The sequence below is a fragment of the Mesorhizobium sp. WSM4817 genome, assembly GCF_055811135.1.
The window spans coordinates 1-57,671 of record NZ_JBVVQQ010000024.1 but is presented as its reverse complement, the minus strand read 5'-3'; the positions used below and the strand labels follow the sequence as shown (position 1 = coordinate 57,671).

The window sequence follows — 57,671 nt, the reverse complement described above, 5'->3', positions numbered from 1 at the left end:
GGAAGACTTAGCAAAACCCCAGCGGCTCGAGCAAATCCGTCGAGAGCACGAGAAACGGGTCGCTCGTCTGAAGGGCCGACGCCCCGTGAACGCTCTTCTTGATGATGAGCCAGTGGAACTAGACGAGGTTTATGGCCAAAGTAAAGTGTGCGTAACCTGCCACAAGTGATCGGGTGTTGATCTTGGCACTAGCCAACCTTCCTCTACTGGCTTAGCGTTGGGAAATGCCGCCGTAAATTAAGAGCGCGCGACGCAACTTTGACAGGATAGCTTAGCCTTAATGACCTCTCGCTGCCGAATCCTCCTTTCGTCCCCCTTTCAGTGATCATGTGAGCCGGGCTCGGTGAGATTCGATCAGTTTTTAACGCGCGCCGACGATGAGATTTTGCAGGCTCTGCTTGGCACTAAGGTTTTGCGACTTTTGAGAGCGCTCGACAGCACGGGGTTTAACCAAGGTCGGCAGCGCTCGCTTCTCGTAGAGCAGACTAAACCGCAGACACTTCTAACCAATCCGAAAACACGCGCATTGCTCTTAGACCTTCTTCGGCCCGCGGAAGCGGAACAGCTGTGTCGCGTATTGGGGCTGCACACCGAGCGGCCGTATGAGGCTCTGAAGTCCGGTAAGGTATCCGGTGATCGGCTGGTAGCGCTGTTGGCGTTTTTCGAGCTGTCGCCGCTTCAGGAAGAGCCTCGCGAAGAGTTGCCTGCGGCAAGAGTAGTCGAGCCTTTCTATGGACTATTTTCGCACCAGGAGCGCGCCGCGCGAAAGACTATCGGCGCCCTTATCTCAGGTCGCAAGCGTGTTCTGTTGCACATGCCAACAGGTGCCGGGAAAACCCGGACAGCAATGCACATCATTGCTGAAAACCTACGATTGTTCCCGGACAAGTCGGTGATCTGGCTCGCGCACAGCGAGGAACTCTGTGATCAAGCCGCCGTGGAGTTTGAGAAGGCATGGAGAAGCCTTGGCAGTCATCCAGTCGTGATAAGGCGGTTTTGGGGCGGGCGCTCGCTAGAAATCGACGACGTGCGAGGCGACTTCATTGTCGCGGGATTGCCTAAGATGAATGCCACCGTGCGGCGCAGTCTCGCGACTATTGGGCGGCTAGGTGCCGGAGCGTCCTTAGTGGTCATGGATGAAGCCCACCAGGCCGTGGCGCCGACCTATCAACTCATCCTTGATGCTCTTGTTTTGCCCTTCCGCTCAAGTTCTCTGCTTGGTCTGAGCGCCACGCCAGGTAGAACCTGGAACGACCTTGATGCGGATCAGGCGCTAGCCAACTTCTTCGGGCGTCAGAAAGTCTCGCTTCAGATCGAGGGATATTCCAACCCGGTCGAATACCTTATCCAAGAAGGATATCTGGCTAGGACGACTTTTAGGCCGCTGCTGCTTACAAGCGGTGTGACGATGACTGAGAAGGATCGGGCCCGGCTAAAAGAAGCGCTCGAAATTCCTACTGAAATTTTACAGCGATTGGCGGAAGTTGAGGTTCGTAACCTAGCAATTCTGTCTGAGATCGAACAAATTGCAAAGCGTCACCGTCGAATCATCGTGTTCGGCACGACGGTCGAGCACTCCGATCTTCTAGCTTACACCCTTCGCGCCCGAGGGCTGTGGGCCAAGTCCGTTACGGGTTCGACGCCAGGTTTGGAACGTCAAGCGACACTTCAAGAGTACAAAGCACCCTCTGACGACGTTCGAATAATCTGCAATTTCGGCGTTCTAACGACTGGGTTTGACGCGCCAGAAACAAGCGCCGCCGTAATCGCACGGCCTACGATTTCCTTGGTTCTCTATAGCCAGATGGTGGGTCGCGCGATCAGAGGGACGAGGGCGGGCGGCAATGCCGAAGCCGAGATCGTCACGGTGGTCGATAGCGGTCTGCCTGGCTTTGGTGATATTGGGGACGCGTTTCTCAATTGGGAAGACGTTTGGGGAGAGCCATGAATTTTTCGATCGTACCCGCGCATTTGGCGGTCAAGGCTATGCGCGACAATGGATACAAGAACGCCGCCTACGCAATTGCGGAGTTGATGGACAATGCCATTCAGGCCGGCGCTAAGAACGTCGAGCTCTTGTGCGCTGAACAGACCACACCGTTGGCGCAGCGCACCAGACGCCGTGTTCACCAGATTGCCGTGCTCGATGATGCGTCCGGAATGGATAAAGACACTCTCCGCATCGCCCTGCAGTTTGGGAATGGTACGCGCCTCGAAGAGGCAAACCAGACGGGGATCGGGCGCTTCGGAATGGGGCTTCCTGCGTCCTCAATTTCCCAGTGTCAAAAGGTTGAGGTGTGGTCTTGGCGCGGAGGTGCGGCGAACGCGATTTACACCTACCTCGACCTAGGCGAGATCGCATCCCGAAAGATGACTGAAGTGCCTGAGCCCACAGCCAAGGCGATTCCCAAGCTTTGGAAAAAGGCCGGCAACGAATGGGGGGAATCCGGCACGCTGGTTGTCTGGTCAATCCTCGATCGGTTGATGTGGAAGACCGCGGCCACAATCATTGACAACTCTGAATTCGTGATTGGGCGCATGTACCGACGGTTTCTGAAGAAGGATCAGGTTCGGATCCGCATGGCTGCCTTCGATATAGACTGTCCGGAAAACGTCACTGTCGATGAGTGGGCTAAGCCGAACGATCCTGGGTACCTTTCCACCGGCACTTCAACCCCAGCACCGTGGGATGACAGGCCTATGTTTGAAAAATGGGGTGGTGAGGATGGCTATGAGGTCACTCATAAGATTGAGTTCCGCGACCAACAACATCCTGTAAAAATCCGATACTCGGTCGCTAAAGAAGAAGCGCGGCAAGGCATCAACCCCGGCTCGCGCGATTACGGCAAACACGCCGCGAAGAATGAAGGATTGTCGGTCGTGCGCGCCGGTCGCGAACTCGAACTGGACGATGGATGGGCCGATCCATCTGAGCCCCGTGATCGCTGGTGGGGGATCGAGGTTGAATTCCCGCCAGCGCTGGACGAGATCTTCGGTGTTACGAACAATAAACAACATGCGCATGGTCTGTCAGAGCTCGCGAAGTTGGACCTCGATAATCTATTGAAGGATGGGAGGAGCCTCGGTGAGCTGCGCGAGCAACTCGACGACGATGAAGATCCTCGTGCACCTCTAATCGAAATAGCTCACCAAATCCAGAAAACGCGGAACGTGTTGCGTCGCTTGCTTCGGGCACAAACGGCGTCCGAGGAACGACGTGACCGAACAAGGCATCCTGATCCGAATTCGCCAGAGAGCCGCGCGACCGAAATCACGCGTCATCGGCAGGAGGAAGGCCACGAAGGTCAGAGCGACGCGGGCGAACAACTGCCCGCCGATCAGCGTCAAAGACAAATCGAAGGGGAACTGGCGAGCCTTGGAATGCCAGCAGCCGCGGCTAAGGAACTGGCGGCTACAACCATTTCTGATGGCTTGAAGTACGTGTTTGCCGAGGCCGATCTTGAAAGTATGGCGTTCTTCTCGGTGAAACAGAGGGGCGGGTCGATTATCATAACCTTGAACACGAGCCATCCGGCCTTTGGCTCTCTTGTGGAAGTGCTGGAGAAGGATGCTACCGGCGAAGACGACGCTAGCCTTCGCGAGCGTCTCACTACGGCAGCGGGTGGCCTCAAGTTACTTCTGATGGCTTGGGCTCGCTATGAAGATGAGCAGCCCGATGGCCCGCGGCGCAATCAAGCACAGGAAACCCGTGCGGACTGGGGGCGGCTGGCTCGCCAGTTTCTTAACAAGGATAGTTAAGTAGTGTCGTCTCCCGTCGGAGAAACTCTGCTTGCGGTTTGCCGCGACGCAAGTAGCGAACTGTTGCTTGTCGCTCCATATATAAAACTCGCTGCTCTGGTAAAAGTGTTAGACGCGACTTCCCCAGGGGTGTCGGTGCAGGTGGTTACACGCTGGCGGTTAGACGAGTTGGCATCCGGCGTTTCCGATCTCGCGATTTGGCCGGCTCTTTGCGCTAGGGGGCATGCTGAACTATGGCTACAGCCTTCCCTCCACGCCAAATATTATCGAGCTGACAATCGCTCTATCCTTGGTTCTGCGAACCTCACCGGCGCGGGATTGGGGTGGTCAGCGTCGTCGAACCTGGAGCTTCTTGTCGAGAGTTCGCATCTTGCCGTGCATCTCTCACTTTTCGAGTCAGAGGCATTTCGAGGTGCGAAGAAGGTCGATGATGCAATATACCTAGCCTTCAAAGTCGCGCTTGACACCCTTCTTCCGCTACCACCGCCTCAGCTTGAAGGTGCACAAATCGACAATGTGAAGTTCGCTACGTGGCGACCATCGCTGCGGTTTCCTCAGGATATGTGGCGGTATTATTCCGGCGACCGAAACGGTCTCACGACGGCCTCATGTGAGGCTGCACGATTGGACCTGGCCGCGCTCGACCCACCGGCCGCGCTGAGTCAGGACGTCTTTCACTCCTGGATTGCCCTGCAACTTCGGCAACATCCTGAGGTTCAAGCAATTGAGGCATTTGGTGTGCAGTCACGGCGATTCGGTGAGATGACATCGCTCTTGAGTTCCTTAGGTGCTCAGGATGGCGCCCATGCCTGGCAAACCTGGATGCGATGGCTAGGTCATTTCGATCCTACGAGGTTCAAGTTTCACGTGGCTAACTACTCGGAGATATTCGAGGTCGTTGCGCCGACCCAATAGGTCAGAATGAGCTTTTAAGGCTCAATGTTCGGTGAGCCAACCAGCTTCGCAAAACGGACCAAGGTCGCTGCCGTCTCGTTGAAAGAGTTGCATTTCGTCAACAGCCGGCGCCCGCATCAGCAATTGGCATCCCTAAAATCTAAAATCCATTGGGAGGTCCACTTCGTACGGCATAACGAAGTCGAAATTCTCCGGGATTAGGTCGAAATCGTCGCCGACGAGATCCTCTTCCGCGGACTGAAAGGATTTAATACCGTTTAGCATTAACTTTGCCTCGTCTGCTTTAAGGGCGAGCGGTATGTAGATACGGAGTGCACCGGTTCCGAAATTTATCGACAAGAAGATAGCGTCACAACCAGTATCATCGACGAGGCGAGAGACAACGTGCGGAGCGAAAGAGCCTGCGCGAAGTCGGACGTCCACCACAAGATACTTACCCATCTTCTTCACAACAAGATCCGACCAGCGCCCATCCTGAGCGGCGCAGTCCGCCGCCCAACCTTGGATCCCGTTCTGAAATTCTTCGGGGAGCTTCTCCAGCTGCTCTGCTGCTATTACGAGTTTCGCGCCACGGCGCTGTTGGCGATAGTGAGCGCTCATTTCGACGACCATCACCTTGAATTTCTCAAGTTGACGCATGTCACGATCGGTCAGCGGTCGGAAATGGGCCGCTTTGTGACGTAGTTGGTTGAATATCTTGAATTCCGCAAGGAAGATATCTTGCGGTGGCCACCGATCTTTGAACAACGGCCAAACCGCTTCGGACGTGATGATATCCTTCAGTTCGGAGAGCATCAGATAGCTTAGTAGGTTACGCGAATCCACATCGATAATGCGGAGCTGGCTTTCCTCATGACGGCGGTCGCTAGCTTCTTTATAAAGCGACCCAAGTACACTTTTCCATCCCTTTCCCGAGCTTCCGACTAGCTCCCATCGTAACATTAACCTGAAATATAACTCGAGATTATACACCAAACGGTGGCCAATCTCAGCATTGCCGGAGCAGAAAGAAGCGAGCCCCTCCGAGCTAAACAAGTCACGCCTCCCTCAAAACGCTGCGGAGATGCTCATAACGCATCTTCAAGTAGCGCTCGGGCTTGTCCGACTCGCCATCTAGACCTCTAGCTACGGCGAGTTTCACCATACCCTTATAAGCGGGCCGTCTTGCGTCCATAAGGTAGCTCAGCGTCTTAGCCGGGACGCCCGCAGCCCAAGCCTCCATACCGTCGAAAGTCGGTGCGGCAGTACCATGCACATGGATGATGAATGCGATTTCAAGCCATGCGCGAATGCGTTCGGCGCCGGCATTCGTAAACTCGATCGTGGAATCTGCAGAAAGGCCAGAACCTGCCCAAAAGGCCTCTTTTTTCAAAGTTGCATCGACCAGGTCGAGCTTGGCCCCATTCAGTCTATTCATACATGCGATGAACAATCCGGCGGCGTCGCCGCGGCCTTCTAGTTTCGGCGAATACGACTTGGGATTTCGGATCACATTGACGAACGCGCGAAATAACGCGCGTTGGAATACCACTTTGAAAGCCCAATTATTTGCCTTCAGCTCTTCGATTTCAGCCAGCGGGGCCTCGTAACGCTTCGCAAGCGTCCAGCCGTCGGTCTGCTGCATCGCGGCCTCGACAAGTCGCTTCTTCCGCTCCTGCCCCGACTTCGCAGGCATTGCCTCCTGCGCGACATATAGGTTTACAAATTGCGGGCCGAGTAACTTGTGTTTTTCGGCGTAGTCCCAGATGTCAGAGTAGGGTTTGTAGTTGCGCAACAGGCCGCGCAACTGCGGACGCCATGTCGCTTCGAAGGACTGTTGGAGAATTTTGATCTGCTCCGGCATCCAGCTCAGGCGCGTTTGCAGCCTAGCGCAAGTTCGCACCTGAGATAGAATCTCTTCCCGCGCAGCTGTGTCAGTGATTGGAAGAATAGCGTCCAGCCAAACTTCGGCGTTTTTCACGCTATTGTCGTCTTCGTCCAACTGAAGGTCTGGTACAGCCAATAGCTGCCGAACCGCCTCGTGCAAAAGAGTGACGGTAGTGAGGAAGGGGCCGTCGTCAATCTTGTTTCGGTCGGTCATCCAATCGACGAGTGAGAGGGGTACGCGATCCTCATCCGCCGTGTCGCCGAGCGAACGCCCGATCAAGGTGCGAGTGGAGACACTGACGATGCTAAGGTCATCGAGGAGGATTGTGCGACTAGGGGAGACTGGGCGCGCGTTCTTGTTTAAGTCTATGAAAACGTTTCGCAGTGCCGAAACAGTTCGCGAGGGGTCATTTTCGGCCAGCGGGGTGCGAAAGCCAATTCGTTCATCCGCGATGAGAAAAATGATGGGAACTGCGGCACCTTCCCAACGCTCACGTTTGGCCTCTTTGACGAAGCGCTTGATTGCCGCCAAACGATGCTGGCCATCAACTGCGACCGCGTCGACACGATCAGTCGCCCATCGCAGTTTGCCCGCACCAGAAGGCACGTCCACATCAGAGCCATAGAACTGAATTTGTACGCCTCCAAGTCCGATGGGCTTGCCGAGCCCAGCGTCTACCAGCGACGGGATATCTCTTGGTGGGCCGAAATCTCCACCAAGGCTCTGGGTGTGACTCGGCATTAGAGCAACTGTGAGCGAATTGAAAAACTGCGGCCGCGTTGGACTATTCAAATAAGCAAGTATCTCTTTGTCGACTCGTTCCCAAGAGATATCGCGTTGGAACAGCTCTTCCAGAGTCCATTCGCCAGTGTCCGCCTGGGGCAGTTCCTCAAATAGTTTAAAATACTTTTCAGCAAAGTTTAGAGGGACGTTTGTAGTGAAGAATGGAATGGAATAGTTCCATAGAGAAACGCTGCCCTTGATAAAAAGGAGTTCTGGGGTGAGTGCCTCAGGCACCGCACTGTTTATGACGAACGACAAACCCATATCCCCCCGAGTCAATTTCGCGCAATTTACAGAATCGCGAGGCAGATGAAAGGGCCGCGACCATATCGGCAACAGCTTCCCCTATATGCCTGAGACAGGTATGAAAGGCGCGAACAGTGATGAATGATCGGGACAACAAGTTGGATGGGGCGCGCGGTCGGCGCTAAGTTTTCAGCGGAAACGATGGAGAATGCGATTGAGGACTTTGTCTGAAAGATTCGAAGAGGCAATGTTCTCAATCTACCGCCGGGCAAAGGAGGAGGCCAATTACACCGCAACGATCTTCCTTGGGATGCTCACTGATCGGGGTGGTTTGGCAACGGCGAAGGCCCTTATTAATGCCAGCAAGCCTTCCGACGGATATACAGCGCTATATGAACGGCAGAGGCTAGATTTGACCGTCGAAGCTTTGGTGATTTCGGAGCCGGAATGGCAGACATTGTTTCTACCCCAGGAGGTGGATCGTGCCAAAAGGCGCTTACGTCAGTACGGGTGGCCAGCCTGAACTTACGCGATGCGCATTACTGAAGTTTCCTATGTAAGCTGGAGCTGGGGCGTTGGCTCGGCATTCCGGGCTTCAACCGCAAGGCAGATCAACCAGAAAACAGCGGCGGCAGGGCGCAATATCGCGGTCAATGAGGTTGCTCCGATCAAGCTCGATAAGAAGCGCTTCACCAATTACGGCAACGCTTCGAGCGTTTGCGCGCGCACTCGCTGATGACGTGACGAGCCTTCCAGACGTCAAGAAGGAGTCGTAGCGCCAAACTGGCCCGGCAGCAGCTGGCAAACAAAATCCGTGTCGGCAAGCACGGCCGTGTAGTCGCATTTCGCCATCGTTATAAGCAACCGAATGCAGGCAAAAGGTGGACGCAAACTCGTGCAGCTCCAATGTGCGAACGTTTCCTATTGACTCAAATACTCGCCGACAAATGAGGGGCACTCAGTGTAAAGTATGCATTTCACGCTGAACCGTTGTCGTGAACGAACAGAGCATAGGCGAAACGACCGGGTGCAGCGGATCCCTCTTCAAATTGGTGAGGGACGTTAGTGCGAAACACCATTTTCACAATGAACCACTGAACCGCAGAGAGCGACCGGCCCGTGCGGGTGGCCAGCTGGGGTGGACCGTGACTGTAAGGTGAGGCGCGGACCTTCCGCACACTGCCGACTTTCGAAATGTGCAAAGTCAGTACCTAGGATCTGGTGACAGGTTTTGTCGCCCGACCATGGGAATGAGTCCCCATTAGCTGTCTCGATAGCATGGCGTGCCAAGGAGCATCGATTTTATGGTTTATGACAGTGTGCTAACCCACGGGAATTTCGGCAATTCTGTTCCCTACAATCACTTCTACAATTCCACGAACTGCCCAAGGGCGTATTCGGCGGCAGCACCCAAGGACAAGCCGGCGCCCTGCAGGATAATCCTTGAACACGGCTCCCAAAAACGGGAACCGATGTGCATTCTACCGGGGGCTGATACGTCGCGCCTACTCTTTCGCGATCCAGGCGTCATTGCTTCTTTGGTGGCCTTGTGCATGTTTCCCTTTGAAAGCGAGGGGTGCGTGGTGGCTTGATCATCGACGGCGAGGCCAACCTTTGGGACTCGGTCGAACCGGTCCATAACGCCGTAACGTTCGCCGAAATCGCTGTTGAAGAACGGGCGACGTTGCTGTTGATGCCCGTGGCATGTCGACGCCAGTTGGTCGACTTGTGCGGTGACCTAGCGACAAAGATCGAAGGCCATAGCGGACTGAGTCCAAGAGAGAGATCATCGAACTGCGGCGCATGCAGTATCGCAAAAGCCGCTGCCTGAATTGACAACCCAGATAGGCGCAATGGGGGTGAAGGACATGCTAGCGACCGATGTTACAATCGCGGACGTTTGGAACCTGCTAAGGGACAATAAAGCCTACGCTGAGGCGGTTCTGAATTTACTCGATTACTGTGTTCGAAAGCATGGGAGCGCGAATGTCAGAATCGGCACCGATGGCAGCGGCAAATATCCCTCGTATCGCGTGGTCTACGATGTGCAGGCCTCTGACGGCGCGACTAGGGAGTGCGTCTTCAATTCATACTTCGATAGCGGTAAGCCTTTTCCCAAAGACTTCGCGTTTGTCGTTCCTGGAGATTGGAGCACCGTCCGTACGACCATCTCTGAACTTGAGGAATTGCTGGCGCACGAAATTCAAAAACGGCGAAACAGAGACCCTGGAGGAAAACGCTAGGTCCTGCGGATAAGAACAGCGGGTGTCACAAGGAGGAAGGCCGAATGGCAAAATCGAAAGCAACGGGACATCATGGATCTTGGTTCGCGCTCGTGGATGACGAAAAGCTGCCGTGCGTGCACAAGCACTGGTGGGTAGGCCAGCGTTATAATGACTCGCAGGTTCGGCCCGGATCACCCAAATCCGATGAACTGGTAGCGGCTATTCTTGAAAAGAAGCGGGTAGTTCTGACCAGCGACGATCCTTATGCGGCTGATCGGGGAACAGGTTTTGTCAGAACCGGGTACATTGCAGAATACGCCGTCGACGACGTTGAATTTGACGCTGCTGGCCTGCGTTTTCGCTTTGTGGCTCGCTTGAAGGACCTGCAGTAATTTTGGGATTTAGCCTGCTGATATGTTCAGTCACAGCACTGCCGCTGTCTAGCATCCACCCAAGATGAAAGGTAAGGGGGCGGGAGCGGCCTTTCGTCGTCGCCATCATTGGTAACTGTAGATGCAGCATCACGATGCATGGTGAGCTGGGCTGAACGGCCCGCGGCAACCGGGCGCCGAACGCGATGGCGAGGCTGCGGATCGACCTAGTTCACCTGCATGACGCGCTGCCAGACCAGTTCGTGGGCGCTACGATGAGCGAACGAATACCCTCGCGCTTCAGGCCTGCCACGATGGCGGGATAAATGTACTCCGGCCTAGAAAGGCGTTCCATCCTACTCCTGAACCCTTCGACCACGCCCAGAAGGGTCTTGACCGAAGGATTCTCGGCGACATTGAGCCGGCGATAGAGGGTCTCGTTCGTGCCGGCAACCAGCTCTTCGTCACGGCCAACAATTAACCGGTTCGTCGCCGTATCGAGGTGCAGGGACTCGGGAGCCGCCAATAATCCTGCCTTGTTGCGCAGGAACTCGATGGTCGCAAGCTCCCTCTTGGCGGCAGGTGTAAGCAATCGCATGTTTTCGGAAAGCAGTCGCTCAAAGGCTTCGGCAGTGCTGGGACGGTCGCCTATTCCCCGAGAAGTTATCGGCAGCAGCGAGCAGGTCCGTAATGATAGTTCGACCATGGATGCTGGCCGACCTAAATGAGTTTGGGCTTGAACGGAGCGCGCAATCTGGTCTCAATGGGATGGGTATCTCGCTCAGGAATCCGGCATCAGGTTTATGGCCAGGTGCCGCGAACTTAGCATTCCGATGGAGACGATCCACACCTCAGGCCACGCCGATATCCAGGATCTCCAGCGATATGCCAAGGCTGTCAACCCTGGCAGACTCATACCGATCCATTCATTCTTTCCTGACCGGTTCGGCAGCTTATTCGACATTGTTGCACCAACAGATGATAGCAAGTGGGAGCAGATTTGAATGAGGGCGGTTTCGGAAGAATTTCTCCATGATTTGAAGGACGGGATGCTTCGGCATCTAACAGAGCGTGTGCGCGTGGACGACACTCTCATGCTTGCGCTCAGGGGGGCATCGATCAACATCTACTACAGGGGCGGCAATCTTATGCGAATTGCGAGGAACCCTGGCAGCTACCGAGTGACGTTCGATGTGAATTACGCCGGGAAGAATGCCCTCCCTGAGCAGCTCGCGTTGCTCGAAGAGTTGCCTAAGTCGGTTCGAACGGAGTCTGACTGCCAGATTTGGCTGAAGTCATTTCCACATCTCAAGGAGATCATGAACAGCTACCTTGCCAAACATCCGAAGTTGGAACGCGAGTTCCAGCAGCTTGTTGCATGGGAGAATAACCGTTCGCGCAATGCGAACGGGACCGAATATTTCATAACCGATATTGAATATGACGGCGGCGCGGGTTCTGGACGGTTTGATATGGTTGGCTTCAGATGGCTGGCTAAGGACAAAAAGACAGGAAAAAAATGCGGGCCAGTCTTCATTGAGATGAAGTACGGAGATTCTGCTCTGGATGGAAAGGCGGGTTTGCGGAAGCATCTTGCGGATTTGAGCGCAACTCTCCGCGATGAATTAAGAAGCAAGAATTTAAATAATATGATTGAGAGTCAATTCCGCCAGTTGGATCAACTTGGGCTTCTGAGATTCAATCGTGCTAGAATGTTTGACGGAGTTACGGTGTCGGGTAAGCCAGAAGTTATAATTATTATCGCAAACACGAGCCCAAACAGTACGATTCTCCGTAGAGTAATTGGCTCCATCGACGAGCCGGTTGATTTCGAGTTGAGATTTTTTGTTGCAAGGTTCGCTGGCTGTGGTCTGCACAGCAAATGCGTCGTGGGTCTGCGAGAATTCCAAGCGCTCTTGAGCAACAGCAAACTTTAATAACGTTGATCGCGGACACTTGTCCGGGGCGGCAATGACCTCCAGGCTACATCGCTGTCGCTTTTCGGCGCGTTGGCTCGAGGCGTCCCTACGCCAAAATACGCGACCGCTGATCTCTGCCGCTACGATCGGCAGTTTGAACGATTGGCCAAAAGAGTAATGCGCTTGCCCTTTTGCGCTTCATTCGCCGGAGAGCGCACTCCTTAACGATCAAAAGGCATTGTTCAATGCGCGCCGATCCACCTAACCCACGAGCAGTCTTGAATTTACTGGCCACTGCCCCGTTCACGGCCAGTGGCTTATGCTGCAAACGAAGGTAAAGCGATCAACATGGCTGACAATCCGGCTCCCGAACCGACGATGCGCGATTTGATGGCCGCAGTCGCATATTTGCTCCTGCATTGGGGATGGTTAGAAGGAGAAGTCCGCGCGCGTATCGAGGCGATCGAACCAGACCGCCTTTTGTCCAAGGGATCATTGTGGGTCCACTGGAGCGCAGTTGAGCCAGGGGCTTGGCAGCGGTTCCGGAGTAACATCCAGATACTTGGCGATGTCCGAAATTGTCTTGCGCATGGGCTATGCGGTGCGCAGGCCGACGCGCGCAACGGCAGTGAGCCGCATGTTGTTTGTCAAACGGGAACGGGCCGGCGCCTATTCACGATGTCCGAGTTGGAGAGAGTGACTGACGCACTCCACGTAGCAAGGAATGACGTGCGCGACGGCCGCTTTTGACTGTCTTGGTGGGAAAACTGGCGAAAAGGAACACGTCGCCTAGATGCAAGAACCGCAGAAATCCGGGACTTGGGACGACCGGCGGCGAGTGTCAATTCCAAACCTGCTTGTCGGTTCTCTCAGGGTGAAATACGGATTTCACACTGACGACGTCCTCGGCTGAATGAACTATTCGCTTACCTACCGGACCTAACCTGGAACGAGGTTGTGTTTTTGATCGATGGACGGCGTGACAAGGTTTCGGCATCGAGGCTGCATAACAGTCGTCTCGCCGATCGTCGCGGGTCGAGCCGTGACAGCGCCGGTCCATGGTGTGCGCCGGCGGCTGTCCTGTGCGCGAAAGGCACCTTCTGAGCAGTCGAGTTTGACTCCGACCCTGATCTGTCAGCACGATCTCGTGCAGCTTACGGATCACTACCTGAGCCCGCAGATCTTCGACCTCGTCGTGTGATCGAGAAACCTCGCTTCATGGCAGGTCTTCTTCCTGGTCCGGTCATCACTGTCCGCCGCAGCGCATTTACAACTGATCACTCCGACCTGACCCGGTTTCAGGCCGGCTTGATAATAGGAATATTTTCCTATATCCTGATCCCGACCGGAGGAGGCACCCATGTCGGGACGTCAGTCGAAGGTCGAAGGTCGATGGTCGGGGACGGCTCGTGGGCGGGTAGGGAAGTCGTTGATCAGTGCATGTGTGAGCGGCTCGCGGCATCGAGTGTCGATCACATTGCGACAGTGGCCGGGAAGGACAACCAACTGAGGCGGTGGAGTTCGGGAGCGTTCCCGGCTGGCGAGCCCTCGGCTGAATTGCCTGCGCTGGACGAGACCGTCCGCTACTCAACGACGACCTGAGAATCCGGCGCCTTGGCGGGACCATCGTCATCACCACCGGGATAGCGTCCCTCGGTCCCTCGGCGATCAGGGATATCATCTCGGCCATCACCGCGTTCGATGGGTTCACATCCGAGAACGATCCCTATGGCGAGCACGATTGCGCGGTCATGACGGTCAGTGGGATCAAGATCATCTGGAAGATCGATTACTATAACCTAAGCCGCCGTTACCATTCGCCCGACCCGTCCGACCGAAACGTCACATCGCGGGTGATGACGATCATGCGGGCAGACGAGAACTGAAGCGCCGTCGCTGCCACATCATGCGCAGGACGACCAGCCTCTCTGGCGATCGGAGAACCATTTTGGGGCGTCAGCTCGACCTTCCAAGCTGACGCCCATGCCGTTGGCGATTTTACGATCTCTACCATCTTTCTGCGATAACATTTATCGCAAAGGACGTGGTCACAAGTCGTCAGAGGCGCTCGACGATCGGCGCCGGGTCGTGGCTGATCTTGTGATAGCGCGAAGGCTGCGGGCGGCTCCAGCCGGTTGAGCGTCGACTTGCCGGCCACGGCCGCGCATTTCTTGTGACGACGTGCCTCGAGCTTGCCGGCCAGCACCGCCATTACCGGATGGCGCAGCTCGTCATGGTCGTTCAGGTCCTCATAGCCAAGGGCGAGCGCGAATATGCGCTGGCCCATCAGCGTTCTCACCTCATGCTCGATCAAATCCGGATTGCGAGCATCGATAAAGCAACGGGCAAAGCGGCCATAACGCCAATCGCCCGGTCCGTCAGCCCCAGCAGAAGCGCGCCCGCATCCGAAGTGATCGCTCCGCCGTCAAAACCGGCCACGACGGCGCGCCTTTCCCCCGGTGCAAAATCAAATCGCTCCGCGCTGCACTCTGTTTGCATCGGGGAACACCTCCGCTTGGGGTAAGTCTTTGTAGCAGAAGCATTTTTCCCTGATTTTGAGCCCCGATGCACCTGAATATCGTGAGATATCCGGGCTAGGCCGAAGCGGCTGACCAATTGGTCACCGGTTGGTTTGCTTTCTGTGTTCTCCGCATAGCGGCGTCGCAGCAAACCACTCCAAGCTTGACCGAAAAGTCCTGCAAATTCAGAGAGCAAAAGCTCGGGAGTAAAAAGGCGCACTCCTCAGCCTTGGAGAGTATGGGCCAACAGAGAACAAATGAGGCGCTCTCACCATCACAGCCACTCCACAGCTTTCGGCCGAAGGCCTGCTGTTCTGCGGGTTTCGGGGCGACCAAGTCCAAGCGGAGACCATTGTGGAAGAATAGGGTGGTAGAGGGAAGGGTTCTGGAAACCAACCTTCTCCATGAGATGTCGGCCTAACCTGCCAGTGGAGGCTCGCTAGGAGTCCGACCTTTACTCAGTATGTTCAAGCTGGCCGGCTACTCTGCGGCCCGCACATCCTCAATTTGCTTGCCAGACAGCCGAGCCCAAAGTTGACCCAGGTCGACCTCGTCGCGGGCGAGCCCGTCAAGAACATCCTCTCGCACCTGGACCACGAAATTTATTCGATTGGGAGGCCGTTCGGGGCGGCGCAGGTTGCGAAGAGGTTTCCATGAGTTCGGCGGTAGAGGAGGACCTTGGTCCGTATCGGACCAAACCCAGTCGATGCGTCGCTCGCAAGCAAGGAGGTCCGTTAGTGGCTCCCAGGACCAATGGATGCGGTAGTCCCCTGAGGGTTTCGGCACCAAAAAAGCCATGAAGTAGCGGCCGGGATGCGCCTCGGCCTTCTGCAGTTCGTGTTGTGACCAGAATATTCGCTCCGTGGTTAGGGACTTAACCTCAATGTGCCAGTCCTCGACCGGCGACGATAGCACGATGTCACTCTCCCGCGCCTCCTTGTCTCGGATGTTGAAGGCTACGCTCCAGTCTTCTGGCAGCACCTCCGAAAGGCGCTTCGCCAGCCAGGCTTCCGCCTCGAGCCCACGCGCTGAAGCACGGGCAGCCGCATCGCCTGCTGCGGCCCGCCCAGAGCCGTTAGTCTGGTCGGATGAGTCGCGTCGATTGTTATTGTAGAGGGACCGCTTCTTCAGTTTACCGCCCGGCGGCACGTTGGCCGACCCTCGCGCGGTAGCCGAGCCATGCGCGCCAGTTTGGGGCAGTCCCCCCGAACTGCTCGAACCTAGGAAAGTGCCCGAGGAGTTGGACGCGCCATCCAGCTCATTGTGTTCGTCCGGTTCCTGTTGGTTCAGTTCCTCCTGGAGTGTCGACTCGGCTTGGAGCAAAGTCGTGGTGCTCGGCACGTTCAGGACAGGCGGGGCGTCACTTGTCTGGCCTAAAAGGTCCTCTGACTCGTCCGGAAGGTCTATTTCCCGAAGTCTGTAGGTTGGAATGCCCCCGTCTAATAGGATGGCAGCGATCTCGGCCGAAGTGCTCGCCTTAAGGATGGCCGCGAACCAATGCCGCAGATCCGCTGCGTTCCGGAACGGGTGCGCGCATACGAAGGCCAAGGCCTCCCAGCGGCCGGCGTCGACGTTGACGAGCCAGCCGTGACCATCTCGAAAGGCGGGCGCGGCGAGGACTCCAACCGGTTGGCTGTTGGCGGCTAACGTTAGGGTCAGTCCGAACACGGCTCGGATCGCGGGTGGATCGGACCAGTGCTCGCCTTTCGTTTCACAAACAGCCGCAAAAGCGCGCCGTCGATTCTTAAGGCGATCGACGATCCCTGTATTATCCTGGGGCGACGCTTCGACGTAGCTCGGCGTGACCTCGATTATTTCCGACGCCCGTCGAACTCCGAAACGCGCGACACAACCTTCGCCTCGACCCAGCATTGCCGGAAAGAGGGCCATTCCCGCGTTCACTAGCGCGTCCTGCACGTCCGATCCGGCGAACTTCGGGTCATCAATCCAGAGTGCCTCGGCGACTGGGCGCGCCCTTAGTCCTTCAGAAGTGGAGCAGACAACCCGCTTCACGCCGCGCGGCTTTGGTGAGGTGAACCCTCGCCGCAAAAAGAGTTCGTAAAAACCGCGGACTGTTCTCTCAGTAAGCTCCATCTCGCCAGCCTCGATGGCCGCCGAGAGTTGGTCAGCCCAGCCAAGCCATGGCCCCCAGTCGTCGGGGAGCTCATCTTTAACCCCGAGATTCTGCACGAACTGGGAGCGCAGGCGCTGGCGCTGTGCAACCGGCAGGGCACCGAGATCTAGAATGGGCGTGATCCCGCGTATTCCGCGCTCCGGCCAGTAGAGGTCCTTTGCTACGCCACGAAAGCCACGGTGGGCCAGACTCGGTCGACAGGGTAGGTAGCTTTCCTCCCGCAGTTGGTAGTCGACGCACGAGGCAAAGGGCCAAGGTCGGTGGGTACGTTCCACACCCCTCCGCTTGGGGTATGAGGCGCTTAGGGGCGAGGTCACCGGCAGCAGGACATCCAGCATCTTGGCGACACCCTGCTGGGTCAGTTGCTGCATGCACTCAGGGAAGAAATCCAGGTACCAGTCCTGGCGGGGCGGCCAAGTAAGGCCGGGCTCGGTTATGGCGTTCCAAAAATTGTAGAAGCATGTCAGGCCGGTGTCATCGGAAGAGATAAGCCGCCGAACCTTTGGCTCCCACGAAACCCCGAGGTAGCGGAGAAGCGAGCGCCAGCCGAAGCTCCCATAGGGCTTCGCTCTGGGGGGCTTGCCCACGACGGGCCTGGCCGGCTGCGTCCGAAAGAAGTCGGCTAGCGCTGGGTTCCCTCCTATTTCTGGGCTTGCATAGGCGTCACTGGCGAGCACCCACTCCGCTCCGCACGGGACTCGAGCGAGAGAGGCCAATGCCGCACGCGCTGGATCGGAATCACTTGGCTGGTCCGGAATTAAGGGCTTTATCTTGGCCCATTCCAGCCCAGGCCTCCAGGCTTGCATGACCGCAAGAGCATCCCACCCACGACCCGTCCATTCGCGGTCGGACCAAGACCGCAGGGCCGGGGCCAAGCAGTGGATAACAAGGTCGTCGAGAGATTGCAGGAGTCGTCCCTCGACCAGCGGTGCCCAAGCCTTCTCAATCGACAGACCGGCCCCTAGTACCGCGCGCTCAAAATCCGGGTGGAGATCGTCCGCCGTAAGCCACTCAGGCCAGTGAGAGGGACGAGAACGGACAAGGGGACGAACGTCAGATAGCGGGCGGACCTTGCCACTCCGGGCCAACCAAAAGGGCGCTCGGACTAGCTCGTCGAGTGTGTTCTGGGACAAGTAACTCGCAGAAAGACACGCTTGCAGAGCGATCTGGGCCGAGCGCACGCAGCTTTCCAGATCGTGGCACTCCACGTGGCCGAGCATTTGCGCGTACTCAAAGGCCGAGAGTGGCTCGGCCCCATAGGCGCGAAGAGTTGGGAAAATATCCAGCAGCTCTGGGGAGCAAAGCCGCGCCGATCGCACTCTCCTGCTATTGTGGCTGAAAACCGAGGCCAAGCCGTGCGCCCAGATTCGCGCCTCGGCCGGTTTCACTCGCCCGCCCCCTAGCACCGGAATAAACCCGGTGTCAGCAATCGCTCCGCCGAGGGCACGCTGGATTCTCTTGTCTAGGCGGCTTACGTTGGGCGGCGGCGGTTTTGCTAGAGTGCGGAAGAGTTCCAGAACAGACGCAGGTGGAAGATAAGTTGCGACCGATCTGGCAAGTTCGCTGAGGACGCCAAGTAACTCGTCATCATGCGAGCTGGGGAGGAAAAGGTTGCGGTCGCTCCGGAGTTCGAATGAGGCGTGCACCAGGAATGGGGCGAGAACAGACTCTTGCGTCGGATAGAAGACGTGGAACGGAATCTCCTCGGCTGTTGAAATACCAGATTTACCGTTCATTTGCACGGCGATGGCGGCGCTGAGGCGCTTCGTATTCGCAGTGGGGCCCTCCCAGACGCGGGACCAGACACGCCATTCCTCGGTCCAGACATTCTCACCGTCTAAGATGTTCAGCACTGCGCGGGTGGCGTTTGCCTCAAGACCTCCACCTTGGCGGCCGATGCGGCGGACAGTCCCATCCCGGAACTGAGTCTCGAACCATCGCAGGTGCTGACTCAGCAGCATGAAATGGGGCGGGAGCTGCTTCAATCGCTCTTCCGTGAGCTTGCGGCTGTCGTCGTCCTTAAAGGGGAGCTTAATAATGGTAGCGAATCCGCTCGAGCGCAGATCGCGCACTTGTGCATCTGATGTTGCGGCATGGGGCAGTCGGAAGACAAGCTTTGGTGGATCGGGGGTGAGATCGCGAAGGAGAAGCTCGGACCTTGTTGGATCAAATGCGAAACGGAAAGGCCCGGAGTGAATCTCCGGCCGCTCGGTGATTTCGAGGACTGACTTGAAGCCGAGTCCCTTTGCCCCGATCAGTTCGCTCGATGGCCGACCGTGCTGTGCCATCGCGTCGTCGGCGTTCTGCAGCAATTCCCAGAGCGCGCGCCCAGTGTAGTCTCGGCGCGTCCGCGTCTCGTCGCTGGCATCCTCTATAAGGTCGTTGATATCATCCCGATACGAGCCAAGCCGCTTCTGCCGGATTGCCGCGACAAGTGTCCGATCCTGGCAGTCGAATGTGTCGATAGGCGGGGTCGCCCCTTTCGTGCTGAGGTGTTGACGACAGATTGAAATTACGCCGTGCCGGTCGATCGGACGGCCGGTGTTGGCGACATAAAGCGCCTCATCTGTCACGACGACTTTTACACGGTTTGTCACTCGTTAGTCCCCCCACTGACGGTAGCACGGCGGGCGTCCCGTGCAACCATGGTTTACTGAAAGCCGGCAGGCCAGAACCTGAAAAGTATCGCGCAGCTTCAGCACGGTCGAAAGGAGTCACCGAACGCCTTCACTGAAGATGAGCCGTTCTGCTACAAGACGTCAATGTCCCGTTCGTAAAGGTGAGGAAGCAACTTGGAGGCTTGGAAATCATCCATCTCATCACCCGAGACGGTTAAGTATCGTGCATTACACCGGCCTAAAACTTCAACCTGCCTAACCTCTTGGCCGCCGTGACCATCTGGCCGTCGTCGCTCATTACAAGATAGGTGTTCAGCCGATCAGCAAGCTGTGCGTATTGTCTTCCAAGATCATCCTGAGCACGAGCGCGAGATCGGCTGTCCATAAAATATATATCTGCGCCATGCCGACGACAGCGCCGGCCGTATGCCAGGATCGCGTCCACTACTTCAGGTCTTATACCTCTCTGTTGGCATCGAGCTTCGGCATGACGGGTGTACATTTGGTCCTCCTCATTCAGCGATATCTGAAGGATAAGAGGGGGAGGCGACAGAACCTGTCATGCAGCAACCTCACCAGGCGCGAGCAATGCGTTGAGCGTGCCTCGGGCTGACGGTCCAAAAGCATCAAGTGCGCAGAGGGTGTTAACTAAACGCATGTCGCTCACACTTGTGCACGGCACTTCCAGAAGCTTGGGGCTGGCGAAGACCAGCGCAAGAATTTGGGCTCGCGAGACAGCGACGTTGATCCGGTTCAGGCTGAACAGAAAGTCGACTCCGCGCGGAATGTCTTCGGCAGAAGAGGTTGTCATCGACACCATGCATACCGGCGCTTCCTGGCCCTGAAACTTGTCTACCGTCCCAATTCGCGCTCCGTTAGGAAGCGCAGCCTTGAGCGCGTTCACCTGGGCGTTGTAAGGCGCCACGATCAAGATGTCCTGAAGGGTCAGGGATCGTTCATTGCCGTCCCGATCAGCGAACTTCTCACCCAGTAGGCGCCTCATCTCGTTGTGAATGGCAATAATTTCTTCGCGCGAGGATTGGCGGTTTCCCGCGTGAGTAACTTTGACCAGATGCACGCCCGACGCACGTGCCGAGTCAGCTAGAAGGAGTCGCTGCTGAGCTGCGCCTTCATCTGACGTTAGGCGGCTTTCATAGACGTTGTCCGAGATGAACCGGCAAACCTCGGGGTGCATTCTGCGCGACACCGGAAGAAAGATGCCCCTGTCAGGTGGAACGGTGTTGTAGCCTGCGAGAAGATATTCGAGCGCCGACTGACCACTTTCACCCGGATGTGCGCCTTGTATCGGCTGCGGCAATTGCATTGGATCGCCGACGAGGACTATGTTCTTTGCGCAGGTTCCCATCGCCACAACGTTCGCAACTGAAACCTGGCCCGCTTCGTCAACGAAGAGATACTCGAAACTCTGCTCGAAGTCGGGGCGGGCAAACAGCCAAGCGGTGCCGCCGACGACAGACGCCGAAAATAGCTCGGCGTCGTTGTTCTTGGACGTGTGGTGAATTGCAGATTGATACTCTGCGCTGAAGCCGTCCCCGCCCTTCTTGGCCACGCTTACTGACCTGCCCGCTTCCTTGGCTCGGTCCACAACAGCGCAAAGAAGGTTGTCAACCGCTTTATGGCTATTGGAGGCCACGGCGACACGCTTCCCGCGGACCACAAGATCGAGGATTGCGCATGAGCTGACATAGGTCTTGCCGGTACCCGGCGGACCTTGAATGGCCAAGCTAGTACGATCCAAGTCACGGATCGCGGCCACTGCTTCGGGTACCACCTCAAGGGTGGGATCAATTATGCTGGCCTGTCTGCCGTTTCCCAGGAAACGGGGCTTCGACCGGTTGAGAAAATCTGAAATCGCGGGATAGCGCCTGTCGTTAGAAATAGCGGAGTCGACTGCACGGCGGATAGCCCCCTCGATCACGCGCGTGTCCAATGGCCCGGCCGGCAACAGCGATGTTGTCGCAGGAGCGACGTCAAACTTGGCCTTTGAGAATTTTACCTGTGCCGTGCTGCCACTCCGATCCAGGTCAACCAGCGAAACGGATGCCGGATATCCCTCCACTTCGACGTGACAGCCTCCCAGGTCCAGCTTCGTCTCCTGTTGAGGGAACGAATAGGTTCGGTGCCAATAGTTCCCATCATCCATTGTGGCCGAAACTGCTGTAAGTGCCCCGATGCATTCGAGGTCCTCAACTAGTTCCCCGGGGTCCTTGCTCAGCTTGTCGAAGATGGACCACCAGGCAGGCTTTTTCTCTCGCGGGTGGAAATAGCTCAGATCGAAGAGCAGGTCGGCGAGCCCGTCACCGCAGCGGTCGCGCACCGCATCCAACCTTCGGTGGAGTTCATCAGCTTCGGTTTGTTCTGCAGCGACACCTTCGAGATTGAAACCGGAGCTTGCTTCGGCGGTCCCAAGAGGCCGCCAGGACATGTCTGATGGTCGCACCGTCGAGACCAGCCAGTCGCGGAGCATTTGCGTGGAGATGCAGTCGATCCGGTTGTAGTCTCTGATTTCTTCCAGGATCTTCGGATCGTTGGTCTCTCGCCAATTTTCGTAGGCAACCACACTGCCGCCGGCGGTCTTCACCTCCCCGGTGCGTGCTTCCATGTAGAAAACTTCCAGGTTCTTCAGCGAGTAGCGCGGTTCTGACGCAATCAATCCGCCAGATACCACGCTGTAGAGATCAACGAACCTGCTCTCCCTTAGCATCTGATCCAGCAGCGCTTCCCCTACGCCGTGACTGCTCGTGAGCTGACGCAGGGCAGAAACCTCATACGCGGCGTAGTGATAGATGTGGGCGCTTGGAAAATGCTTTAGGCGGTGCTCGAAGAATGCCATCAACTGCCGCAGCGACTCTTTCTCTTCGGCTCGATCGTGCGCCCAGAAATCTCTGAACTCCGCGATGCCTTCGTTGTCGAGCCAGATGCCGTGGAGATATTCTAGTCCGCCCTCGTAGAAGGGGTCGCCTTCGATGTCATAGAACAGGTCTCCGATGTCCGGCTTTGGAAGCAGAGCCAGACCCCGATTCGGGTCCAACTGCTTGAGCTCAAAGGAGGGTGGACCTCCAGCCCGCCGCGCCGTCTGCAGTCTCGCCTGGATTGTCAGCCTGCTTAGTGTTGTTTCCGCTAGCTTCGGCACCCGTTCTTCACGCTGCCCAAGCGCAGCCATAGTGAGGACACCCGCATCAATTAGCTTGCTCCGCTGGTTCCTGGAAATGCCGGCTACCAGAGCAAGGCTGTCAGCTTCTTCCCAGTACGATTGACAAACCTCGCGCCAGCGGCACAGGCCGCACATTTTCACCGGATCAGGAGATGTTTCGTGTGGGTCGGCGACAAATCGCTCCAGCCGGCCCCGGGCATGGCGGGCATAGGCGGCGTAATCCTTGAGCCTGAAGGAGAAGCGCTCACCATTGCCCAACTGGATATGCGCAAATTCAGGCTCGATGCCTTGGGCTTCGGACAGCAGGTCCGAATACAGGACAAGCTGGAGGACGTGCTTCGGGTCGGGCTTCCGCTTCAGCTTGGTGTCCACGACTTCATACGAGAACGGACCGAGCAGCGACGGCTTGTCGATTTTGATGAGGAAGTCAGACCAACCACCCCACGGGGGAGAGAAGAAGCCGCCTTGGAACAGGACGTCAGCGCCCTCGTAGAGGGCCGCCCGCGTCGCCATCGCCGCAACTGATAAGTCCATGTCGCGACTGAATTCGATAATGCGTAGGCCTTCGCCACGGAGCTTCGAAAGATAATCCGCTTCGTGTGCGTCACCGTAGCGCTGGAGAATCTTTGCGTCTTCGCTGTCCTCTGCCGGCGCCAACGGCTCGCCCCGCAAGTAGCGCAGGTCCATCGCCGTCGCATGGTTACAACCCATGAACCGCATCAGGTCCGATGCGGAAAACAAAATCTCAGAGCCTTCCAGTTTCATTTTCTACTCCCCCGCCCGATCCTAATAGAACCGTAAGCACTGATCGTGACAATAGCTGTCACGTGGATCGGTGAAGATCGATGTCATTTGAAAAGGCACAGCAGTTGATTGAGCTGGCAACGTTTGTTGCGGCTCGCAGAATGGGCGTGACACTTGGCGATGTCGGTGAGCGGTTCCGTGTCTCCAAACGGACCGCGCAGCGGATGCTGCACACTCTGGAATTTCAGTTTCCTGATACCCGATCCAGCTTAGATGAAGATGGGCGTAAACGTTGGAGATTGCAGACAGGGGCGTTGCGCGACCTGCTTACGTTAACTCCTGATGAACTGGCGGCGATGGACCTATCGATCGAGACCCTGGAACGGAACGCTCAAGGGCTGGAGGCAGACCACCTTCGTTCTCTGCGAGAGAAAATACTGGCGCTGGTGCCGGACAACCGGATCGCCCGCTTGGAAACTGACTATGAAGCGTTGCTTGAGGCCCAAGGTCTCGCGGCGCGCCCGGGACCTACGACAAGGCTGGCGCCGGGAGTAGGATCCACCATTGCTACGGCGCTAAAAGGATCGCAGCGGCTGAAGATCGTCTACCAATCCCGCGGGTCGGCCGCATCAAGCGAGCGAGTGGTTGAGCCTTACGGAGTCCTGATCGGAATTCGGCGCTACCTAGTGGCGAAGCCAACGACCGATCGCGCCGGAACGCTCCGGCATTATGTGGCTGAGAAGATCGAAAGTGCGCAACTGACAGGGGAGGTCTTTGAACGCGACCCTGGATTCGACATCCATGCGCATGCAAAGAAGGCGTTCGGGGCTTTCCAGAACGACAGTGAATTTGGGGAAGTTATCTGGAGGTTCAAACCTGACGCAGCACCGCACGCGCGAAGTTTCTTGTTCCACCCGGGTCAGAGCCTTGAGGACGAACCTGATGGGTCTCTGATCGTACGCTTTTGGGCGTCGGGCCATATGGAGATGTGCTGGCACCTTTACATGTGGGGAGACAAGGTAGAGGTGATTGCTCCGGAACCTTTGCGCCAGATGGTAGAGAAATTTAGGCGGTCGGACTTCCCTTCTCTTCCCTGAACCGGCCCATCACAGGCGCCACGGATTATGCAAAGTGTTCCTTCACGGACTGGTGACAGTTTTTGTCACCACCTCGTGGGAGGTATGTCGAACGCCGTCTCGCACGATGTTACAAATCCAAAAAAGGGCCGGCCAGGGAGGCAAGACAATGGAACCCACGATCACATGCCCGAAGTGCAAAACAGACATTAAGCTGACCGAGTCACTTGCGGCGCCATTGATAGACGCCACCCGGCGAGAGTTTGAGCAGCTGCTTTCCGACAAAGATGCCGGGATTCAGCTGCGCGAAGAGGCAGTTCGCGCACAGCAAGCCGAAATTGCCAACGAGAAAGCTGCGATCGAAGAACAGATCGCGCTGAAGCTCGCAGCGGAACGTGCGCGAATTTCAGCTGAAGAAGCTAAGCGGGCGAGAAGCCTGGTTTCTTCCGACTTGGAGGAGCGGGCGAAGGAGATTTCGGATCTCAAAGAGATACTTCATCAACGCGACGAAAAGCTGGCCGACGCTCAGAAAACACAGGTGGAAATGCTGAGAAAGCAAAGAGAACTCGATGACGCAAGGCGGGAGCTGGATCTCACAATCGAGCAGCGCGTTCAGGAATCATTGACCGCTGTCCGAGACACCGCAAAAAGAGAAGCGGAAGAGGGCCTCAACCTGAAGGTTCGCGAGAAGGAAGAGCAGATTGCCGCGATGCATAGGCAAATCGAAGATTTAAAACGCAGAGCCGAGCAGGGCTCTCAGCAGCTGCAGGGTGAAGTGCAGGAATTGGAATTCGAAGCGCTGTTGCGAGATCGGTTCCCTCGGGACGAGATCGAACCTGTCGGCAAAGGAGAGTTCGGCGGCGACATCATCCAGCGGGTGGTCGGGTCGAGCGCACAGGTCAGCGGGAGTATTCTGTGGGAAATCAAGCGCACCAAGAACTGGAGCGCTGGTTGGCTGGGCAAGCTGAGGGACGACCAACGCGCGGCGAGGGCAGACATTGCCTTGATTGTCTCGAATGCTCTTCCCCAAGGAATGGGTCATTCATTCGATCTTGTTGACGGCGTGTGGGTGACCGAACCCCGTTGTGCGATCCCGGTGGCGATGGCCTTGCGAGAATCCCTGCTTGCAGTGTCGACTGCCCGCCTGTCAGGCGAGGGACAGCAGACGAAAATGGAGTTGGTATACCAGTATCTGACAGGGCCGCGATTTCGGCAAAGGATCGATGCTATCGTTGAAAAGTTTACCGATATGCAAGAGGACCTCAACCGCGAGCGCAAAACCATGACCCGTCTGTGGGCCAAGCGCGAGCAACAGATTCGCGGGGTTATTGAATCCACTGCGGGAATGTATGGCGATCTTCAAGGGATGGCCGGCCGTTCACTAAAGGAAATCGACGGTCTGAACCTGCTGTTAATTGAAGGGGTCTCTTCGGCCGCGGATGTCGAACTCATAGAATAGCTTAGAGTTCACTGCAGCTAATTCTTTCTTTTGGTTTATACAAGGAAGCCGCATGTAGGGATCGGTCTCAGCACCCAGTTCTGCAACAATGAAAGGAACCTGCTGCGTCATCAGGCCTGGAGATGAAGGCGACGTCGCGTGACAGCCGGTCACGCAAGGCCCGAGCACCCTGTGACTGTTGTCGAAACCAACTGACATATGCAATTTGCTTCGTTGGGATCCGGCCAAGTGTTCAAGCTGTTTTGGGTAGCAGTGCTTTCCTATCCGTGGGTCACAAGCCGCCGGCGTTTTATCCATGCTTGGGCGAAGTCCGGGTGAACGACGTATTCACTTCCCGACCTAGAATACCAACCGCCTACTGGCACACTTCCTTTGCCGTGAACCGCGGTCGTTACATGACCCAATATTGTACCAAGCGCATCTGGCGAGGGTGCGATCGTTAACAGATCCTTTTGCGATGTCCGCCTCTCGAGGCAAAGATGATCGATCATTTCTAGCATCATCTGCTCTGAGAAGGTCCGTTTTCGCTCCCCGATGCGCGTGCGAGCATCCGCTGCTGCTGCATCCCAATCCATTGAGTCCTCCTCTAGGTGATTGCGTCTGAACCGAGCTGTGCCCACCCCTCTGGAGATGGAAGTCCGGTACTAGACGATTAGCTGGAAACCCGATGAAAGGGGCTGTTGCCCGGCTTTCGCACATGCGGCTTTTATCTCCTCGCCCAATGCGCGGGCGGCCTTCCGCCGTGCGCGACGATGACCGAAGGCTTGATGCATTCCAGAAGAAAGGTAAACGACGTCGTATCACGTTCCTCCTGACGCAGCCCGTTCTTATCGTCAGAGGGCAGGGAGTAGATATTCGTTTCGAGGCAGCCGTATGGTAATGCAGCTTCCGTAATCCAGTCGAGCACACGTCGCGTATTGCTCACTGGATTGCGCCGAGTTTTGCCAGGCTTGAGCGGGCGCACCGCCCTGTCTTTTTTGTACTCTTCAAACCACGCCTTTTTGTCAAAGCCATATTCTGACTGCCGGAAGTCCCAGAAGCTTGCTGTCATCGTGGTGGCGGGATTGAACCCAACGATGAAGATGCGGCATTCAAGCGGGGAACCATTGCACACGAAGGGTCGCATGTCGGTAGATCGTCCTACGCAGTCTTCCAATCCTTGTTCAAAATCGTTCAGGTTCATCATCAGCCCTCCGAGGTCAGAATCGGCTATTTATCGTCCTCCGGTCCGACCGACACGCCATTAAAATAGAAAGCAACGATCACTTGCCTCCGTCTCAGACTTTTCGAATGACACAGACTATCCCGATCCCGTCGCTCGAATTGTAAGGCAGCCAAGCCAAGTCTATCAAGCTGTCTTTCATGTTCATGCATCCGAGCGACAAACTAACTCAGTTGCCCGCCTCGAGCCAAATGAGCCCCCGATGACGCTTTACGACCGGATTTATGGCTGCCTCCTGGGTGGTGCGTGCGGCGATGCCCTTGGTGCTCCAGTAGAATTCCTCAAGCTCGAGGAAATCACCTCCCGCTATGGCCCTGAAGGCATCACCGGCTTTGACACCGCTTATGGAACACTCGGCGCAATCACGGACGACACGCAGATGACGCTCTTCACGGTGGAAGGGCTGATCAGGGCGGCGGTGCGCTTTGCCGAGAGAGGCATCTGTCATCCTCCTGGAGTCGTCCATCATGCATACAAGCGCTGGCTGATCACCCAGGATGAGCCTTTCGAGCATCTCAATTTGCACGGCGATCTTGACGGCTGGCTGATCCATGAGAAACGCCTGTGGGCCCGCAGGGCCCCGGGCAATACGTGCTTGTCCGCGCTTCGCGCGGGCGGCCCGTTTCACGAGACAGCCGCAAATAACAGCAAGGGCTGCGGAACAGTGATGCGGGACGCCCCCTTCGGTTTCGTCGACCTTCATAATCTCTGGCGCGTCTTCACCCTCGCGGCCGAGACCGCAAGAACTACCCACGGGCATCCCTCGGCTTCCTTATCGTCGGGCGCATTGGCCACTATCATCGCGTGCCTGGCGCAAGGCAGGGGACCGCTGGAAGCCGTTGAGCAAACTTTGTCGTTGCTCGAGAGCAGCCCGGACGCCCACGAAGTTCAGAATGCGCTGCGGCATGCACTCCGATTGAGCGAGGCAGCCGATTGGCGCGAACGTCTGCAGGATCTCGGTGGGGGCTGGGTGGCGGAAGAAGCACTCGCTATATCCGTGCTTTGCGCGTTGGCAACTGACAATTCTCGCGACGCGATCATCGCTGCCGTCAACCACAGCGGCGACTCCGACTCCACGGGTTCCATCACGGGCAACCTCGTGGGTACCTGGTATGGGCCGGCGGCACTGCCAAATGAGTGGGTCGAGCAGGTGGAACTGCGCGATGTAATAGACATCTTGGGGCGAGATCTCGCAACCGTCTTGGAAGGGGAGTTCGATTCAGAGATGCTCTGGGAGCGATATCCAGGCTGGTAGTCCCGGCATAATGAGCGATATTGATGTGGTTCCGCCGCGGTTACTGTGTGGCTGTTATCCGGCGTCGCGCAAACGGCGCTCGGCAGTGCGGATCTCATATCCGAGAAATGTTTGCTGGACCGCCGTAGAACTTAACGTCTCCACGGTAAGCTCTAGCGCACCTAGTGCCCATCTGGCTGTGAATCCGTCGAATGGCTGACCGCCAGTAGAGTCTGCGCCGTCGGCAATCCACCGCGCTCGTCAAGCATCTTTATGAAGAATCGCAGCGTGTAGTTGAATTCCTGAATCGAGCGAATGGCGAGCGATCTTAGCGCCCTGTTAGTTCCTCCTCTGACGGAGGGGTCAGTCGCACTAATTTCCCTAGGAGAATAACTGACGGAGTTCGGCTTGGTTGGTGTCAAACCAGCGAGCGAGCAGGCCGATGGCTTCAAGGCCCTGAACGATCTTAGGGCGTTGCGCCTCAAACCGTTCACCGGCGGGGACTAGGCTTGGTGTGTCGATGCAAACCGACAGAGACTTGCCTGGTGATAGCCTTCGGTCCGTCCGTCGACGGGCGCACACTTAGTTCGGGAACGATGGAAGCAGCTAGCTCAGCATAGGCTTTTGCGAAATCTCGCTTCGTAGAAATCGTAACAGGCACCCAACTGGAATATTGGCGTTTCCCGCAGATCGCCTCAAGAACTCCAATTCGCACACCAACGCGCGCGTCGATTTCGGCATCGCTAATTCCGGCAATACGCCGAATCGTAAGTATATCGATGATTTCTTCAACCGGAATTGACGTGTCAAATAGATCGGCACCCGCCAGCGCGGCCAGCTTCGAAGCGGGCGCTATCAGCACTGAACAAGCACCCTCAGTCCCATATTCCGAGCGGCGCCTATCTGTTTCCCTCCGATAGGCTTCGGCCTGACCTACCTGGAAATCTGCCGTCACCTTACTCTCGATGAGAATGCAGCCGCGAAGCCTGTCTGTCGCATCGAACCATCCCAACTGCACGTCGGTTTGACGGCCATCCTCACGTGGGGGTGATTTGTGAAGCCGCACATCGCAGCCTTCCGGTTGCCGAAAGCTGCTCGTCAACTTCCCAAGGAATCATTCCCGAAAATGCAGAGACGCCTGCAGTTCCTCAACGAGAAAGTTGTCGAGGTCTCGCTCTCTCACTCTATCGCGAAAGATCTCTCCGTTCGCCACTGTCGCTCTCAGTTGGGAGTCTTTGCTGCCGCTGGTTGAACGGGCCAACCGTGAAGATATCTAATCAGTATGACGATGGCGGCGCGTCTAACGAATATATTCTCGAACAAGGTTCGGCCCTGGATTTCCGGTTTGGCGAATGGAGAGCGATCGCCATCGTCCTGGATAAATACCGCCCGCAGTTGACTGTTCTTCCCGGCGGCAGGAAATGACGGCGGCCTAGGGGGTCTTGCCGCCGCTGCGCCTAGCGACTGCAGGATGTTCATATACGAGCGATAGACACTCCTGAAGCAGCCGATCGACTGGCGTCGAATTCTGTAGTGTAAAACACCCATTTCACACTGAGGACGTCCTCGCCGCTTCCAGAATTGGATGTCGAGACCCCTCAGGGTGTGCGCGGATCATTGCAAAAGTATCACCTGGGTATTTGACTGATCGGATCTTATTGCCCGGTGCGGCTGATGGCGATGGGATTTTACTTTGAGATGTTCCGATGTTCCCGCCCAATCTATGGGAGCCATGCGATCCGCTTTAGTCCAAACGCCAGATTTGCAGCAGCTCTTCGGCGCTGGCGAAGGTTGTGTCGGGCTCGCCATTCGATTTAACTCTCACTTTTAGCGGCGCGTCGGCGAAAATATGGGCAGTCTGCGACTCTCCGTTCATCGCCGTCACCCAAGGCTGGGTGGTGAGGACGAGGTGCAGGCGTTCCCATCTGTCGGGATTCGCGATTTTCTTCGCGTCATCCGCGATACGTTTTCTCTGTTCGTTGCGCCTGGCGCGGCCACGCTCGTTGAGGAGCAGAGACAGCTTGGCCGCGGGGTCACGTTTCCCCTTGACCTTCAGTATCATCTCCTGGACGTCCTCGGGCGACAGAAGGACGAACGACCGTAGCTCGGGATCGATCTCCACCTGGCTCCAGACGTAGTTCCTGGTCATGCAGGCAGACTCATCATGTCAGGGATTGGCGCCTGTAAGTCACGCACTTGCTGTTCCCGTTCAGGTAGAACCTGGGACCTAGGTCTCCTCCGATGAGCAGGGGTGGATTGCGGTCGGCCAGTTTTCCAGAAGCGGCGAGTGGTGTCAGTCGGGCAAGGGGTAGTCTACCTGGTGTCATTTCTCGCGTTGTTCCAAAAGCTGGTTATTGCATTCAAAGCGGCGCGCAACTGACGTGCCCCAGTCGGGGACGAATAGCCCGAACGAGATCTTTGTTACTGCGTCGGCCATACAGGCAAACAATCCGACGATTACTACCTGAGAGTCCCTCAATCGCTTTTGTGTCATTATCCCGCCTCAAGATTTGGAAATTCGTACCCAAGGGTACACACTTGCCTGATATCAGACGACGGGTTTTCGCGTCCACCTCGAAAGCCATTGCACTTGAGGTTCGGGCACAGCTGCGTTTGGTCATGATCGATGATGGAGCAGAAAAGCTCATGAAGGTCCTCAAACCAACCACTGCCTGCTGGTATCGCAACATCCGATTCCTTGAACGTGCGGGCAGTCTGTCAAAGTATTCGACAAATGGGATGGGCACCTGCGTCTGTGGCTCTCTGCGCTTCACCCCGCTGCAGAGCCAATCGATCAAGGCGCTCTTTCCAGTGATGTCCGGATGTTTCCGAATGGTGGTCGGTATTGTTGTCTCCGTGATTGTTTGAGATAGGAGGACCAGGCTGCAGCTAGTCCTTGGGGCAACCAACTCGGCAACGACTGGCGGAAGACGGACATGATCGTTCGCTCCTCACCGGTCGAAACGGATGGTCTTCAAAGCCGTTACGGTGGGAGCACATTCACCAGTGGGCGCGCGTATCGCTTTGTGACGCTATCCGCACTTTCTCAACCCAGGTCTCCCGGTCACTGCGGATTTGGCGCGACTAGCCTCAATCCAGCCGAAAGCGATAGACACGGCCGCCATCGTTAATTCGGCGTGGCGCCTTTTGCGACAGCTTCTTTTGGGGGCCGCCTTCCGTAATGGCATGCCCCAGCCTCTTGAGCTCTTTCAGAAGGCTCGCGTAGCTCGGGAACTCCCGCTGAAACCGGGCCGTTGGCACAAGAAGCTCCCGATGCCCTTGCTCATTCCTGGTGAATCCGGCAGCAGCCTTGAACTTCTTCAGGCTAAGGGGCCGATCGATCTCTTTTACCGGGACCAGGTTCTTCCGCTCACGCTTCGCGTATGCTTGGACATGTTCGAGGGCCGAAGGGCCGGCAGGCGAACCAACTGGAGACGCGGCTGAAGATCCACGGTACAAGCAATATGCGGCCAGTGTCGCAGTCTTTGCGCTTCCCCAGCTTTTGGGGATCATCTCCCATTCTCGCGCTAGGTAGCCCGCGGCGTAAATGATTGCGAATGTCCTCTCGACCCTGGCAGATTCGGTACCTTGCCGCTCCGCTCTTAACATTTTGCGGAATCGCTTGATCAGCTTGCGAATGCGCCGACGGAGACCTTCCTCGTCTGCAGCGGCTTCCTGCACAATCCTGCGGACGAAGGCCTGTCCCGCGGTGCCATAATTGCGATCAACTATGTCGCGTAGGTAATCAATTGCATCTGTCATGCTCTCGAAGCCCTTGGGAGCAAAACCGAGCAAGCCTTCGCCCTTGGGTATAGGGATAGTGATCATCCTCGAGCTTAGCGCGTCTCGCACCGAACCCTCGAGCTTCAGCAGCTCTCGGATAGGAATGTTGCTGGTGCTGAAAAGGGAGACGTTGAGGTTCGGCGCGACCGTCGTATCGGTGAAGCGCTTCTTGCCTCCCTTCTTAGCAACCTTAAACACGGCCTTCTTCATGGCATCTCGGTCGGCCGGTGTGCTTGAAGCCATGAGGTTCGCCTCGTCTAGGAAGAGGAGGCTATCGGAGTAGTCGGATTTATGTTGATCGAGACTGTTGACGGTCAGGTCCCAACTCTCCCCGCCGCCAACTTCGCTGGTCGGGTCACCAGCCCAGACCGAGGCAGCAAGGAACCCAGCCGTCGATTTGCCGCATTCGGGATCTCCCACAATTTCGATCTGCGGGTTCAACTGGCTTGGTGAGAAGCGCAACAGGGGGCCGACAAACGCCACTCCAAGAGCAAAGAGAGGCAGTGGCTGTTTGGCAATGATCTCGCCAACCCGCTTCTGCCAGTCCTCCAGTTTCCCAGTTGGCTTGAACTTTGATCGAGGTTGGAATGCCACAATCACATCGAGCGGCTTTTCAGTGGGTGAGATGATTGTCCCATCCCCCAAGACGTAGTGGTTCTCGATCCATCCGGGGTGAAGGGCGACCAACCCCAGGCGGAAGTCTTTAAGCGCCTCCAGCTGGGACTTGAATTTGCTTTTTGTGGCCGGGTTCAGCAGGTTGATGCGTGCTGACGATAGCCTTTTGAATACGTCGCTTTCGCGCGTATGCAGCTCTGCCAATGAGAACCAGCGGAATTGATTCGAGAATCCGTATTTGACCCAATGGTCCTGGGTCTGATCGACTATAGCATCTAATATCCTATGCTCTTCTTTCGCGCTGGGCGATGTCGCGGGGCCCGCTAACGTTTCGCTGTTGGCTGTCTGAATTCTGTCCATTTCACTTGTCCTTTTCGATGAAATCCGCGCCTGTTTGTCCCACCGTCCCACCGTGTCCCACCATTGTCGTTTGACGTGTACGGGATTGAGAGGATGAGTGTCTGGGCGTCGCAGTGTTGTCGTGGAGATGATTGAGATTGTGGGGTTGTTGCGTGTGTTATGACCATAGAAGATAGTGAAAACGACGTCCGCGCCGGGTTACAAAAATACAAAATCGCAGTGAATTAGATCGGTGGTCCGAAAGCGACATTTGTTGCACAAGGTCATGCTTTCGATCGACTGACCATCAAGCCAAAGAAGATATTGCGTATGATAAATATCCTTAATCCGACGCCCTTTTCGCACCCGCTTTTCCTTCCCGTTGACGTCTATGATGGGCTTATCGAGCCAATAGGCCTTAAGCAGATAGGAGAACTGCCTGATCCGGTTGCGCACCGGTTTTCGTTTTATGGGATCCGAGCCAGTGGATGTGGGCACATAGCCCCAGCGACCACGTAGTAGATGAAGAATGGCCGCTGCCTTTTTCTCGGTAGTGAGGGCGTGAAAATGCAGCTGATAGTTGCCGCCATTTGACTCGAATTCGCCATGGAGGAACGCGACGAAGAACCCAGGAAGGTCTAAGATACCGGCGCGATAGAGGTGGGTCCTGAACTGGCCTTTGATCCTTTCCGCGTCGGTTTGATCGAGCCTGTCAGTCGCCATCTTCCATTGGCTGTTTAAGACGGTGACCGTGCTGAGATTGGGGTCCGGAATATCAGCTGTTGCCTTGAGCACGGCGCCTATCATTGAGGCCCGTAGTTCGCGCATATAAAGCGATGAGGCCAGTGTTTCTCGCGGCCAGCTGGAGTTGAGCCCCGTGTCGAGCAGATCGCTCAGGTCTTCGACATCCTCGGCTTGGTCGCGCAGATCTCGTTGGACACGCCTGGACCGTTTGCACTGAATCTGAAGCCGGAAGTTCCGAGCGAGGTCGGCGCGCATCAGGTCGATGCGTTTCTGGTCCTCGCTTCTGGAGAGTCCGCGTGTTTCGAAATAGAGGGAATCATCCCCCCACCCATGAAGTTGGGGCATGTTTTTTACCTTCTGTTGATTGATGTTTGGTGTGGCGCCCGATCAGCTGAGACCGAGGTCCGACGTGCTTGTGCGAACGTTCGCGGCTTCGAACGCCTCGATATCGGACAACCGATAGCGAACCGATCGTCCGATCTTTATGTATCGAATTGACGTTTTGGTTCCGGTCACTCGCGCATTGCGCAATGTCTTGACTGAGATCTTCCAGCGCGCTGCCAGGTCGTGCTCGTCGAGCAGGCGTACAGATTCCTGGCCGGGGCCAGAGGGTTCTTCGCAGATTTGCATTTGGCCGTGCCTCCTTGTGGCCCGACCGAAGTACCGCAGCGGAAAATTCCAATTTAGAGCAGGCTGAATTCCCAAATTAATTAGCAGAGGGGGAATTAGCCGCGCGTCTTTGCCGCGAGCGGCGCGGACGGCCGCTTCTCTCCCAATTTAACAATGATAAGCGCCTTCAATGCAGGCCTGTGCTGCTTAAAGAGGTCCCTTTTCGCGTCTGTTTGACGCCCGCGTTTCGCCTTCTTTACAGCCTTTAGGGCATCGTCATTCCAGAGTTTGCGCAATCCAGCTTCGTTGATCTCTATCGGCGATTCGAACGCTTGGGCCGCCTCCAAAAGCAATAGGTTAAAAGCCTCTTCGGTAAGCTGATAACCATTCTCTGTTGCATGCTCGACTATATCGGGTAGCAGGAACGCGAACGCGGTTGCCCCCAATGTCCGGAGGTTTGGCCCATTACCTTTTTCCAACCATCCAGTGAATGATTCATTGTGCACTAATATCCGGCGCCTACGCCGGATTCCGTCCTGCGTTATTCGAACCATGCCGGTATAAAACGCGAGCACTGCCTGAGCGGCGAATATGGTTCGATGTGAGATCTCGGTCAGTTGACCCTCGGGTGCGATCAAAAATACTTGAAACTGATGGTCCTGGATGGCTGCCGAAAGCTCTTTAAAGAGCTCTTTGTAACGCTGTGAGGCCGTTCGATATTGCTCCCACTCGGGCTCTCGAACGACGATGGGGTGGTCCAAGCGTTTGAACGGGCGCCTTTCACTAAGGCTGTATCTTACAAAAGCTCGTTTGCGCGACTCATATTGGAAGGGAAAGTGGCGGAGGCGAACGATATCGTCCCAAGATGAGCCAAGCCGGTGCATGCCGAACCTGTCTAGGCATTGATCAAAGTAGAGATAGCCGTGGGGCGTCACAAGCCGCCTGTTTCCATGGAACCGTAGTTGCTTTCGAGACGTCTCAGACGGCGTGGCCGGTAGTGGTGACGCTTCCTCCGACGGGTCAAGGCTCGTATTCTCGTCAGGCATATGTACCTCGTAACAACGAACTCGCTTGAGAACCTACCTAGTACTTCTCAGTTTTGACAACGACTTGAGGTGATGGAGGTCTCGAGCTTCAATTCTGCTGCTCTTTGCCGTGCCGACGCCTAGGTGCTCTTCACCGAAATCGAGGACCGTCTCCAGCCTAAACGGCTGAGGCAAGGTGCCTTCAACTCTTTACAGTCGGTTGCTTCGCTAGTGTCGCCGTCGCGTGATCTGCTGGCTGGTGCAACTCCCAAATTTGCGTGGCGCGAGTTCACAATTCCATTCTTCTCCAGACATCACGCGACACTGCCTCTGCCGCAGACGCCAGCGCTGCGTCCGGCCTGTGAACGTATCGGGATGTGACCCCTCGACCTTTATGACCGAGCAGGCCTGCGATGGTGCCGTCTGAATAACCCATTTCGGAAGCCACTGATGCAAACGTGTGTCGCAGCACGTGACAGCTTACGTCTGATAGACCGGCCGATCGGAAGACGCGCGGCGCTTCTTTGTTGAGGCCCTGGTAGTAAGTTGTCCCCTTGGCCCCGGGGAATACGAAGGATCGTCGTTCCACTCTGAATTGTGCAGCTATCAGCGCGACTGCAGTTTTGCCGATCGCGCGAAGGCTTCTGCCCGATTTGGTATCTTCAAGCCGAAGGCACTTCTGTGCCAGGTCCACCTCTGTCCATTCCAAGGCGGCAATCTCGCTCGATCGACAACCGGTTAGGCAAAGCAGTTGGATGATGGCGAGCGCATAAGGGTGGAAGGGTTTGTCCTGGGGATCTACTCCGGCTCGGATCCGAGCTCCTAAAGTAGCTAGCTCGCTGTCATTCAGGAATCTTTGTCGCGGCTCACTGCGGTATCTGCGAATTCTATGTACCGGGTTTGCCGCTACGATCCCCTCATCGACAGCCCAGGTCATGATCCCTGACAATAGGTCGGCGACCCGGGCAGCAGTGGCAGCACCGCCGGTGACCAACGCGCGACCCCTCGCTTTCGTTTTGATGGTCACGGCTGTCTTTCCCACAGTCACATCCTGGATTAACCTCTTCACAACGCGGGCGTCGACGTCTGTGACAAGGATGGACCCGATCAGCGGCTTGATGTGTCGTTCGATCCGACCGACGTCGATATTGAGTGTCGAGGCCTTCTTTGGCCTATTGAACCGGGTCAGAATGGCACCGGCCCTCGCGGCCAACATGTATTGGTCGCAGAGTTCGGCCATTGTCACGCGTTCGCTTTCGGCTTTGGCGTCGTCGCGGCAAACGGATGGATCATTGCCAGAGGCAATCCGTCCTAGGAGTTTCTTCGCCTCCAGTCGCGCCAGGTCAACGGTCCAGGGCGACCCGAACCGACCAATGGTGTACCATCTTTGGCGACCCTTCATCGAATATTTGAGTACGAAAACGGGATCGCGGCGCTGCTTCCGAACTCCAAATCCGAGGACGCTACCCTTCCCTGCGTCCCAGAGGAGTGTCCCGGGGGCAAGCCTGTCCACATCGGTTTTGGTGATAGGCATACATTCCCCTAGCTACAGACTAGCAACAGGTATGAAGGGAAATCGAGAGATCTACAAGGTAGCAACGATGAAAAAAATATAGCAAAAACAATGCGCGGAGGTAAGGGATGGACTTGTCGGGAAGTGGACTGTCTTCGTTTACACCGAAGATGTCGGCGGTTCGAGCCCGTCATCGCCCACCAAATTTCTTAAGGAAATCCGTACAGTTACCAGCTTCCAGATCTCGGTGACCTCAGCAACCGCCACCGAAACCGCCACCGATACAAGCCTTGAAAAGGTAGCGCTGGTCCAGCGTACTTGACTGGCAACCCGCAAGTCCTGATCCTGCATCGGGGGATGATGGGGATTCAGGCATGGGCTGGCGGGCTGAAAGAGCTTACGAAGAGGCGCAGGCGAAGGCATTCCACCAGTGGCAGGCCTCGCTGAAACGAGCGGAATACTGCATGGGACCGGTGGCGGCACTTCGTTGCCGGGGCTGCGACCGCCGCCATTTCATGCGGTCGCGGGATACCTCGACCGTGAGGGCATTCCACGCATGCGGGTCTTCCTGGACAAGCTCAAAGAAGGCTTGCAGAGCGGCGTCACTGGCAACGGTGATGTCCGTTCCTAGTCACCGGTACGATGGGATGCCGGGGCGGCGGACCTGACGGAAGCCCTTGCCGCCACGACGATGCGTTTCGCCACATACCGTTTACGTCTCACATCAGGCTTGGTCTTTGGGCCTAGTTGAGAACCATTCGGCGGTGCAACTGTGTGTCGATCGAGTCGAACACTAGAACCGGCACGAAACCAGGACGGACATATCTCAGACCATAGCCGATCACGGTTCCATCGGCCGTGACTTCTTCGATTTCCAGCACGGCATCGTTGGGCAAGCTCAGGTAATCACCACCCAACTCCCGGGGCCTTAGCCCGAAGCTACCGATCTCGAATTCCCGCTGCACCGCCTCGACTGCAACGCTGTGCAGAGGATGCTCACGTGTGATGATATCAAGCAATTCAAACTCGTTTCCACCCTGTCGTTCCACCTGCACCATTCGGGGAAGCTGGCTCAGCACCTCAGCGTGATCCCGCAGGAACGGAATGGGATCAAATAGGCTGGCGATCTCAAAAGACTTCGTCCTAGATATGGGTAAATCGGTCGCTTCGATCGTTTGCTCCGTGCCGTCGGGACTCCTCTCTACGATCCTGACCTTCAACAACTTGTTCGGCAACACCGATATAACAGCGGTCACTCGCCTGTCGTCGCTGTCCCACACGCCACGCCACATCTCTGGGCTGGAGAAACGGAACGACTGTGAATCGATGTTTGACGGCGGCGTAGAAGAAAATGGAATCGTTGTGGAGGCAGCCGGAGCGGTAATCGTCACCTCGATGTTCAAATGCCAGTGAAAGTCACCGTAAGGCTGAGTGAAGATCTGTCCGACGGACCAGAATACCAGCCATGGAAGGCTCTGCGCTTCCGCTAGCTCGTCGTGTGGCGAGAAGAAGTTGGTCCGCTTAACCGAGATCGTGGCCGGGGTCGTGTCCCGCGTGTCGAACTCTCCGGACCCAGGGGCGATGGTCGGATCAAAACGCATTGTCTCGACACTCGCACCCCTACGCGGTGACCAATAGGGCAGGAAGTGTGAGATTTTGAAGAACTCACTGGTTCCGCTTGTGTTCGTGGTTCGGAAGGCGACCCATCCTTCTGTGCCCGTCATGATGCTGCTCAGAATGGGAATGTCGCCCCCGGACTCCGCTTGATAGTGGCCTGATTGGCCGGGGTTGATAAGTCCAGCTGCCTGGGAAGGAAGGCTTCCCTCAGCCCACTCACCGTGATCAAGATGATCCTTTACCCACCTGATGGGGGCTTGGCCGGAATTTTTGATCGTGCACCTAAAGAGACGCGCTGTCATAACACCCTCCTCGAGCTAACCTCTCTATTTATTCTCCATGAAAGCAAGCACTGAAAGCTAACGGCAACTTCCCACTGGCACGTTCTTATTGCGCGCCAGAGGAAAATAGGAACTCAAACTATTGTGCTATTTGTACTCCTTAATTTTCTTATGTCTAGGAGTAGGTTAATTGGCACACGAAGTGGACGACCAAGAGTTGCATTTCCTTAGAAAGTATGATTGCTGCTTAAGCTATTATTAACCATGTGTCGGCCGAAATAATCCGGTTAACGCTTGTGGAAACCATTCAAGCTTATGTCTCCTACCTCACCGATATATGAGTCAAACCAATGTGCGGATTCGGGGGCTATTTCGGGTCGATCCGGGATGCGGAAGCTTTGCTTGCGCGGATGATCGCTGCGATCGCCCATCGCGGGCCGGATGAGCAAGGGAAGTTTGTGGCAGCCGACGCCGGGCTCGGCCATGCGCGGCTGTCGGTGATCGGGATCGGTGATGGCCAGCAGCCGATGTCGGACGTGTCAGGCAATTTGACGATTGCGTTCAACGGCGAGATTTTCAACTATTTGGAACTGCGCGAAGGGCTGATCGCCAAGGGCCGGCGCTTCCGTACGTCGAGCGACACCGAGGTCATCCTGCACCTGTATGACGAGATGGGCGAAGACTGCCTGTCGCTTCTGAACGGCGATTTCGCCTTCGCGATATGGGATAACAGGCGTCGGCGCATGGTGCTTGCCCGAGACCGGATGGGTGTCCGGCCGCTGTTCTACACGAACAGGGACGGCGTGCTGTACTTCGCGTCGGAGATCAAGGCGCTGCTGAAGGTTCCCGGCGTCTCGGCCGAGATCGATCCGATCGCACTCGACCAGATCTTTACACTGTGGGCGCCGATTGCTCCCCGCACGGCTTTCCGCAACATCCACGAACTGGAGCCGGCAAGCGTGATGATCGCGACACCGGGGCAAGTCACGGTCAAGCGATATTGGCACCTCGACTATCCGCATCGGGACGCGCCGCCGAAGCTCACCAACGAGGACGATGCGGCCGAGGAACTGCAGGCGCTTTTGAGCGATGCGGTGAGGCTTCGCATGCGCGCCGACGTGCCGGTCGGTTCTTATCTTTCGGGCGGGCTCGATTCATCCCTGGTCTCGGCGCTTGCCGCCGGCATGACTCCTCTCCAGCTGCAGACATTTTCGGTGACGTTCGACAGCGCCGAGCACGACGAAAGCGCTTTCCAGATCGAGATGGCGTCAGCAATTGGCTCCCGGCACCGAACCATTGCCTGCCAGGCCGGCGATATCGCCGGCGTCTTCCCCGAAGTCATCCGCTTTGCCGAGCGGCCGATCATCCGCACCGCCCCAGCCCCGCTCTACCAGTTGTCCGGCCTCGTTCGCGAGGCTGGCCTGAAAGTGGTGCTGACCGGCGAGGGCGCCGACGAGGTTTTTGCCGGCTACGATATTTTTAGGGAAGCGCGTGTGCGTCGGTTCTGCGCACGGCAGCCGGCATCGCGCATCAGGCCACAGCTGTTCCGCAGGCTTTATCCCTATCTGCCGGGTCTGCAGCAGCAGTCCGTGGAGTATTTAGCGGCGTTCTTCGGCGCCGGCAACGCTGCGCTCGACGATCCGCTGTTCTCGCATCGGCCGCGCTTCAAGACCACGGCGGCGGCGAAGATTTTCTTTTCCGGTGACCTGCGCGCGACGTTGAAGGGCTATGATGCGGCCGAGGAACTGGTCAGCTGGTTGCCCCAGGCTTTTTCGCTATGGCACCCGCTGCATCAGGCGCAATATCTCGAAAGCCGCTTCCTGCTGCCGGGCTATATCCTGTCCAGCCAAGGCGATCGGATGGCCATGGCGCATGGGATCGAAGGACGGTTTCCCTATCTCGACCATCGCCTGGTGGAATTTGCCGCAAGACTTCCGCCTGAAATGAAGCTGAAGGGACTGGTCGAAAAGCACATATTGCGCAAAGCGGCGGGGCATCTGCTTCCCGGCGCGATCGGGGAGCGTGCCAAGCAGCCCTACCGGGCGCCGGAAGCCCGCTCCTTCGTTGGAGCCGGGGAACTGGACTATGTGCGTGATTGCTTAAGCGAAGCGAACATCGCTGCCGGCGGACTGTTCAACGCCAAGGCGGTGGCCAGCCTTCATGAGAAATGCCGCACGCAGCCAGCGTCGGGATTCCGCGACAACGCTGCCTTCGTCGGCATCCTGTCGACGCAGCTGTGGCAGAAGAATTTCACCGGCCAAGAAGCCAGTGCAGCAAGAGCAGCTTGAGGAATCCAGGGAAGGGAAAAGATGATGATAACAATCAAGGACAAGGTCAGAGCCTTCATCGTCGACAATTTCTTGTTCGGCGACACGTCTTACGAACTTGCAGATACAGCCTCGCTGATCGAGAACGACATCATCGACTCGACCGCCGTGGTCGAACTCGTGGCGTTCATCGAGGATACCTTCGGTATTGCGATGGTCGATACCGACATCGTGCCGGCCAACCTGGATTCGATTGAGCGTATTTCGTCCTTCATCAAGGCGAAAGCGCCGGCAGTCTAGGCCCGATCGGCGAGGAGCGTTCCGTGCGGATCGAACATTTTCTGGCCGCGAATGCCGCTGCCCAACCTGCCAAGACGGCATTGATCACCGAGCATAAAAGGCTGAGCTACGAAGAACTGGACGATCTCTCGAGCCGCCTTGCCGCTGCGCTTTTCGCGAACGGCGTCAGGCGCAACGACCGGGTCGTCGTTTTCATGGACAATTGCTGGGAGATCGCGGTTTCGATTTACGCCGTCCTCAAGGCAGGGGCGACCTTCATCCCGGTCAACCCATCGACCAAGGCCGACAAGCTTGCCTACATCCTTGCCGATTGCGACGCTGCCGCGATCCTCACCCAGGCAAAACTGATGCCCGTGGTCGCCGAGGCCTGCGGCGGCAACACCGGCATCTTCGTGGCTTCGACCGTCGGCGCCGATGGCCAATGCCCGGTGGGGGCTGCATCCCTGACGGACTGCCTGACGCTCGAAGCCGGGGAGATCGACCACCGCGGCATCGACGTCGATCTGGCGATGCTGATCTACACGTCGGGCTCAACCGGCCGGCCCAAGGGCGTGATGATGACGCACCGCAATTGCGACGCGGCGGCGGACTCCATCACCACCTATCTGCGCAACACGTCCGACGACATCATTCTGAATGTCCTTCCTCTTGCCTTCGACTACGGCCTCTATCAATTGCTGATGGCCGTCAGGCTCGGCGCCACGCTCGTGCTCGAAAAATCCTTCGCCTTTCCTCAAGCGATCTTTGAGCGTATCCGCGAGGAGGGCGTCACCGGTCTTCCGCTGGTGCCGACGATGGCAGCGATGATCCTGCAGATGCGTGACCTGGAACCGGGCTTCCTGCCCAGCGTCAGCTATATTTCCAACACGGCGGCGGCCTTGCCGCCGGCCCATATCGAACGTCTGCGCTGCCTTTTTCCCGGTGTCAGGCTGTATTCGATGTATGGCCAGACGGAATGCAAGCGCTGCACCTATCTGCCGCCCGAGGAGCTCGACCACCGGCCGGGTTCGGTCGGCATAGCCATTCCGAACACCGAAGCCTTTGTCGTCGACGACAACGGGCAGAGCGTGCCGCCAGGTGTGGCGGGTGAGCTGGTCATTCGCGGACCGCACGTCATGCAGGGTTATTGGCGAAACGAAGCTGCGACGGAACGAGCGCTGCGACCGGGCCCGAACCCTTGGGAGAAGGTCCTCTACACCGGTGACCTGTTCAGGACCGATGAGGACGGCTTTCTCTATTTCGTCGGCCGCAAGGACGACATCATAAAGACGCGGGGAGAGAAGGTGGCGCCGAAGGAAGTGGAAGCCGTGCTTCACGGCCATCCGGGCATCGCCGAGGCCGTTGTCGTCGGCGTGCCGGATCCGCTGCTCGGGCATGCGATAGGCGCGCTCGTCATACGCTCGGACCCGAAGCTCAGCGAAAAGGATGTCATGCGCCACTGCGCCCGTCATCTCGAGGATTTCATGGTGCCCAAAATCATAGAGTTCCGCCTGGAATTGCCGAAGACGGATACGGGCAAGGTCAGCCGCCGGCTTGCGTCGGAGATGATGGAGGCCGCGCAATGAGCGTTCGCCCCGGCGATGACGCGCCGACCATTCTGGCGCAGGCCCTGGCGATCGACCCCGGCGCCGAAACGGACAGGATCGTGACCGCCTTGCGCCAGCAGTTGCGCGGCATTCGCAAGCGCGGCCTGGTGCTCGGTCTTTCCGGCGGGATCGATTCCAGCGTTTCGGTGGCGTTGGCGGCGCGAGCCGTCGGGCCACAGAATGTACTGTGCCTCTTCATGCCGGAAAACGATTCCGATCCGGAAAGTCTGCGGCTCGGCCGGCTTGTCGCCGGCACTTTCGGTGTCGATTCTATTGTGGAGGATATCGGGCCGATCCTGCGCGCCATGGGCTGCTATCAGCGCCGCGACGCTTTCATCCGCGAATTGGTCCCGGACTACGGCGAAGGCTGGGCCTCGAAGATCGTGATTGCGAACGCCCTCGAGCATGAGGGCTACAATATTTCGTCGCTGGTGGTGCAGGACCCCGGGGGCAAGCAGACCAAACTGAGAATGCCGCTGCCGGTCTATCTCGGCATCGTCGCCGCCACCAACATGAAGCAGCGCACCCGCAAGCAGATCGAATATTTTCATGCCGACCGGCTGAACTTCGCCGTTCTCGGAACGCCCAACCGGCTGGAATACGATCAGGGCTTCTTCGTCAAGAACGGTGACGGCGCGGCGGACGTCAAGCCGATCGCCCACCTCTACAAAACGCAGGTCTATGCGCTGGCGGCCTATCTCGGCGTCCCCGAGGAAATCCGCAATCGGCCGCCGACCACCGATACCTACTCGCTGGCGCAGACGCAGGAGGAGTTCTACTTCTCGCTTCCCTATGACCGCATGGATCTTTGCCTTTGCGGCCTCAACAACGGCGTGGCTGCCGAAGTGGTGGGGCAGGCGGCAGGACTGGACGCCTCGCAGGTGGAACGCGTCTGGGCCGACATCGCCGCCAAACGCAAGGCAACGCGCTACCTGCACCTGCGCCCGCAACTCGTTGATGAGGTCGAGGAAGTCGATACCTGACCTGCTTCTCCAACCTGGCCACGGCGAGCGCTTCAGGGTGACCGATGTTCCGCCTGTCCGTCTTGAATGCGCTCGGCCAGCCGGACGGAAATCGGCGGTGCTGGACTAGTTGCCGTGGACAGGGCTTAATGCTGCGCGGCGAGATTGCCGGGGGGCGATTATGAGATCACCGCAGCAAATGACCGATGGCGGCGATGTTCTCGATGCTGTCGTCATCGGGGCCGGCTGGGCCGGCCTGGGTGTCAGCTATTGGCTGGCGCGACGGGGGCTGCGCCACAGCGTATTGGAGCGGGGCCGCATAGGAGAGACCTGGCGCACACAGCGATGGGACTTATTTCGGATGAATACTCCCAACGTGCAGACCGTCATGCCGGGCGATTGCTATGACGGTCCGGATCCGGATGGTGCCCTGACGCGCGATCAGTTCGTCACTCTCCTTGAGGATTTCGCCGGGCGCAACGCGCTGCCGATCGAACCGGATACTGCGGTAAGCGAACTCACGCACGAGAATGGCGCCTATCGGCTGACCACCTCACACGGCACGCGTTGGGCGCGCAATGTGATCGTCGCAAGCGGCAGCCTGAATTGTCCGGTGCGCCCGGTCTGGGCCGCCGCGTTGTCGCCCGCTCTCCGCCAGATCGACGCTTCCGGCTACCGCAGCGCTGCCGATCTGCCCGATGGAGCGGTGCTGGTGGTCGGAAGCGGCCAATCGGGTGCCCAGATCGCGGAGGAATTGGCGGACGCGGGTCAAACGGTCTTCCTTGCGACCAGTCGTGTCGGACGGCTTCCACGGCGCTACCGGGGCCGCGACATCATGGTCTGGCTGCTCGAAAGCGGGTTTCTCGACGTGCGCCGGGAGGAGGTCATTCGACTTGCGGGACGCATCCCGCCGCGTGGCGTGCTCGGGTCGACGCGTACGATAAGCCTTCAGGCGCTGAGCGCGCAGGGTGTCGTGCTGCTTGGGCGTCTCACCGGCATCGAGGATGCCGGCAGCCTCTCGTTTGCCGACGATCTCGAAGCGAATGCCCGCTTTGCGGATGAAGCCTCCGAAAATGTCAGACGCCATGTCGACGACTATATCAGCCGCATGGGGATCGATGCACCGGTTGCGGAGCCCGACCCGGCGGAGACGGTCGCGATGCGTCAGCCGAACCCGACGATCGGTTCGCTCGATCTCTCCCGCTCCGGCGTAACGAGCGTGGTGTGGTGCACGGGCTTTAAGGGCGATTTCAGTTGGATGAGGCTTCCCGGTGCGCTCGACAGCGCGGGACAGCCTGTTCACGCGGATGGCGTGGCCGCCCTGCCGGGCCTTTACTTCGCAGGGCTGGACTTCGCCTCCACACGCAAGTCAGGCATCATCCTGGCGATCGCCGAGGAAGCACCTCGCCTTGTCGAACATATCGCAGGGCATTCGTGACCGACTTTGGCATAGTCAACAAGCTCCTGACAGCTGAGCGAAGGCAAAGGCCTGAACGCTTCAGGTGAAGTGACCCAGCCGGCTCCACTGCTCGCCCGCAAGCCCGTTCAGGAAAGCTTGCGAGTTCTTCATGGCATCCAGAAGCTCTGGATCGCGTGAATGCACCACGGTCGAGGCAACGGTCAGGAAAGCGATGCGTCGCCCAAGCATTGCTTCCAGAAGTGCGGGTTGAATGCGTCCGCGCAGGCCGCTGACGCCGCGTACGGCGGCATCATCGATCAGGCAGTCGATGACGGAACCCGCTTGGCCGGGGAGGGCGAGGATCTGCAGCACGCGGCCGATGTCACCCGCCTGCGCGTGATAGGCGAATGCGCCGACATTGGTGCCGACCGGCGATGCCACGGAAACGTAGACAAGCTCGCCCAGATCCGGCCTTTGTGCCGCATCGGTCAGCATATGATCAAGCTGGCCTTCCGCCCAACTCGGGCGCAGGGCGAACTGGGCGGTCAACGGTTCGACGAGCCTGGCAAATGCGTCGCTGTCGATTTGGGATGTCCGAAAAGCGCCATGACCTGCCCCGTCCGCCGCCACCCCGGACCAGCGTCGTTCGCTGGACTTCATTTGCCGGCAATAAAACCGGTCGATTGCATGCGCAAACGGATTGAGCATTCGGACAGATTTCATGCGACTGGCGGAAAGGCTGAGCACAAAGCTCGACGGCCGCATCACGCGCACCCAGTCGAGACTGTATTGCGGCAGGACAACGCCGCGCAACCGGGTCCACAATTTTGTGGAAATATCGTTGGCGGTCTCGCTGAACGAGATATCCTGCGGACCATCCAGATAAGCCTTCAACAAGCGGGCGCCGGCCATCGGGTCGCGCTCATGATCCTCGACCATGAGCGAGCTGCAGATGGCGGCGCGTAATTGCCGGCCGTTGAATTGCATCGGCAACACGTGAACGCCGACGAACCCGGAGACGCGGCCGGCGTCGTTGACATGGACAAGCGACCGGAGATCGCCTCCGCAACCCGGCGCCTCCAGATAAAACCGTCTCATATAGTCGATGAGCGCGGCCGGCGCTTCGGTCCGCTCCTTGCGCAGCACAAGTTGAAACATGCCTGCGACTGCCGGAACATCGGCACTTTCCAGGGCGCGAATGACGCTCAAGCCCGGCTCCCGGCACCGGAGTCCCCGCGTTTCCAGACCATGGCAAGGCCCGGCTCCCCATTGGCCATCGCCGCGAACGGCAACTGCCCGCAGCTATGCAATCTACAATTGCACTCGCTCCGGTGGTGGTCGAAAGGAGAGCTGTAACGCTGCGGCAAGGCAGACCCTTTGCTTGATCATGAAAACGAGCGTCGTTGCTGTTACCAGCTTCGGGTAAACCGATGTTGAAGTATTGGGCGGCGAATCGAGTTTATCGGGCGCGGATCATGGCGGAAGCAGCCGGAAGTCCTTGCCTTCGGGCAGCAGCTGCCCGCCATCGACGATGATGGTCGTGCCGGTGATGTAGCTGGCGTCGTCCGAAGCCAGGAACAGGAAGGCATTGGCCACGTCGCGCGGGCTGCCGAGGCGGCCGAGCGGGATGGAGTCCTCCATGTTCTTGATATAGGCGGCGCCGCGATGCAGCTGGATGGCTTCGGTGAGGATGTTGCCGGGCTCGACGCCGTTGACGGTGATGCCGTAGCCCGAGAATTCGAGAGCGGCCGAACGGATCAGGCCGTTGATGCCGGCCTTGGTCGCCGAATAGTGGCCGTGACCGGGGCTGGTGACGTGCGGGCCGGTGATCGAGGAGGTGAACAGCATGCGGCCAAAGTGCTGCGCCTTCATCGGAACGAGCGCGGCCCGGGCGGCATTGAAGCTGCCGCGCAAATTGACCGCCATGACACGGTCCCAATCCTCCGGGCTGGTGTTTTCCAGCAATTGCCAGGGATAGATGCCGGCATTCTGGACCATGATGTCGAGACGGCCGTGATGGTCGAGCGCCAGTGCTACGGCGGCCTCGGCATCGGCCATCTGCGAGATGTCGGTGCGGATGAAGGCAGCGCCGACTTCGTCCGCGGCCGCTTGCCCGGCTTCGACCTCGGTATCCGCCAGCACCAGCTTGGCGCCTTCTTCGGCAAAGCGCTGTGCGATGCCCTTGCCGATGCCGCGGGCGCCGCCGACGATCAGCGCGACCTTGTCCGAAAGTCTTCCGATCTGTGGACGCCCGGTCATGCCAGCCCCCCTCTCATGCCAGTCTTTGGCGGATGGTTTGCTTGAACGCGTCGAGCAGCACGGCGGCAAGCACCAGCAGGCCATGGATCACCTGGGTGAAGTTGGCCGGCAGGCCCATGAGGTTGATCGCCGTGTTGATGGCCGACAACAACAGCACGCCGGCATAGACGCCGGGCAGGGTGCCGACGCCACCCTTAAGGCTGACGCCGCCGATGACGACGGCGGCGAAGGCGTTGAACAGCAGGCCGACGCCGAGGTTGGCGGTGGCGCCGGAGGTGCGGATCGCCAGCAGCCAGCCGGCAAGGCCGGCGATGGCGCCGGCGAGAACGAAGGCGATGACGAGGTTGCGGTTGACGCGGATGCCGGCGCGGAAGGTTGCGGTCTCGTTGCCGCCGATCATGACCAAGTGCCTGCCGAAGGGGGTCTTGGCCATGATCAGCGAGAAGACCACGAAACACGCAATCGCGATCCAGGCGGTGAGCGGCAGGCCAAGCAGGCGCTGAATGCCGAACCAGCGGATTGCTGGCGCAAGGTCCTGTGCCGAGCGGCCGCCGGAAATGACCAGCACGAGGCCGCGCACCCAGATGTAGGACGCCAGCGTGATGATGAAGGCACTCATCTTCACCTTGACGACCAGGTAGCCGTTGACGGCGCCGATGATGCTGCCGACAGCAAGGGCGATCAGCAGCGAAACCGGAACCATCAGCCATTCCGGGTGCAATTGAACGCCAAGGCCGATACCTGCCGAGCAGAACAGGATGCCGACCGCCATGGCACTGAGCGCCGCCACGGATTCGACCGACAGGTCCATGTGACCGGTGATGATGACCAGCGCCAGGCCGATCGACATGACGCCAAGCACGCTCGACGCCTCGATGATGTTGGCGAAGATGCCGAGCTGGAAATAGTTCGGAATGGAGATGGAGAAGACCACCAGCACGAAGACCAGCATGAACCAGACGAGGTTGTTGAGGACGAACTCGAGGGCGCGGCGCGTGCGGGGATTCATATGCTGATCCGGCTGGCGCATGACCCCGAAACCAATTCGATTTTAGGGATCACGCGCGGATTGAAAAACTTCTGCAGCTTGACTTGCGCGTCGTTCGAACGTGCCGGCTGAGCTCCGGGCCGGCGCGGCCCGGAGCCTTGGGCGACTTTGCTACTCGACCGGCTTCACGGTGCCCGAGGGCGGCTTCATGTTGCCCCAGAAGGCCGGGTTGTCGACGTTTTCCTTGGTGATCGCAGCGCCGGGGATCTTGATGTTCGGTCCCCAGGCTTCAATCGTCACGGCCGACTTCAGGCCGAGCACATCGTACTCGCCCGGCTTGATCTCCTGCTTGTTGACGACCTTGTCCATGAACATGGCGACGGCGGCGGCCTGAGCGTAGAGCGGCTGCTCGACTTCGACGTTGAGCCAGCCCTTGCGGATCAGGTCGAGGCCGACCGGCGCGCCGTTCGAGCTCATCAGCATGACGTCGCCCGGTTTCTTGCCGGCGGCCTCGAGCGAGGCGACGGCAGCGACCGAGAGATGCGCGGCGTGACTGAAGATCAGGTCGATATCCGGGTTGGCGAGCATCTGGTCGTTGACGATGGTTCCGGCTGCATCCGCCGCCCATTGCATGGCCGGAACCGAGATGATCTTGACGTCCGGGAACGCCTTCATCTTCTCCTCGAAACCCTTCTGGATGTCGAGCGTGTAGGGGTCGCCAGGATCGCCAAGCACCTGGAGGATCTTGCCTTTCACCGATCCATGCTTCGCCTTCAAAAGCTTCTCGGCCTGATCGGCGGCAATCTGGCCGATCTCGACCGTTCCCGCCACCGAGGTGAAATCGGATGGCGTCGAGGTGATCTGGCGATCGAACTCGACAACCGGGATGCCGGCGGCGCGGGCGGCCTCGATCGACGGCTTCAACGCATTGAAATCGACGGCGGCAAGAATGATCGCCGACGGCTTGAGCGCAATGACGTCGTTCATCTGCGATTGCTGAGCGTCGGTCTTGTTGTCGGCGTTCAGCGTCTTCATCTCGTAGCCGACCTGCTTCAGGAACATCTCCAGAGCGCTCACCGAGCCGGTCTGGAATTCGTCGAGCAATGTCGGCACCAGGTAGTAGACGGTGCCGTTGGACTGGGCGAATGCCGGCGTGAGCGTGGCAAAGGCCAGTGCCAGGATACCGAAGACGGAAAGAAGTATTTTCTTCATGTCGTTCGCTCCTCTTGCGCCGGACCCCTCATTTTGTCCCTCAGCCTGCCGGTCCGGCACCGGCGAGCGTCTCTCCGGTGATCATGTCGATCACCGCGTCGGGACTTGTCTTGTTGCGCGCGACATCGCCGGCCACGACGCCTTGCCGGATCACCACGATCCGGTCGGCGACCTGGAAGGCCTGCTGCATGATATGGGTGATGATGACGACGCCGATGCCTTGCCTCGCCACCTGGCGGATCATGTCGAGGCCGCGCCGCGTCTGCTCGACACCGAGTGCTGCGAACGGCTCGTCGAGAAGCACGAGCTTGCCGCCAAAATGCACGAATCGATTGAGTTCGATGGCCTGCCGCTGGCCGCCCGAGAGATGCTCGACATTGGTTCTGAGCGAAGGGATGCGGGTGCCGGCGCTGGCCAAGGCCTTTTCGACCACCTGCTCCATGGCCGGTTCGTCGAGCACGCGAACGCCAAGGAATTTCCTGGTGATCTCGCGGCCCATGAAGAAATTGGCCACCACGTCGACATTGGTGCAAAGCGAGAGGTCCTGGTAGACGGTCTCGATCCCAGCCGCCTTGGCCTCGGCGGGAGATTTGGCGAGGAATTCCTTGCCCTCGAACAGCATGCGGCCGGAGGTCGGCTCCAGGCCGCCGGCGATGATCTTGACCAGCGTCGATTTGCCGGCGCCATTGTCGCCCAGAAGCGCCACCACCTCGCCTTTGCCGATCGAGAAGCTGATGCCCTTGAGCGCTTCGATCGCGCCAAAATTCTTGGTGACATTGTCGAGCACCAGCAGGGGTTGGCTCATGCCAGGCTGAGCTCCGCTCATGCCGCGATCCCCTTGCCTTGCAGTATATCTCGCCCGCGTTCGCGCTCGGCGGTGAATATCTGGCCGAAGCGCGGCGAAAGCACGCCTGAGACGGCAAGTGCGGCGGCCCCGCGCAGCACCGCATGCTGGCCGCCGCGTGCGACGGTGACACGCGGCGCCGTGCGGTCGCTTCGCGCCGAGATCGAGTTGGCAAGCCTGGCAGCCGAACCGGCCAGCCGTTCAAGCAGATCGGTGGACGCCAGTCCGCCGAGGATGATGGTTTCGGGATCGAACAGGTTCTCGACGATGGTGATGGCGTTGCGGAAGATCGGCCCGACTTCGTCAACCCAATCGGCGTCGCTGATGTTCCGGCGCTGCAGCGCCTCGAGCGAGAGGTATCGTTCGAGGCAGCCGCGATTGCCGCAGGGGCACGGCGCGCCGCCCGGCACGACAGGGATGTGCCCGATTTCGCCGGCATTTCCCCAGGCGCCGCGTAGCGCGCTTCCGTCATGGACCATGACGCCGCCAAGACCGACACCGAAATAAAGATAGTAGTATTCGGAATACCCGATCCCGAGGCCATAGAGGCGCTCGCCCATTGCCGCGGCCGCCATATCGGTCTCGAAAAACGCGGGCAGCCCGGTCGAGGCCTCCAGCCGTTCCCGAAGCGCCACGTCCTTCCAGCCGGTCATCGTCGTCGGGCCGACAAAGCTCATCGACTCCACGCCGAAAGGGCCGGGCAGCGCCATGCCGATGCCGAGAACGCGACCGCCCGGCCGCAGTCCGGTCAATTCAAGCACCATCGCGCCGATCAGATCGAAGGCATGGTCGGGCGTTGCGTTGGGGGCCTCGCGGTAGGCGCTCTCGATCACGTCGCCGCTCAAATTGATCAGCGCGGCATTGATACCCAGCGGAGTGACGTGGATGCCGACGGCATAGCCGCCCTCCGGGTTGATCCGCAGGGTCGCCGGAGGCAGCCCGCGCCCTCGCGGCTCTTCGCGCATCGACAGAACGTAGCCGTGTTCTTCCAGCTCGCGAACGATGGTCGAGACCGTTTGAACGGTGAGCCCGACCCGCTTGGCAATGTCGCCGCGGGCGATCGGACCGTGAAGGCGGATGGACTCAAGGACGATACGCCTGTTGTAAGGCCGCCCAAACTCCTGATTGGTCCCCCGCAGTGCCATGTCTTGCATCCCTGGGAGACAAGAGGGTGGCACCGAATATTTATTCAGTCAAATGGAATTCAAAAAGAATCCGGCGTTCCTTCGCGCCCCCCTCTGTCCTGCCGCTTCGGCGACAGTGCCCTTTCTTGAATGTTGAAAATTGGCGAAGGCCGAGGGGACGGCCAATCTCCCCCCTTGTGGGGGGAGATGTCCGGCAGGACAGAGGGGGGCGCTGTTCCGCCAGCATCGAAAAGGTCCTGCACCGACGTCCGAAAAGCCTACGACGTGCCAGATGCACCCCTGCAGCCACTAAAGATACCGCGCGACCTTCTTGCCGACCCTCAGGAAGCGCAGCGGGTCGATGGCCTCGCCATGGTGGCGGATCTCGTAATGCAGATGTGGGCCGGTCGAGCGGCCGCTGCTGCCGGTCTTGCCGATGACGTCGCCGGCATTGAGCCGCTTGCCGACGGTCACGTCGATTTTGCTGAGATGCCCATAGCGCGTCGCAAAGCCATTGCCATGGTCGACCTCGACCATGCGGCCGTAGCCGCCGTTCCAGCCGGCCTTGACGACGACGCCGGGCGCCGTGACCTTGGCAGGCATTCCGGTCGGCGCCCTGAAATCCATCCCCGAATGCAGCGCGGCGGTGCCGAGGAGCGGATCGGGGCGCACGCCGAACGGGCTGGTGACCGAGCGGCCGGGCGCGGGGTTGGCGAGCGGCAGCCGTCGCGCCTCCGTCTTCAGCCGGTCGAGCGCGTCCAGCGCCTCGTCGAGTTCCCTTACCTTGCTGTCGAACGTCATCGAACTGTCGAGTGGTATCAGCGGACCGCCGGCATCGCTCTTGCCGAAATCGCCGTCGACCGGCAGGCCCGCCGCGTCGAGCGCCTGAGAAATCGCATCGGCGTTTTTGTAGGCGTTGTCGGCAAGCGTGGCGATGCGGGTGAGCTGCTGGCTCTCTATGGCCTTGAGCGCGGCGTTGATCGACACGAACAGCCTGTCGGCACGATCGGCCGCCGTGTCACTCGGCAGCGGATCGGAGCGGGTCGACCACAGCGAGAACGGCCTGGTGTCACCAGCGCCAAGGTTGGCGCCGGCGCTGGCAACCGCATAGGCCGGCGGCTGGGCGTCGGTCACCTCGGCGCGTCTATCCGGCATGGCGGACGCAGCCGGGCCTGCGGCAGGCGGCGTTCCGACGTCGCTCTCGGCGCGTTCGAGGAGTGGGCCGAGGCGGCCATGGCGCAGGCTGAGCTGGGTCTGTCGTTCCAGCAACTCGCCAACTTTGGTTTCCATGAGCTGCTGGTCGAGCAGCTGACGGCTGGTGATCCGGTCGACCTGGGCGCGCAGTGCGGAGATGCGGTCCTCATAGGCCTGCTGCATGCGCGCCTGCCGTGCCGTGGTCGCGCCGATCAGGTCGTCGCGCAGCACGAGATAGGAGGTCGCCAGCAGATAGCCTATCGCCATCGCCGCCAGCGCCGAGCCGCAAAATGCGGCAAGCCATGGCCGTATGGTGAAATGCCTGATCTCGTTGCCCCGGGCGATAATGACCGTGTGGGGCTCATTGCGCCTGCCAAAGACCGTTGACTGACTGGCTACGTTCACAGGACCAAGCTTTCGTTACGACACCAACGACAAGCCCGATTACACATCATTAAGGTTAACGGTCGGTTGCTGGCGCCCAGCTTGCAGCCCATGGGTTGCAGCCGGATTGCTTCGGCGCCCGTGCTTCACACGGTTCAGGCCACAGCCGAAATTGACGTCCCGAAATCGACGTCAAAGCGCGCGCACGGCCTCCAGCACCGCCTCGACATGGCCTTTGACGCGAACGTTTCGCCAGATCCGGGCGATCCGTCCGTCGCTGCCGATCAGGAACGTTGCGCGCTCGACGCCCATATAGCGGCGGCCATAGAGCTGCTTCTCGACCCACAGATGATAGGCTTCGATCACCTTGCGCTCCTCGTCGGCGACGAGGTCGACGGTCAGATCGTATTTCGACTTGAATTTGTCGTGTTTTCGGACACTGTCCGGCGACAGGCCGATCACGACAGCGCCGAGCTTTTCGAATTCTGGCTTCAACTGCGAAAAGCCGATCGCCTCATTGGTGCAGCCGGTGGTGTCGTCCTGCGGATAGAAGTAAAGCACGACCGGCTTTCCCCGCAATGACGCGAGGCTGAGCGATCCGCCGCCGTCGCGGGGAAGGTCGAACTGCGGCGCAACGTCGCCGACGTCGAGATCAGCCATATCGATGCCCTTGTTTGTGGTTACGCGCGAAGCCTCATCGATATATTGTCGCACCGGGAGTCGTCCACGGTCGAGTTCGCTCAACGGAAAATTGTGTGGATCAGGAGCAGCCGCAGCACGAGAAGATCAGATTCAGGCGTGATGAAATCACCGACCTGGGGGCCTTCCCGTCCGCGTGCCGCATACCGCCGCTCGGCCAGGGCCGCGGCGTTGGTATTCTTGCGCGGCTGTTTGCCGGCCTTTTGGCCCTTGTGCTGCTGGCCACCGCCGCTGTCTATGCGATCGGCATGTCCGGCTTCGGCACCGAGCGGCTGCGGGCCGAGGCGGAAACGGCCATCGAGAAATTGGCCGGCGTCGACCTCGACGTCGCGGTCGGGCCGGCCCGTCTCACGCTCGACGGATCAAGCTTCATTGCGCTGCAGGTCAGCGACGTCAGCCTCAAGACCGCCGACGGCAAGCCGCTGGCCGATGCCGGGCGTGTCCGCTTCGGCGTAAGGCTGATACCGCTGCTTTCGGGCGAGCTGCGGCTTACCAGCGCCAGGATCTCCGACGCGCGCATCGTGATGTCGGCGCTGCCGTCGGGTGGCGACTGGACGGCGGCGCTGCGCAATGATGACGGCCTCATCGATCCGGACAGGCTGGCCGGCACGGTCTTTGCCAGCATCGGTCACGCGCTCGATGCGGTGCGCGAGGAGCAGATGCGCCGGATCGAGCTGCGCAATGTCGACCTCGTTCAGCCCGAGGCCGGGTTGGTCAAACTGGTCAGGATCGCGGATGCTACCGTTGCGCAGTCGGGGCCGGGCGGCATGGAGTTTTCATCCGACGCGGCCGTCGACGGCAGGGCACTCACCATCGCCGCCTCAGCCAGCCGCGATACGACGACGCGGCGCGTGACGGCGTTGGATGCCAGCGTCGAGATAGCGCAGCTTGACCAGGCTGCGGCAGCGCCGGGCGGGACGCTTGGCGCGATTGCCTTGAAGCTGGCGGGATCGGAAGGATCCGGCGAGAACGCGTCGCAGCTGACGGCCTCGTTGTCGTTCGCCGGTGCCGTGCTCGATCTTGGCACGCGTGGCTCGCTTCCAGCCGACGTCGATCTCGCTGCGACGCTTGTCGCCGGCGCCAACAAGCTCCAGGTGGACCGGCTGCAAGTGAGGACCGGTCGCTCGACATTCGAGTTCGCCGGTTCGATCGGGCCGAAGCCGGCGACTGGAACAGCGGGCGAGGAGCCGTCCTATCGCTACGACCTGACCAGCGACGGCTCGACGCTGGCGCCTTCGGAATCCTCCGAACCTGCGCTCGATTTCATCGCCCGGGTGGCCGGCGTCTACCAGACCCGCAGCCGCAAGCTCGTGGCCGAGCAGATCGGGATCAGATCCGGGTCCGCCAGCGAGGCGCTGGGCACGGCTTCTATCGAGTTCGCCAGGGGAAAGGTGCCGGGCATATCTGTAGCCTTCAACGTCCACGACATGCCGGTCTCGCATGTGAAGCAGTTGTGGCCCTGGTTTTCGGCGCGAAACGCTCGCCTGTGGGTGCTGAAAAACCTGTTCGGCGGCCGCGTCGTCGACGCCAGCCTGCAGTTCCAGGTCGTGCCCGGGCGCCTTGGCAACGGCATCCCGCTTTCATCGGATGAGATATTCGGCCGGTTCCAGGTCGAAGGATCGCGATTCGATACGGCCGGTCGCATTCCGCCGATACGCGATGCCGTCGGCGTCGTCGAATTCCACGGTAATGACGTCGACATCGCCTTGTCCTCGGGCAGCGTCTATATGGCCAGCGGCCGCACGGTGGCGGCAAGCAACGGCACGATGACGATCAAGGCGGCGAACCGCCCGCCGGTGATCGGCGCGCTCGATATCGATGTTGCCGGGGAGGCGTCCGCAATCGCCGAGCTCGCCTCCTACGAGCCGATCAATGCCATGCGCCATGTCGGCCTGCTGCCGGACGACCTGTCCGGCACGGTGACCGGCCACGTCAAGGCGGATATTCCGCTGCAGTCAGGCGTCGACAGCTCGAAACTCGATTGGCTGGTGACGCTCGATTACAAAGACCTTTCGCTGGGCAAGCCGTTCGAAGACCAGACGGTGACGGACGCGGATGGTTCGATCACGGTCGAACGCGAGAAGGCTGTGATATCGGCCAAGGCGCTGCTCAACGGCATTCCAGCCGAACTCGACCTGATCGAGCCGCTCAGGGACGGCGGACCGCCACGCAGCCGGAAAGTGGCGCTGATGCTCGACGACAAGATACGTGCCGCCGCCATGCCTGGCCTGTCGGAACTGCTTTCCGGAACCGTCAAGGTTGAGATCGACAAGAGCGGCACGGGCAACCAGACTGTTTCGGCGGACCTGACCAATGCCAGGCTGGACATTCCCTGGGCAGGCTGGAGCAAGGGCCCCGGCATTCCAGCCAATGTCACATTTGCCATGGCCAAATCCGGCGACACCACGACGCTGTCCGACTTCGACCTGGATGGAAAGACCTTTTCGATCGATGGCGGCGTGGTGCTGGTCAAAGGCGCCCTGTCCTCAGCGCGGTTCAGCAACGTCAAGCTGAACCGGGGAGACAACGTTGCCGTTTCGGTGAAACGATCGGGCAAGGGCTACGCGATCGACATCAGCGGCAGCGCGCTGGACGCGCGCTCGCTGATCAAGCAATTCACGTCCGATGTCGACACCGCCACCAAGGCCACGGGCTCCGACGCGATTTCGGTCAGCGCCGACGTCAATTCGCTGACCGGCTTCCACAACGAGACGCTGTCGAACCTGAAGCTCGACTACAGCGCCGCCGGCTCGAGGGTGAATGGGCTCAAGGTGAGCGCCACGGCAAGTTCGGGTGCTGCCATCAGCATCAGCAATACGACCGGCGCCGGCAAGCGCGCCCTCAACGTGCGGTCGGCCGACGCCGGCGCAATCCTGCGGTTCCTCAACATCTACGAGCATATGGAGGGCGGCTCGATCACCCTGGCGCTCGCCGGGGCAAGCGATGGGCCGATGAAGGGCCAGGTCGACTCGCATGATTTCTTCGTGGTCAACGAGCCGAAACTCGCCTCGCTCGTATCGACGACGCCGGCCGGCGACAGCCGCAGCCTCAACGAAGCCGTCAAAGCCAATATCGACACGTCGAGAGTGAAGTTCGAGCGCGGCTTTTCCGAGATCGAAAAGGGCGCCGGCTATCTGAAGCTGGCCAATGGCGTGCTGCGCGGCCCGCGCATCGGCACCACCTTCCAGGGCACGCTCTATGACCGGAACAACAACATGGACATGACCGGCACCTTCATGCCGGTCTACGGCATCAATCGCATCTTTGGCGAACTGCCGCTGTTCGGCGCGTTGCTCGGCAATGGCCGTGATCGCGGGCTGATCGGCGTGACTTACCGGCTCAGGGGCAATGCCAACAAGCCCAAACTGGACGTCAATCCGCTGTCGGTGATCGCGCCCGGAATTTTCAGGTCGATCTTCGAGTACCGGTAAGGTCAAAACCCAATCGCTTAGAGACCGAGTCTTGACATGGCCGGACTCTGGCTCGCCCCGGCCGAATTCACGCCCATGACCCCTGGACGGAGGCCGCGGGGGGGGCGGGCGCGCCGCGCGCGGGGGGGGGGGGGGGGGGGGGGGGGGGGGGGTGGGGGGTGGGGGGGGGGGGGGGGGGGGGGGGGGGGGGGGGGGGGGGGGGGGGGGGGGGGGGGGGGGGGGGGGGGGGG

Annotated in this window: 43 protein-coding genes and 1 pseudogene (1 of these 44 running past the window's edge); 22 read left to right on the top strand and 22 right to left on the bottom strand. The window is 58.7% G+C overall.

Going from position 1 to position 57,671, the window contains the following annotated elements; translation table 11 throughout:
- From AC0L2K_RS26995 to AC0L2K_RS26980, 4 genes are all read left to right on the top strand, one after another.
- Positions 1–169, top strand: the final stretch of a protein-coding gene (locus AC0L2K_RS26995; protein WP_473532811.1) for a phosphoadenosine phosphosulfate reductase domain-containing protein. 659 nt of this gene lie to the left of the window's left edge; only the last 169 of its 828 coding nucleotides appear in the window; its start codon lies beyond the left edge, outside the window; its stop codon occupies positions 167–169.
- A 174-nt stretch (positions 170–343) separates the two neighbouring features.
- A complete protein-coding gene (locus tag AC0L2K_RS26990; RefSeq protein WP_473532810.1) occupies positions 344–1,948 on the top strand; it encodes a DEAD/DEAH box helicase in 1,605 nt (534 codons plus the stop codon).
- Entirely contained in the window at positions 1,945–3,759 is a 1,815-nt protein-coding gene (locus tag AC0L2K_RS26985) for an ATP-binding protein (protein ID WP_473532809.1), read from the top strand. The genes AC0L2K_RS26990 and AC0L2K_RS26985 overlap by 4 nt, the downstream gene beginning before the upstream one ends.
- 3 nt (positions 3,760–3,762) lie before the next feature.
- Positions 3,763–4,674, top strand: a complete 912-nt coding sequence (locus AC0L2K_RS26980; RefSeq protein ID WP_473532808.1) for a phospholipase D family protein — start codon at positions 3,763–3,765, stop codon at positions 4,672–4,674.
- Between the two features lie 132 nt (positions 4,675–4,806).
- On the opposite strand, the gene AC0L2K_RS26975 is transcribed toward AC0L2K_RS26980, so the two are convergent.
- Positions 4,807–5,709, bottom strand: a complete 903-nt coding sequence (locus tag AC0L2K_RS26975) for a hypothetical protein (RefSeq protein WP_473532807.1) — start codon at positions 5,707–5,709, stop codon at positions 4,807–4,809.
- Position 5,710: 1 nt separating this feature from the next.
- Complete coding sequence (locus AC0L2K_RS26970; RefSeq protein ID WP_473532806.1) at positions 5,711–7,582, bottom strand: DNA sulfur modification protein DndB; 1,872 nt, start codon at positions 7,580–7,582, stop codon at positions 5,711–5,713.
- Between the two features lie 235 nt (positions 7,583–7,817).
- Here AC0L2K_RS26970 and AC0L2K_RS26965 point away from each other — a divergent pair, with 235 nt between their 5' ends.
- The 4 genes from AC0L2K_RS26965 to AC0L2K_RS26950 all read left to right on the top strand — a co-directional run bounded on the left by AC0L2K_RS26965 (position 7,818) and on the right by AC0L2K_RS26950 (position 10,187).
- The gene (locus tag AC0L2K_RS26965; protein WP_473532805.1) at positions 7,818–8,093 is read left to right on the top strand and encodes a hypothetical protein; all 276 of its coding nucleotides are present in this window, start codon (positions 7,818–7,820) and stop codon (positions 8,091–8,093) included.
- A gap of 9 nt (positions 8,094–8,102) precedes the next feature.
- The gene (locus AC0L2K_RS26960) at positions 8,103–8,306 is read left to right on the top strand and encodes a hypothetical protein (protein ID WP_473532804.1); all 204 of its coding nucleotides are present in this window, start codon (positions 8,103–8,105) and stop codon (positions 8,304–8,306) included.
- Between the two features lie 1,117 nt (positions 8,307–9,423).
- Positions 9,424–9,813: a hypothetical protein gene (locus tag AC0L2K_RS26955; protein WP_473532803.1), complete on the top strand. Its 390-nt coding sequence runs from the start codon at positions 9,424–9,426 to the stop codon at positions 9,811–9,813.
- Positions 9,814–9,857: 44 nt separating this feature from the next.
- On the top strand, positions 9,858–10,187 hold the full coding sequence (locus AC0L2K_RS26950) for a hypothetical protein (protein WP_473532802.1): 330 nt from the start codon (positions 9,858–9,860) through the stop codon (positions 10,185–10,187).
- Between the two features lie 211 nt (positions 10,188–10,398).
- Here the strand turns inward: AC0L2K_RS26950 and AC0L2K_RS26945 are convergent, their stop codons facing one another.
- Complete coding sequence (locus AC0L2K_RS26945; protein WP_473532801.1) at positions 10,399–10,872, bottom strand: hypothetical protein; 474 nt, start codon at positions 10,870–10,872, stop codon at positions 10,399–10,401.
- Positions 10,873–10,969: 97 nt separating this feature from the next.
- Between AC0L2K_RS26945 and AC0L2K_RS26940 the strand changes: the two genes are divergently transcribed.
- The 3 genes from AC0L2K_RS26940 to AC0L2K_RS26930 all read left to right on the top strand — a co-directional run bounded on the left by AC0L2K_RS26940 (position 10,970) and on the right by AC0L2K_RS26930 (position 13,971).
- The gene (locus AC0L2K_RS26940) at positions 10,970–11,170 is read left to right on the top strand and encodes an MBL fold metallo-hydrolase RNA specificity domain-containing protein (protein ID WP_473532800.1); all 201 of its coding nucleotides are present in this window, start codon (positions 10,970–10,972) and stop codon (positions 11,168–11,170) included.
- Complete coding sequence (locus tag AC0L2K_RS26935; RefSeq protein ID WP_473532799.1) at positions 11,171–12,103, top strand: hypothetical protein; 933 nt, start codon at positions 11,171–11,173, stop codon at positions 12,101–12,103.
- Between the two features lie 1,538 nt (positions 12,104–13,641).
- The gene (locus AC0L2K_RS26930; RefSeq protein ID WP_473532851.1) at positions 13,642–13,971 is read left to right on the top strand and encodes a DUF3768 domain-containing protein; all 330 of its coding nucleotides are present in this window, start codon (positions 13,642–13,644) and stop codon (positions 13,969–13,971) included.
- A gap of 199 nt (positions 13,972–14,170) precedes the next feature.
- Here the strand turns inward: AC0L2K_RS26930 and AC0L2K_RS26925 are convergent.
- The 3 genes and pseudogenes from AC0L2K_RS26925 to AC0L2K_RS26915 all read right to left on the bottom strand — a co-directional run.
- Positions 14,171–14,584: pseudogene (locus AC0L2K_RS26925) on the bottom strand (transposase); the annotation flags it as partial.
- A gap of 500 nt (positions 14,585–15,084) precedes the next feature.
- On the bottom strand, positions 15,085–19,335 hold the full coding sequence (locus AC0L2K_RS26920) for a hypothetical protein (protein ID WP_473532798.1): 4,251 nt from the start codon (positions 19,333–19,335) through the stop codon (positions 15,085–15,087).
- Between the two features lie 580 nt (positions 19,336–19,915).
- Positions 19,916–23,296, bottom strand: a complete 3,381-nt coding sequence (locus AC0L2K_RS26915; RefSeq protein ID WP_473532797.1) for a TM0106 family RecB-like putative nuclease — start codon at positions 23,294–23,296, stop codon at positions 19,916–19,918.
- Between the two features lie 80 nt (positions 23,297–23,376).
- Between AC0L2K_RS26915 and AC0L2K_RS26910 the strand changes: the two genes are divergently transcribed.
- Together AC0L2K_RS26910 and AC0L2K_RS26905 are read left to right on the top strand one after the other, a co-directional pair.
- Entirely contained in the window at positions 23,377–24,372 is a 996-nt protein-coding gene (locus AC0L2K_RS26910) for a helix-turn-helix transcriptional regulator (protein WP_473532796.1), read from the top strand.
- 148 nt (positions 24,373–24,520) lie between these two features.
- Entirely contained in the window at positions 24,521–25,810 is a 1,290-nt protein-coding gene (locus AC0L2K_RS26905; protein WP_473532795.1) for a DUF2130 domain-containing protein, read from the top strand.
- A gap of 706 nt (positions 25,811–26,516) precedes the next feature.
- On the opposite strand, the gene AC0L2K_RS26900 is transcribed toward AC0L2K_RS26905, so the two are convergent.
- A complete protein-coding gene (locus tag AC0L2K_RS26900; RefSeq protein ID WP_473532794.1) occupies positions 26,517–26,996 on the bottom strand; it encodes a hypothetical protein in 480 nt (159 codons plus the stop codon).
- A 238-nt stretch (positions 26,997–27,234) separates the two neighbouring features.
- Between AC0L2K_RS26900 and AC0L2K_RS26895 the strand changes: the two genes are divergently transcribed.
- Positions 27,235–28,287: an ADP-ribosylglycohydrolase family protein gene (locus tag AC0L2K_RS26895; protein WP_473532793.1), complete on the top strand. Its 1,053-nt coding sequence runs from the start codon at positions 27,235–27,237 to the stop codon at positions 28,285–28,287.
- A 469-nt stretch (positions 28,288–28,756) separates the two neighbouring features.
- Here the strand turns inward: AC0L2K_RS26895 and AC0L2K_RS26890 are convergent, their stop codons facing one another.
- Positions 28,757–29,332 (bottom strand): hypothetical protein, encoded by a 576-nt coding sequence (locus tag AC0L2K_RS26890; RefSeq protein ID WP_473532792.1) that lies wholly within the window; start codon positions 29,330–29,332, stop codon positions 28,757–28,759.
- 197 nt (positions 29,333–29,529) lie between these two features.
- Between AC0L2K_RS26890 and AC0L2K_RS26885 the strand changes: the two genes are divergently transcribed.
- Complete coding sequence (locus AC0L2K_RS26885) at positions 29,530–29,691, top strand: hypothetical protein (RefSeq protein WP_473532791.1); 162 nt, start codon at positions 29,530–29,532, stop codon at positions 29,689–29,691.
- Positions 29,692–30,010: 319 nt separating this feature from the next.
- Here AC0L2K_RS26885 and AC0L2K_RS26880 read toward each other — a convergent pair whose 3' ends face one another.
- Entirely contained in the window at positions 30,011–30,415 is a 405-nt protein-coding gene (locus AC0L2K_RS26880; protein WP_473532790.1) for a hypothetical protein, read from the bottom strand.
- 389 nt (positions 30,416–30,804) lie between these two features.
- On the opposite strand from AC0L2K_RS26880, the gene AC0L2K_RS26875 reads away from it, so the two are divergent.
- Positions 30,805–31,134 (top strand): hypothetical protein, encoded by a 330-nt coding sequence (locus AC0L2K_RS26875; protein ID WP_473532789.1) that lies wholly within the window; start codon positions 30,805–30,807, stop codon positions 31,132–31,134.
- A 222-nt stretch (positions 31,135–31,356) separates the two neighbouring features.
- Here AC0L2K_RS26875 and AC0L2K_RS26870 read toward each other — a convergent pair whose 3' ends face one another.
- The 5 genes from AC0L2K_RS26870 to AC0L2K_RS26850 form a co-directional block, all read right to left on the bottom strand.
- The gene (locus tag AC0L2K_RS26870; RefSeq protein ID WP_473532788.1) at positions 31,357–33,024 is read right to left on the bottom strand and encodes a DUF927 domain-containing protein; all 1,668 of its coding nucleotides are present in this window, start codon (positions 33,022–33,024) and stop codon (positions 31,357–31,359) included.
- A gap of 198 nt (positions 33,025–33,222) precedes the next feature.
- Entirely contained in the window at positions 33,223–34,092 is an 870-nt protein-coding gene (locus AC0L2K_RS26865; RefSeq protein WP_473532787.1) for a hypothetical protein, read from the bottom strand.
- A 380-nt stretch (positions 34,093–34,472) separates the two neighbouring features.
- Entirely contained in the window at positions 34,473–35,402 is a 930-nt protein-coding gene (locus AC0L2K_RS26860; protein WP_473532786.1) for a hypothetical protein, read from the bottom strand.
- 268 nt (positions 35,403–35,670) lie between these two features.
- Positions 35,671–36,915: a tyrosine-type recombinase/integrase gene (locus AC0L2K_RS26855; RefSeq protein ID WP_473532785.1), complete on the bottom strand. Its 1,245-nt coding sequence runs from the start codon at positions 36,913–36,915 to the stop codon at positions 35,671–35,673.
- Between the two features lie 722 nt (positions 36,916–37,637).
- Positions 37,638–38,813: a hypothetical protein gene (locus AC0L2K_RS26850; protein ID WP_473532784.1), complete on the bottom strand. Its 1,176-nt coding sequence runs from the start codon at positions 38,811–38,813 to the stop codon at positions 37,638–37,640.
- 329 nt (positions 38,814–39,142) lie between these two features.
- On the opposite strand from AC0L2K_RS26850, the gene asnB reads away from it, so the two are divergent.
- From asnB to AC0L2K_RS26825, 5 genes are all read left to right on the top strand, one after another.
- Entirely contained in the window at positions 39,143–41,080 is a 1,938-nt protein-coding gene (asnB, locus tag AC0L2K_RS26845; protein WP_473523584.1) for an asparagine synthase (glutamine-hydrolyzing), read from the top strand.
- A gap of 21 nt (positions 41,081–41,101) precedes the next feature.
- Complete coding sequence (locus AC0L2K_RS26840; RefSeq protein ID WP_128246668.1) at positions 41,102–41,359, top strand: acyl carrier protein; 258 nt, start codon at positions 41,102–41,104, stop codon at positions 41,357–41,359.
- A gap of 23 nt (positions 41,360–41,382) precedes the next feature.
- Positions 41,383–42,924 carry a class I adenylate-forming enzyme family protein gene (locus tag AC0L2K_RS26835; RefSeq protein WP_473532783.1) on the top strand — a complete coding sequence of 514 codons (1,542 nt, stop codon included), beginning with the start codon at positions 41,383–41,385 and terminating at the stop codon, positions 42,922–42,924.
- Complete coding sequence (gene nadE, locus AC0L2K_RS26830) at positions 42,921–43,928, top strand: NAD(+) synthase (protein ID WP_287237461.1); 1,008 nt, start codon at positions 42,921–42,923, stop codon at positions 43,926–43,928. Before AC0L2K_RS26835 ends, nadE begins: the two co-directional genes overlap by 4 nt.
- Before the next feature lie 160 nt (positions 43,929–44,088).
- On the top strand, positions 44,089–45,345 hold the full coding sequence (locus tag AC0L2K_RS26825; protein WP_287237462.1) for a flavin-containing monooxygenase: 1,257 nt from the start codon (positions 44,089–44,091) through the stop codon (positions 45,343–45,345).
- Positions 45,346–45,405: 60 nt separating this feature from the next.
- On the opposite strand, the gene AC0L2K_RS26820 is transcribed toward AC0L2K_RS26825, so the two are convergent.
- The 8 genes from AC0L2K_RS26820 to AC0L2K_RS26785 all read right to left on the bottom strand — a co-directional run bounded on the left by AC0L2K_RS26820 (position 45,406) and on the right by AC0L2K_RS26785 (position 53,971).
- Positions 45,406–46,515 (bottom strand): hypothetical protein, encoded by a 1,110-nt coding sequence (locus AC0L2K_RS26820; protein WP_473532782.1) that lies wholly within the window; start codon positions 46,513–46,515, stop codon positions 45,406–45,408.
- A 264-nt stretch (positions 46,516–46,779) separates the two neighbouring features.
- Positions 46,780–47,565 (bottom strand): SDR family oxidoreductase, encoded by a 786-nt coding sequence (locus AC0L2K_RS26815; protein ID WP_031254617.1) that lies wholly within the window; start codon positions 47,563–47,565, stop codon positions 46,780–46,782.
- Positions 47,566–47,578: 13 nt separating this feature from the next.
- Positions 47,579–48,574: an ABC transporter permease gene (locus AC0L2K_RS26810; RefSeq protein WP_287237467.1), complete on the bottom strand. Its 996-nt coding sequence runs from the start codon at positions 48,572–48,574 to the stop codon at positions 47,579–47,581.
- Positions 48,575–48,724: 150 nt separating this feature from the next.
- The gene (locus AC0L2K_RS26805; protein WP_473532781.1) at positions 48,725–49,765 is read right to left on the bottom strand and encodes a sugar ABC transporter substrate-binding protein; all 1,041 of its coding nucleotides are present in this window, start codon (positions 49,763–49,765) and stop codon (positions 48,725–48,727) included.
- A gap of 40 nt (positions 49,766–49,805) precedes the next feature.
- Positions 49,806–50,570 carry an ATP-binding cassette domain-containing protein gene (locus AC0L2K_RS26800; RefSeq protein WP_287237469.1) on the bottom strand — a complete coding sequence of 255 codons (765 nt, stop codon included), beginning with the start codon at positions 50,568–50,570 and terminating at the stop codon, positions 49,806–49,808.
- A 17-nt stretch (positions 50,571–50,587) separates the two neighbouring features.
- The gene (locus tag AC0L2K_RS26795) at positions 50,588–51,754 is read right to left on the bottom strand and encodes an ROK family transcriptional regulator (protein WP_287237471.1); all 1,167 of its coding nucleotides are present in this window, start codon (positions 51,752–51,754) and stop codon (positions 50,588–50,590) included.
- A 288-nt stretch (positions 51,755–52,042) separates the two neighbouring features.
- A complete protein-coding gene (locus tag AC0L2K_RS26790) occupies positions 52,043–53,332 on the bottom strand; it encodes a M23 family metallopeptidase (protein ID WP_473523582.1) in 1,290 nt (429 codons plus the stop codon).
- Between the two features lie 171 nt (positions 53,333–53,503).
- Positions 53,504–53,971, bottom strand: a complete 468-nt coding sequence (locus tag AC0L2K_RS26785) for a peroxiredoxin (RefSeq protein WP_287171936.1) — start codon at positions 53,969–53,971, stop codon at positions 53,504–53,506.
- Between the two features lie 95 nt (positions 53,972–54,066).
- On the opposite strand from AC0L2K_RS26785, the gene AC0L2K_RS26780 reads away from it, so the two are divergent.
- Complete coding sequence (locus tag AC0L2K_RS26780; protein ID WP_473523581.1) at positions 54,067–57,441, top strand: hypothetical protein; 3,375 nt, start codon at positions 54,067–54,069, stop codon at positions 57,439–57,441.
- The last annotated feature ends 230 nt before the right edge of the window (positions 57,442–57,671 follow it).

Bases quoted from the DNA above. Each gene is read 5' to 3' on its own strand.
- AC0L2K_RS26855 (WP_473532785.1), bottom strand. From the start codon at position 36,915: ATGCCTATCACCAAAACCGATGTGGACAGGCTTGCCCCCGGGACACTC.
- asnB (WP_473523584.1), top strand. From the start codon at position 39,143: ATGTGCGGATTCGGGGGCTATTTCGGGTCGATCCGGGATGCGGAAGCT.
- AC0L2K_RS26905 (WP_473532795.1), top strand. From the start codon at position 24,521: ATGGAACCCACGATCACATGCCCGAAGTGCAAAACAGACATTAAGCTG.
- AC0L2K_RS26895 (WP_473532793.1), top strand. From the start codon at position 27,235: ATGACGCTTTACGACCGGATTTATGGCTGCCTCCTGGGTGGTGCGTGC.
- AC0L2K_RS26825 (WP_287237462.1), top strand. From the start codon at position 44,089: ATGAGATCACCGCAGCAAATGACCGATGGCGGCGATGTTCTCGATGCT.
- AC0L2K_RS26860 (WP_473532786.1), bottom strand. From the start codon at position 35,402: ATGCCTGACGAGAATACGAGCCTTGACCCGTCGGAGGAAGCGTCACCA.
- AC0L2K_RS26805 (WP_473532781.1), bottom strand. From the start codon at position 49,765: ATGAAGAAAATACTTCTTTCCGTCTTCGGTATCCTGGCACTGGCCTTT.
- AC0L2K_RS26785 (WP_287171936.1), bottom strand. From the start codon at position 53,971: ATGGCTGATCTCGACGTCGGCGACGTTGCGCCGCAGTTCGACCTTCCC.
- AC0L2K_RS26850 (WP_473532784.1), bottom strand. From the start codon at position 38,813: ATGACAGCGCGTCTCTTTAGGTGCACGATCAAAAATTCCGGCCAAGCC.
- AC0L2K_RS26965 (WP_473532805.1), top strand. From the start codon at position 7,818: ATGTTCTCAATCTACCGCCGGGCAAAGGAGGAGGCCAATTACACCGCA.
- AC0L2K_RS26985 (WP_473532809.1), top strand. From the start codon at position 1,945: ATGAATTTTTCGATCGTACCCGCGCATTTGGCGGTCAAGGCTATGCGC.
- AC0L2K_RS26945 (WP_473532801.1), bottom strand. From the start codon at position 10,872: ATGGTCGAACTATCATTACGGACCTGCTCGCTGCTGCCGATAACTTCT.
- nadE (WP_287237461.1), top strand. From the start codon at position 42,921: ATGAGCGTTCGCCCCGGCGATGACGCGCCGACCATTCTGGCGCAGGCC.
- AC0L2K_RS26815 (WP_031254617.1), bottom strand. From the start codon at position 47,565: ATGACCGGGCGTCCACAGATCGGAAGACTTTCGGACAAGGTCGCGCTG.
- AC0L2K_RS26800 (WP_287237469.1), bottom strand. From the start codon at position 50,570: ATGAGCCAACCCCTGCTGGTGCTCGACAATGTCACCAAGAATTTTGGC.
- AC0L2K_RS26935 (WP_473532799.1), top strand. From the start codon at position 11,171: ATGAGGGCGGTTTCGGAAGAATTTCTCCATGATTTGAAGGACGGGATG.
- AC0L2K_RS26840 (WP_128246668.1), top strand. From the start codon at position 41,102: ATGATGATAACAATCAAGGACAAGGTCAGAGCCTTCATCGTCGACAAT.
- AC0L2K_RS26880 (WP_473532790.1), bottom strand. From the start codon at position 30,415: ATGACCAGGAACTACGTCTGGAGCCAGGTGGAGATCGATCCCGAGCTA.
- AC0L2K_RS26955 (WP_473532803.1), top strand. From the start codon at position 9,424: ATGGGGGTGAAGGACATGCTAGCGACCGATGTTACAATCGCGGACGTT.
- AC0L2K_RS26960 (WP_473532804.1), top strand. From the start codon at position 8,103: ATGCGCATTACTGAAGTTTCCTATGTAAGCTGGAGCTGGGGCGTTGGC.
- AC0L2K_RS26915 (WP_473532797.1), bottom strand. From the start codon at position 23,296: ATGAAACTGGAAGGCTCTGAGATTTTGTTTTCCGCATCGGACCTGATG.
- AC0L2K_RS26870 (WP_473532788.1), bottom strand. From the start codon at position 33,024: ATGGACAGAATTCAGACAGCCAACAGCGAAACGTTAGCGGGCCCCGCG.
- AC0L2K_RS26810 (WP_287237467.1), bottom strand. From the start codon at position 48,574: ATGAATCCCCGCACGCGCCGCGCCCTCGAGTTCGTCCTCAACAACCTC.
- AC0L2K_RS26940 (WP_473532800.1), top strand. From the start codon at position 10,970: ATGGCCAGGTGCCGCGAACTTAGCATTCCGATGGAGACGATCCACACC.
- AC0L2K_RS26865 (WP_473532787.1), bottom strand. From the start codon at position 34,092: ATGCCCCAACTTCATGGGTGGGGGGATGATTCCCTCTATTTCGAAACA.
- AC0L2K_RS26950 (WP_473532802.1), top strand. From the start codon at position 9,858: ATGGCAAAATCGAAAGCAACGGGACATCATGGATCTTGGTTCGCGCTC.
- AC0L2K_RS26910 (WP_473532796.1), top strand. From the start codon at position 23,377: ATGTCATTTGAAAAGGCACAGCAGTTGATTGAGCTGGCAACGTTTGTT.
- AC0L2K_RS26900 (WP_473532794.1), bottom strand. From the start codon at position 26,996: ATGATGAACCTGAACGATTTTGAACAAGGATTGGAAGACTGCGTAGGA.
- AC0L2K_RS26795 (WP_287237471.1), bottom strand. From the start codon at position 51,754: ATGGCACTGCGGGGGACCAATCAGGAGTTTGGGCGGCCTTACAACAGG.